The organism is Hymenobacter sp. UYCo722 (assembly GCF_040547115.1).
Taxonomy (GTDB): Bacteria; Bacteroidota; Bacteroidia; order Cytophagales; family Hymenobacteraceae; genus Hymenobacter.
This window is the reverse complement of sequence record NZ_JBEPPC010000001.1, coordinates 915,618-970,676: the sequence shown is the minus strand read 5'-3', so window position 1 is coordinate 970,676 and position 55,059 is coordinate 915,618. Positions and strand designations below refer to the sequence as shown.

The following is a 55,059-nucleotide window of genomic DNA, read 5'->3' as shown; positions in this document are numbered from 1 at the left end:
GCTTCCGCTACCTGCCCGGCCACCCGCGCCAAGTGCGTTTCGATGCCAAGGCCGGCCAGTTCAACATCGGCGGCACCGTGCCCCTTGGCAACTCGCTTTCCTTCATTCCGCTGGCTTGGCGCGTGTTTCAGGACGACATTCTGAACATGGGCCGCAAGCTGTGGGCCGAGCTGTTTTTTGCCGACGAGAAAGGCGCTATCTGCGCCGTGCTCTTCCACGGCTACAGCGTCGAAAACCTTTACCGCCTCATTGAGCCCCTGTTTTACGATGACCTGACCCTTGCCGACGTGGTAGTAAAGGTGACAGCTGAGAAGAAGCAGACCACCAAAGACGGCAAGACGGCCACCTACTACATCGCCCTGTTCAGCTACGAAGCCGCCGACGCGGCCGAGGTAGCCGCCCGCCGCGACTTCGCCCGCGACTTCCCCATCTGGCGGGCCGAAACCTACACCGGCAACGCCGACCTGCGCATCCAGCACGCCTACACGGTGCCCGCCCAGGACGACCCCACCAGCCCCGAGCCGGCCGCCGCCGAACCGCTTGCCTTGCCCCAGGCTGCCTAACGCTCCGGCCCCCACGGTGCCCGCCGTGGGGGCCACTTGGTTACTCACTTCCAAAATACTCCATCATGAATCCCGCCGACCCGCCCCAACTGCTCATCGAGCAGCCGCCCCACGACGAGGCCGAAGCTGCCAGCCTGGCCCAGCTCACCGACTTGGTAGCCACCACCGAGCCGCTGCCTGACCTGCGCGACCTGGCCCCGGCCATTCGCCAGCTCTTTCCCGAGCCCGCCTATCGAGTCGGTTGCGGCGGGGCCCACATCTGGCTGGCCCGCGCCGACGACCCCCAGCGCCTGGCCCTCATCTGTTAATTCCTCATTCTTCATTAAGCGTAGCGTCATGTTTCACGCCCTTACCCATCACCCCGCCCTGACCCAGGCCCAGCACCGCGCCTTGCCCCAGGTTAGCAACACCGACCTGTCCAATCTAAAGGCCGCGCTGCTCGGCAAGCCCAACAACCCCAACCCCGTGGCGCTGGCCTACGGCTCCCACTTCCACACCGCCGTGCTGGAGCCCCCGCACTACGTCCGCACCGAGGAGCGGGGCATCAAGTGGACCGACCTGGAGACGCTGGCCCGCCAGGTGCGCCGCCAACGCTACTGCCGCGACCTGCTGTATCGGGGCCAGGCCGAACAGTCCTACACCGCCACCCACACGGACACGGGGATAGGAGTAAAGCTGCGCCCCGACCTGCTGGTACGTAGCCGCGCCGGCCGCCAGCTCACGCTCATCGACTTCAAAACCACCAGCAGCCCCGACCTGGCCCACTTCCTGACCACCATCGAGAAATACGACTACGACCGCCAAGCCGCTCTTTACCTGGACGTGCTCGGGGCCACGCGCTTCCTCATCATCGGCGTGCAGAAGAAGGCCCCGCACGAAGTGTGGCGCGTCGAGCTGACGTCCATGCTTGGCCTCATCGAGCAGGGCCGTAAGAAGTACAACATCCTGCTACGCCACCACGCCCGGCAAAACATTTTAATCTTTCCGTCAATCACCAGCGTGGCCCCAATTTATCATTGATGTCATCTGCCGCACGTTTCGGATTTTCGCAGGTTGCCATATAGATGCCAATTGGTAAGCCCTCTTCCAGAACAGCGGCTGCTTTTTTAGGTAGTTTATACAGGTATTCATCCCTTGCATACAGCCATGCCTGCGCAAATGCTTGGTTAGTGAACGCACTACAGTATAGCTCCTTTCCGTCCCCCTGCACAACAAGAGCAACACCATTCCTTTCTCTGCCCAATTCACGGTCATAATCCGTGTACCTGACAACAGGCTGGTCATTAGAATAACCATCAACGTGTGTCAATTGAAGCACCCGCTTGAACGTGAAGGGGAATCCCGGGATTTTGTGGGTAAGAGGCATAGGCAAGGGGGGCGTGTGGGCAAGAGGCATAGGCGAGGGGCTTTTATTCTGACGTTTAGCAGTTTGTTTCAGGTTGTCCTTCTTTAACAACAAGTTTATTCCATCTTGGGCGCTTTGCGGCAGCGCAGCAATCAATTGTCCCAAGCTGACTTTGCGGAACTGTACACCTTTCAAAACTTCTATTTTCCCTACTTCTAAAGCAGGGCCCGTATACAATTCTGTGAACTTTTGTTCCGAAGAGTGTACAAGAAGCAAAAGCAGGTCATCAGGCAGATTCGTGAGTTTCAAACGCAATTTAGTGCCGTTGCGGTAGTCTTTAATCCTTTTTTCAGACCATGCTTTAACCTGAACAGTTCGATTGTTCTCCTCGACCAACCAAGAGCCATCAACGTCCTTTTGCCCTCGCTTGGCTTTGGTCATGCCGTACTCTTCCTCTGCAATTACTTCCGCTGCCATTCCAATTACGTTGCTGTCGTAATCGCCCAACTCAGCGGCCAGGCGTACAATCTCAAGCGCTTTTAATGTTCTTTCTGTCATGGAGAGTTGACTAGGTGTTGGGCAAAATTCTCTTTTCAATTTGCTTGAAGTAAGGCATCTGACGCTCCTTTGCAAAGGCGGTAATTTTATTTCGCAGAGTGCTTTGGTCTGAAGAGAGCAATCCATTGACCGCAAACTGCAGGCTAACCAGCCACCAGTACACCTCGTAGTAATCCCAGAGCCAGCGGTTGGCCGGAACGTCTAGCGAAGGAGTAAGGTCAGCAAACGCTGCATGGGCCGCTTTCGGTTGGTCAGTACCCAATAATGCCACGGCCCCAAACACGTCCAGCAGTTCGTAATAAACGTTGTGCGGCGGCTGGTACTGCAATTGTTCCAGTTGCTGCCGGGTGCGGGCCACCCACTCAGCCAATGGCAAGTATTCACCGAGCAGAAACAGGGCCTCGCATACCAGGAAATGAAAACCAGCAGGGAAGTAGTTGTAGCTGGCCGGAAGGTCGCGGCTGGCTGCAACATTCGGCGGTTGTGGATGAATGCGCCCCAACTCTTGAAGCACGATGGGCCGGTGGCTGCCAGGGGTGGCTGTAAGGGCCGCAAAGGCCCAACGCCCGTGAGCAAACGCCGGGGTGCCGGCCCGCGGCCGGTGCTGCTGTAGGGTTTGCCACTGCGCAGCAGCCGCAGCAGAGTCGCCGGCTAGGAACGCGCGTAAGTACAGCAGCCCGGCAGCGAAAATAACATCATCGGTATGGCCGGCCGGCTCGATTCGCACCATGTAGGCAGCCAGCAACTGGCCGTAGTAGCCATTCAGGTAGGCCACATCAACGTAGGCCTTTATGAAGTCTTCGTTGCCGGTGCGGTTGTACACAAGAAGGTTCCGTAGGTCATCGGGTACTTGCCGGGTCTGCCGTAGCTCCTGCAAAATCCGGTAGCTCTGTTGTAGGCGGTCAGCCCATGCCTCACCGGTCAGGTCGCGGGTGGGCGCTTCCTGTAATGAGGCCTGAAATTCAACGAAGCCACCACCATAGCCCGCATAACGGGCCAGCGCATTCAGCAAGGGCTCGCCGGGGTTAGGCGTCGGGTTATGGGTGTGAAACAGACGCAGGACGGTCCCCTTGATGACCGGCGGTTCTCTTTTAGCTGGTGGTTCACCCGCCAAAATAACAGCTAGTGCATTGAGGGTTGGCCACTCGTGCTGGCTGCGCCGAATTTTAGGGTTAGGGTTCTTGGCCCGACAGGCCCGGATGAGGGCTTCTTGAAGCGCCTTGCGCTCAACGGCAGTGATTTTCATAAAGCCGAGCGAGTGCTGCAGATGTAGCAGGGTACAATCACAAGCTCAAAGCTAACCGCGTCAGTAGCACCATTACAAATAGCGATAGATGTGGTGGAAAAATGATGTTTGAAAACGGGTGAAATTGATACCTGAAAATGGATAGAAACGGGGGCTTGATTTTGTCTTGCAAGCATACCGGTAGAGTAACAAACGCCAAGCGCAGCTAGGGCGCTACCAAAGGTGCTTCCTCAATTTCATTTACCTGATTCACAACGAACCAGCAATGCTCTACCTATTCCGCTTTTTAGTCAAAATCGCCTGCATCGCCCTGGTCCTCGCCTTCATATTTTCTATTAGCATTGCCTGGTTATTTGCCCACCCAGAAGTAACCACCAAGAGCACCAAAAGTCATTTTCATTACTCCCAACCCACTGCGAAATGATTAAAAGCCTCACGATTCCCGCCGGTAAGTCATACACTCCACATGCATCCTGAGCCCGCAATGGAAGGAGTAGCGCAATACCTAACTGATGTAACCCACATGTGGCACTTCGTGGGAGACTTTATGGAACGTGCTGCCCATGTATTCAAGGTGAAACGCGTCCAAATAGAGGAAAATACTGAGGTGGGCGGCCCTCTGGTGTGCTTTTTCTTCATGCATTCCTACGAAGAGATGCCGTCGGCCGAGGCCGTTCATGCCCTGGCCACACCAATGCTGGATTTCTCCTTTCCGGTGAGCTGTGGAGCTATGGAAGACCCGGGGACAGAATTTGACGAGTTCCAATGCTACTTCTACCTAACCGTTGATTGGCGCAGCGACATTTATTCAATTCGCAAAAGCGACTCCTTCTAATCTGAAGGAGATAGTTGCGGACAGACCGAGCGAATCTCAGCAAGGCAATTCCTCGCGTGGCAATGGAAAAATCAGCGCATTACTACATCGAGTTCGGACCCCTCCGGCAGTTTGTGAGCGAATTGTCGCGGATGCTTGCCGCGTTGCTGCCCGTAACGCGGGTGGGGGCTTACCGCCTCAAGAAGCGGCTTTATGCTCCCCTCATGGTCACGGTATTTGTTCGGCACCGTTCGGCCTTGCCTACTGAAGAGGCGTTGCATGAACTGGTCGAAGCCTTACGCCCATCGGGGTTCACCGTCCGGTTTCGCATCTCCCGATACTCAGGTAGCCACCCCCTGATTCTAGGCGCGTCTTACTTCGAAATCTACATCTACGACCAACCCATTCCCGCGGGCGTGGACTTGAAACGTCGCTAGCTCCCCAGCCTATTCCTGTTGAAGTTCACCGGTTTACCAACTGCATCCTTAAAACCACTCCAGCCATGTCCCGCATCTTCGGCAGCCTGTTCATGACAGCCATTCTGTTTCGCGACGCCTTCCTCCACCACAAGCCCCTGTCGTACCTGCTGCTGCTCGGGGTGTTCACGTTTCTCTGCTTCATCTACGACATCATCTGGGCCATCATCGCCTGGCTGCGCTAAGCCCGCTCCACCACTATAGCATGGCCACTCCCTACGAATTCGTCGCCCGCGAAGTCCACACCCAGCTTCCGACGGCCCGCCTCGCACCCGACCCCAATATGCCGGCGCGTCTCTACCAAAGCGCCTCCGACGTCGACTACTCGCTCATGCACCAGTCCTACCCCGGCGGCTACCCATTCTACTACCCCGCACAACTGACGCTTCCCGGTCGCTCACCCCTGAACCTCCACATCGCCACCGGTTCCGAATCCATTAACGCCTTCACCCGCCCCGACGGCGAGCTGCGCCAACTCCTTGCCCACTACGGCTACTGGCGCATTGAGTCCCAACCCAACCCAGCAATCACCGACTTCTGGCTGCTACTGCTCCGCCTCCCAGACTCGGCGCCACAATACCTGATACTGCCCACCGCCAAGCTGGCGCGGTTGCTATCCCGCGCCTACGACCCTGAAAAGTTCAGCCTGCTAATGGCAAGGGCTGGTTTTTGCTTCGCCGGCCAGCCCCTCACGACCGCCAACCGCCTGGCCGTGCTTCAGGATGCCGCGTTGCTCGATACGCCGGAGAATGCCGACCTAAAAATGGACGCGCATCTCAATAACTGGAATCAGCTACTCAATCAGTAATGCTGCTTGTTATTAAATTCTAAACCCACATTCAGCTCCTTGCCATTGCCAGTGAAGTAGTTGTGATTTCATTTTTTCAACAGGTAGCCTTTTTCGGCATCACTCTCAGTGCCGGATGTCCCGATTGGGCCGGGCAAATGTCGCCCGGGCACCACCTGTCTTTTTTCAAGATGAACCCGTCCTACTGCTTCTCCTACGAGGATTTCCAGACTGAATTAACCAATGCACAAGAGGCGCACCTACGGGCGCATCGGCAGTTCCGAAAGCTGGTGCGTGCCACCCAGCAGGTATTCCGCACCACGCGGTGCGAGGTGCAAATGCCGCTGGCAGGGCCGCTGGTGCTGCGGGCCTATTTCACGCACCGCCACCACGTGCCGGCGTGGTCACTGGTGCGATGCATGGCGCGCGATTTTCTGTACGACATCCCCGAAGGCTTCCTGGCATCCACCGACCTCGATTACTGGACTCCCGACACCGAGCCGGAATACTTCTTCGAAGTGTGCCTGGAACTGCCCCTTTACTTACCCAACTAACCACTTTGCCTATGCCCGACGAGTCGACGGAGCACGAAAAGAAACTGTTTGACCAGCTGTTTGACCAGACACTGCTGCTTGAGCAGGACATCAGCCAGGCTATCAACGAGCAATTTAGTCTCAACGAGTTTGGTCCAACGGATAGTCGGAAGGCGTGGTTCGTGCACAGTATCGTTCGCAATACGGCGGCGCTATTTCGCCAGGAACTACTCGACCTCACCCGCCGCCGGTTCCCTTGGGCCACCTCAGTGGAGCTTGAGCTGTCTTTCAGCCAGGAGGAGCCATACCAATACGTGTACATGTGCCTGTCGCCCTTGCCGCCCTTGCCCTGATGCGTACGGCTCCCAGTCCCACCCCGGCCCAGCTGCAAGCCGTGCTGGCCCAGCTCAACGGCTGCTTCGGCCACTATGGACCGGTTCAGCAGCTGCCGCTTCCTGCCGCCTGGTCCCACCCCGACCCCGGCCTGCTTCGCCTGCGGCTGCCCGCCGCCCTGCGCCGAGCCTCGCCGTGGATGGACCCGATTTGCCCGGATTATCAATACCAGGAAACCTACTGTCCACCCAACACCCTCGACCTGCGCGTGCGCTGCTCACTGCCCGTTTCCATGCTGCCCGCTGGCTGCGCTCGGGCCGGCCATTGGCCGCTAGGCGAGGAGGTGCTGGCTGCTCCAGCTCACGCCTGGCTGCTTCTGCTGCCCGATGCGCCAATACCCGCCCCACTGGCCGGCGTGGTTGTGCTCACCAGCCAGCTGCTGGCATGGCTGCGCGAGTCTCCTTTCCCCGGCTACCTCAGCTACTTCGGCACCTCCGCCACCGACGGCTACCTGGCACCCACGGAACTGGCGGCCGGCTTGCCACTGGCTTCAGCAACTCACTACTCCGTGAACGACTGGACCCAATTGCGTTACTGCTAATTACATGATGAAGAAATTTCTGCTGCTTGCGCTCGGCTGGCTGACCCTTAGCCCGGCACCGGCCCAAACCCGACCGCGCCCCGTGTGCCGCCCGCATCCGCCCATGCGCCGCAGCCGCTTCGACGCCACGCGTCCCCCTGCAGCGGTTGCCTTGCCGACGAATACCATTGCCTTCTATCCCCTGGTCGAGTTACGGGCCCTCAATCTTGCCTACGTGCGGGAACTGAGCCGTCGCCGCCAGCTTCGACTACCCTTGCCGCCAAGCCTGCAGCCTGTGCAGTACGACTCGCTGCTGTTGCCCGGTACCGTACTCCACAATCAGCGCCTTGTTACCGTCAACGGTGACCTTTTCCACGACCACCAGCAGCCTCACGCCGAACTCTGCGGCTACCGCTCCGACCTGATGCGCTACCGCAACCAGCCCGCGCAGCTCGCCCATGCCATCTGGCAGGCCTTCGACGATTCCAAAAAAGGCCACAAGGAGGTGCAGCAGGACCACCAGTACGCATTCGTCAGCGTAAGCTGCTCCGACACCTATTTTGTCGTGCGCCTGGACCGCAAGCCCACCGCGCCGACCAAAGCAGAGCAGCAAGGCTACGTCCAATGGCAAAAGCAGACCATCCCGATTCCATAAGCCGCACTTGCTTCCTGGTCCTGCGACACGTTTTGGCGTAGCGCCCCGGCAACTTCGTCCACTCATCCAGCCTCTGCTTTTATGCCCACCAGACTATTTCGCGACCAACAGCCAAGTTCTGAAGTACGACTCCAGGCGGCAACCCTTCTTTCAGAATGGGAGCAGGCCCGTCCCGGCGGCCTTCCGCCCATTATGCCCGAATTCCGAGCCGCTTACGACCAATTTGTGGAGGAAGCACTCAGCGGCACTCAGGAAACCAATCTGGAAGTAGCTGATTTGCGCGAGATTTTGCTTGACTCCTGTGGCATAGCCATTGGTCGTGCCGAAGCATCCGGCCCAGGCCGTGCCCTTCGTGCCCTTGCCGAAGCTTACCAGCGCCCGCAAGTGGTAGGAAACCAGACAGCCACCCAAGGCAAGGTATTGCTGGCCATCCAGACCCAGCCCGCGGCCGAGCTGCAGATGGACGAGCTCACCGACATCACCGAAACCCTGCAGAAAAGCTTGGGCTACGATTGGGAAATGATTTTTGGCCACGGCATCGTGCCTGACCTAGCCAATGAGCTTCGCATCATGTTCGTGTTGGCACCTGGTACTCTCCCCTAATTCACATAGAAAGAAGTCCGCGGCGCTGCTGCGCCACCATGCCCGACGAGTCGCCGGCTTATCAGTTCCGCTCACCATGCTCGCGTCGTTTGCGCCGGCTGCTTAACTTAACGCCAGTCATTTTCACTTAATTTCCTCACTCCGCATGGCAACCTTCCAAATCTTCCAGAGCAGCGGCCAGTACTGGTACCACCTGCGCGCCGACAACGGTGAAATCGTCCAATCTGGCGAAGGTTACACTACCAAAGCCAGCTGCGAAAACGGCATCAAGTCAGTTAAAGTCAATTGCCAGCCTCAGCGCTTCGAGTCATTCTTCAACGCCGGCCAGTACGGTTTCAACCACGTGGCCGCAAACGGTGAAATCATCGGCCGCAGCGAAAAATATACCACAGCCCAATCCCGCGACCACGGCATCCAGGTGGTACTGCACGAAGCCCCCGAGGCCCATGTAGAGGACACAAGCAAATGAGATAGTCTCATTATAATAAAAGCCCCATTGCAGGTACTGCGATGGGGCTTTTATTATAATGGCTGTTGGGTGCTACTCAGAAATAAATGGTGACCCAATATGCTAGGTTTGTTTTGCAATACCCCGGCCGTACGGCTATTGAGGGCACCTAAAGGCCTAGCACGAAGTGTAAGAACGGGCCAATGCTGCCAACAATTATGGCAATAGCGAATGAGTGACGCACAAAGAAGCGGGGTTGGGATGTCCTTTTCATTCCGCTAATATAGGTGCGCCAAGCTTTTTTGTAAAGGCAAATTCGCTTCGAAAAGCTAACAGCATCCCGTCAGGATAGAGTATGGTCTATTCTGCTTAAAACTCTTGAAAACATCAGACGGCGGATTGACACTTTATATGATTAGACCAGTCAAGCTGCCCCAACGCTCAAAGCAATAGCCTCCGAAATAGCCACCCCGGTTTTCACCAAATCCCATTCGTCAGGCTGGCTCATGCGCCACTGTGTGGGGGTATCGACTACTTCAACCATCGTGAACTCCTGCCGCAACCGCTCCGGCAACTGTGCCCATACGCCTGTCAGGGGCAGGAGGCTTTCAGGCAGATGCAATTGCCAACCATCTTCATCCAGCCGTAAGCATACGCCCGATTTACCGGCTAGTGGCCCGTATGATAATTTGCCATTATCGTCACCGGTGGCATAACAGGCCTGCTCATCGCACAGCTGAGGTATTTTAAGAGCAGTGGCGCGTATGTAGGGATTGATGTGCCAGCCATTGAGGGTTGTTTTAGATAGCTGCTGACACATATTCTCAGAACCCCAAACGAAATAACTCCGCTGAATTCCCCAGTTTTTCTCAGCACTGGACAGCACCATATTAGCATAGCGGATGAAGTGACGCTGCCAGATAGGTAATTCACAGAGAGAGTCTTCATCAACCTTATCAATCATGGTTTTCAAACGTGCCTCGCGGCTTCCGCTACCAGCAGTTTGTTGGTAGGCCGGCAGGAAACGTGACAGCCAATCTTTCACTCGCTTACTGCTTTCCTGGTCATCAGTAGTAAGCACCGCTATCCATCCATTCGTTTTCTGATAGCCATGCCCGTGCCCGCCAAAAAACCAGCGCCATTTTCTGTCTTTTACCGAATAGTCCGCAACCGTAAGGCCGGCGCGGATAATTAAGGCCTTTGGGTCATTGGCGGCAGTATCAGGCCATATGCTGGCCACGGCCTCCGCTGTTTCCGCAAGTTCCTGAGCATTTCCCGTCAGGTCGATATTATGCAACATGCCGCGCAGGGCGCTATTATCCTCTAGTTGCTGCAAAGCTTTCTTCCAAGTGGAATATTGCAATTCAGGCTGTTTTACCAGCAGCCTGGCCTTTTCACGCTCGTTATCTAAGCGTGGCGTTTCGGCCGGACAATCCGGGGCAGCAAGCAGACAGTAAGGATTTTGTGGGGTTTTGTCATTCGGCAGTAGGAAGCTGATTGTGCGTAGATAGTTAGCCAGATATTCGCTTTTGACATTCCAGCTAACAGTGTACAAGTCAATCGACTGTTCTTGCAGCATGCGGTTGCGTACTACCCGCAACAGGTCGCGCAGGTCGCTTAAGTTAGTTTCGGCGTTAAGTTGGCCACCGTACCGCACGGCATATGTTAGCACTACAAAAAATAATGTCTCAGCCATTGGCCCGGGCTTTTCGAACTGACAGCAAGCACTGAATAAGTTGCAATCAGTTGCTTCAGCATGTGCATTCCAGTCCGCAAAAAAACGCACGCGTCCATCTGCGGTATTATCCGCAGTTAACAGTTTTGCAAAAAAAGCATCCATGCTACCCACAGTGCGACTCACAGTGGCCAGTGCATTAAGCGAAAGAATTAAGAAATCTAAGTTTTCCGGCTTCGAGTATACTGCTTCGTAGCGAGCGAAGGATGGTTCGGTAGTTAGGTCGCTGGATTTAGCTGTACCGGGCAAATCGCGCAGCCATAACATCCTCGTTACGAAATTGAGGTAAGTCCGAAAGGGGCCATCCACCGCCTGGGCAGGGTCAGTAAGCGAGGCGTTACTCAGCCTGTTTTGCCAGAAAAAATCCGTCCAGTCCCCGTCCATTTGCTCGGCAAAACTGGCAGCCTTAGCTGGATGTTGTTCGTGCAGAAACTCATCGAACCGCGCCTTCCAGTTCTCAAAACGAGTTAGGGCTTTACCCCGTGCGTTCATGCGGGTATAGAGGTCGTCGGTCAGGTGCAAAGTGCCCAGATTCAGAAACTGAAACGTGAGTGGGGCAACTGTTCCTTTCAGGTCGGCCCAGGTGGCGGTAGGGTCTGGTAGGTTCTTAAATTGCTTGTCTAACTCGTCTAGCATTGTTAGCATGCCGCTCACGGTCGGGTCGCGGTGCCAGGCCAGTCGAAACCACGCCGCCTCGGCCAGCGTCGCCGAGAGTCGTCCGGTGCCGGTTGGACGGCGCGGACAGTTGGCCAGTTCCGCGCAAAAATCACGGGCGGCGGCCCGCACTTCGTATGAGAATTTCCGCAGCGTGTCCCGCTCTTCCTGTGGCACTTCGTCTAGTCCGGCGGCGCCCGTCGCCAAATACCAGTGTAGTAAAAACAGGGTAGTCAGGCGCTGCTGCCCATCAAGGGGAGTGAGCACACCCCCGGCCTCGGTGCCGTATACGAAATCGAGGCCTAGCGGCAGGCCAACTGCACCATCTACACCGGGAAAAGCCCCGCGTAAAGCCTTTACAAATTCCTCCCGAACCTGCTTTATGGTCGGACTGGACCGCCCCTGAGCGTAGTCGCGCTGCAATAGCGGAATAGCTAATTGTTTAATAGATAATTTATTATCGGTAAGTAGTTGCCAGAAAGAGTATTGCGAAGGCATTAGGATTGGGTAGAAGAATTTATAAAAAGGAGAATGCTTCGCTCAATAGCAGCACGGTAGTGCTGGCGGTCAGCTTTATTCCAGCGGCGCAGGTCGTCAGGGTGCGGGGTATGCGTTTTCAAAAACACTTCAAGCGTAGCGGGTGGCACAAATCCGCTGCTGGCATGGTGCAACTGTAGCAGCTTGGCACGTTTTTCAGGAAAAACGGCATTGCTTAGTGCCGAATTATCCCCGCCACCCAGCAGGGCCAGGTTCTCCAAAGCGTGCAGAGGGTCGATGGTGCCGCCAGATGGTGGGGCGGCAGCCAAATCGGAAAACCGGGCGATGTACGTGGTGCGAAGGGCCAGCATCGTTCCTGCCAGCTCTTCATCAACTATTTCGGCTTTGAGGCTTTGCTGCGCCTCTGCCACTCGAAGTTGCAAGTCGGCCTTTTTTTCCTGTTGAAGGCTGTCTGGCCATTGCTCGAATTCTTTTTGCCAGTCGTCCAGCCATACTTGATAGGTACTGGGCGACTCACTTTCCATCTGCGGGTTTTGCGGGTGGATGTGTTCCAGCGACCATTTTTTCTCTCGCAAATATTTCTCGAAGGGAAAACGCCCGCCCATATTCCGCGCCTGCCACGTCGTTACCACGTTATGCAATAGCAAAATGTTATTCAGCAAGCCGTTGTGAGACTTGTACTGCAATTGGTCCCACTGCTTAGTCGCATTATCAGCGGTAAGGCCCGCGCGGTCAGCTATGCGCCGCGCCAGCTGTACCAGAAAAGCGGATTTTGTTTCGCTTTCTGCCAGTGTTAGCAATTCTTTCAGTTGCGAATCTTTCAATTGCCAACGGTCACCAACAGCTACTAGGTAGCCCACGCGATGATATAGGTCGGGGTCGTCGTACCAGCCGCGCAACCGTTGAAACACTTTTTCCACTGCTTGCCAGTAGTGCCAGTTATCCGCAGGCAATTTACCTTTTAAACGCTTTTCCACTGCCTGGAATAGCGCCAACGGCTGGGCATCATCTATCCTTTCGCGTTGGTCTTCCACTAATCGCAGCAACCATTCCAGGCGCGGCGGACGTTCGGGGTCGTCTCGCTGTCCCAGCCAGCCCCAGAAATTGGGCTGCCCCAGCGCAGCCTCCATACTGTCCCAGGCGGCGGCCAGCTCAAACTGCCATGGTGCATACGCCGTCTCGGCGCCGTTGGTAGTGGGGCGTTTCAGCAATAACGCCTTAATCAGTTCGGCGTTGGTGAGCGGAATCTTGCCAGCGTTGAGGCGCGTAAAAATTGTCTGGGCATTGCCATCAGATGAAGGCGTCTGATACCAGATAACACGGGTATGTCCCAGTAGCTTCGCGCAAAAGTCATCCAAATACTCCGCTGTTTTCCCCTCCCTCCATTTCTTGATAGCGGCAGCAGCTCCGTAGACGTAACTGGCTTCGAGCGGCGCTTTTTGTAAGTCGATGGCCGGTTCCCCGGCATTTTCGACTTGGCTGACGGCATCCTCTAAGGTTTTCCTGCTAATAGTTTGGCGGCTGTCGTTGTCAAAATCCAGCGAATAAGGCACCAAATTATAATTAAGTAGTCGCTGAATCAACCAAATGGTAGTCAGTCGCTGCTGCCCGTCGATGACCTCCCAGCGACCCGCTTTCTTATCGCGTACCACAATGGGTTGCAAGCAGTAGAACGCTTCACCGTTAGGTTGGAATTCAGCAACATCTTCCAGTAATTGCTGCACTTGTACATCCGTCCAGCGGTAACCGCGCTGGTAAGTTGGAATATGAAAGTGCTTACTTTTCAGTTCTTCGATAGAAAGGGTGCCTAGGCTTTGACCTAGCATTCCAATTGCTGACATAGGCATACGGCAGGCGATGATAAGTGAGGCCTGGCCCGCAAAGGTGACCCGCGACAACGACAAATAATGTCGCTCCTGGAAATAAATAGTCCTTTGGTTGCTCCGACACGTTTTGACGCTGGCACTTCTCACCTTTGCGGGCAGATACTGCCCCGCTCCGTGACCTTTTTCATGACACGGCGGCAGCGCCTCCTTGCATGGCCCCGTTTAGTCAGGACCTGCTGCCCTGCAGGCCAGGCTGCCACCCGCGGTTTGACGCAAGTATTCGAGCAGCTCAAATTTCACGGAATAACCGCCTTCGTTGACGAAACCACCGTTGACCGCGTAATTTTCATCGATTGCCTGAGTAAAAAGATGGAGTTTCTTACCCTGGACATTAATTAGCCGCACGGGGCCTCTCCTATATTCACCTCACAATGCGCCAACTACAGTTTACCAAGCAACCCCATGCCCGGACATCCGAGGAAATGCGCGAACAAGCCGGACAAGTTGAATCTCTGCTCTTGCGATGGACAGTCCTCGGTTCCGCCAGTCTGTCCCCTGAAGCCGCTGTACTGCAACCGTTGGTTGAGCAGAACGCCAGGTTTGTCGTTTCCCTGACGCGGCAGTTCCAAAATCAAGGCGTAAGCACGGAGGCGTTGCTTACGGCCGCGCACGGCGCCCTGATAGTACTGCTGAACCAGTACGCGCACCGTCCCGAAGAACTCGACAACGTGTTGGTTCTAGGCCTTCGGAATGCCATGGCCACGACCATTCAAGCCCAGGTCACCACGACGCTGTGACCACCCACGCCCACCTGCAGCGCCAGTTGGCGCTGGCGCTCCGGCTGCAGCAGGCCAAACGCGCCCTTTCTTTTTCCGAACTGCAATCCTACCTATTGGAACAAACCGCGCTGCGCGACGTGGCCAGCAGCTATTCACGGCGCACGTTCGAGCGCGACCTGAAAGTGATTGCCGAAGATTTTGGCGTGGCCGTGCGCTTCGATGCCCGCCAGCGCGGCTACGTCGTAGATGAAACGGACCCCTCCGCCTTGCTACCAGGACACCAGCGCCTGCTCGAAGCTATGGAGCTGCAGGCTTTCCTGCGGCTGCCCGCCACCCTCGCGCCTTACGTGCAGCTGGAATCGCGTCAGCCGTTGGGTTTGGAGCATTTGAGGCCACTGCTTTCGGCGGTACAATCGCGCCAGCTCGTTGAGTTCACTTACCGCAAATTTTGGGAAAGCCAGCCCACCCGCCGCCTGGTCGGGCCGTTGTTGTTGAAAGAATTTCGGGGCCGGTGGTACGTACTGGCCCTGATTCCCGAGTCCGGTGAGTTGCGTTGCTTCGGCCTAGACCGCCTCACCGACCTGTCGGTAACCGTCCGTGCCTTTATCCCACCGGCCGGTTTCGACGCCGCGGCGTACTACGCTGCGGCCTTTGGCATCATCCGCCCCGACGACGAGGAAACCCAGGAAGTCGTACTGTCTCTAACCCCGACCCAGGGGCGCTACGTGCAAACATTCCCTTTGCATTCATCTCAACGCCTGCTGAGCCAATCCGAAACGGCCATCCGCCTCAGCCTGACTGTTTACGATACCCACGACCTGCGCATGGAGCTGCTCTCAATGGGCCAAGAAGTAGAAGTGCTGGCCCCCGCCAGCTTGCGGGAGTGGATGTTGCAGAGTTGCGCCGTCGCGCAGGCCAACTATGCCAACTGACGCAAAAAAGGCCGGCCCCTTATCGATAGGGGCCGGCCTCTGCGGTTATTAACTCTCGTGGTAGTCGTCAGTCTTGCGCCGCATCCCACTGCGCCGGGGGCGCTGTAGCCATCAGCACCGGCGCTTCGACGCGGCGCTCCGCTACCTTGAGCGCCGGCGTTGGTACCAGCACCGGCGTGCCCGCCACCAGTTCCCCAAACAGCGGGTTGGCCGGCAGCGGCTGCCCGCCGTTGGCGTCCGGCACCTGGTTGAAGATGACAGCTTCCTCGCCGGGCGTACTCTGCGCCAGGTGGTCCACCAGCACTTCCTGCCCGCTGTTGGCGTGCAGCGCCTGCGTGAGCAGCGTGTAGGTGCTCACGTCCACATTGTAAAGCTGGTTTAGCGCGTTCATCTGCGTGGCCGCGTCCTCGGCTGCCCCGATGGCATCGGCCAGCAATTGGGTGTAGCGCCGGGCCTTCTGGTCGGCTTTAGCCCGCAGGCTGATGGCGCGCTTCATGCGTCGCTTAAATTGCTGTTGATAAGCCGTAAGTGCCATAATGGAGAAAAGTTGAAAGTGAAAAGAAAGACTTAATCCAGGTTAGAATCGGGCGGCAGCATGACCCCGCCCGCGTTGGCCGGCAGGTTGACGAACACCGCCGCCGGCGCCCCGCCCAGGCTGGCCGCCGCTACCTGGTTGAGGGCCGCCGCCGTGCCGGCTAGCCGGTAGCCGTCGACTAGGTCCGTGCGCAGGCTCATGTTTGTCCCATACAGGGTATTTATCCGCCCAATGTGGTCGGCCGCCGTTTCGCCCAGCGCCAACACCGTAGCCAGCCGGGCCACCAGGAAACGGGCCTGCCGGTCGGCCTTGGCCCGTAGCGCCAGTGCCTTTTTCATGCGCCGCTTGTACTGCAGCTGGTAGCCAGTAAGTGCCATGGGAAAGAGAAGAGTAAGGGAAGAAAAAACGGCCAGCCGGTGTGGCTGGCCGTTTCGTGCCATTTGCTACGCTTAGGCCACGTACTCAATCGCCAGCGGGTTAGTGCTGTTGTTGTTGAGCGGGTAGAACTTGCCGTTCACTTGCTGGTAGAAGTTGATGCCCACCACGCCGACCACCAGGTTCGCATCCGCCGGAGCGGCCGGGAAGCTGGCCACCAGCGTCTGGTTCACCAGGGCCGGGCTATTCACGGGCAGAATGCCCAGCGGCGCGGCCACCACGGCGTTGGTGAAGGTCAGCATCTCCATGTCCAGCGACGAGGCCGCGAACACCAGCTCAAAGTGCGTCGTGCCCTGCGGAGCCGCAATGTCCGAGGCCGGATTCAGCGCCGGAATGGTCATCGTCACGTCCGCGCCGGCCCCCGTCACTTCATACGGGAAGTACATCGTTTGCCCGATGCCCGCGCCGGCGTTGAAGTTGAAGCCGAGCAGCGGAGCCGAGTTCGAAGAGTCGAACACGCGCTGGCCCCGGTCGTTGGTGTCGTCCAGGCCGATGACTTCCCGCATTGCTTTGGTGAGTCGCGAGGCCAGCCGGCTGTCGCTGGCCGAGGCAATGGCTACGCGCAGCGAGTCGCGCAGCAGCTTGCTGTACTTCGCCGAGAGGCCAAATTCAGCCGCGTTTTCGCGGGTCCGCGCCAAGCCCGGTGCCGATTGGAAGGCCGCCCGGTTGCTGGCCGGCTTTTGCGAGATGCTGCCGTCCTTCCGGAAGACCAGCCCGCCCACCGTCCCCCGAATCCCAAGAATTCCAGTTTGTTGTGCCATGGGTAAAAAATAGTTTGATGATGAAAGGGCATCCCAGCGCCCACGACGTTCGTGCTGCTGGATGTTGAACCAAAATTCATCTACTATTTTTGTACAACCAAGTCGGGTGCCCAGCTAAGCCCGGTTTGCTCTCACATACCCCCATGCCGCGCATCTGCCTATATCCCAAAGACGTGGCCCTCCTCACCGGCCGGAGCTACGATTCCGCCAAGCGGCTCGTGCGCCGCGCCCGCCAGGCCGCCGGCAAGCCCGCCGGCGCCCTCGTCTCTGTGCAGGATTTCTGCCGCCTCACCGGCCTCGATGAAGCCGAGGTATCCGCGGCCCTCAACCACTAGGCCCCGCCCCACCTGCTCCCCACCTCCGCCCGTACTCGGAGCCTATTCCGCTCCTATACTCCGTAATCAGGTGGGGAAGTAAAAAGCCCGGCGCGGAATCCTTTCCGACCGGGCTTTTTTGCAGTAGCGAATCAAGTTAGGCCGCCGTCATCACCGAGCAGACCGCCCCATCTGGCAGCGCATCAATCGTTGTAGTAGTTGGCTCGTCCCAAGCTGCCCGCATGGCTTGGTGCTGCAGCTCTTCCACTACCTGCGCATACCGCATGGTGTTTTGAATCTTGGTGTGACCCATCACGCGCTGTAGCACGGCCACCGGCATCCCGCGCAGCAGGCTCTGCACGGCAAACGTGTGGCGAGCGGTGTGCATCGTCACCATTTCGTGCAGCGGCACCGCTTCTTTCACAACCCGGCCGCCGGCCGTGCCCACCACTTCCACCAGGCGCGTCAGCCCCGCCAACTGCGTGATTTTCTTTAGGTACCGGTTCATCGGCTGGTTGGCTAGCACGGGCAACAGCTTGGCTCCGTCGCCCGAACGCTCCGGCGCGGCGTACCGGTCCAGGATTTCCGCCGCCAGCCGGCTCAGGTAAATGCTCACCGTGGCCCGGGTTTTGGTTTGCACCAGCCGAAGCACCCGGTCACCGGTCCCATTCGCCCCCAAGCCGTGTAGGTTGCCGCCGTGCAGCGCCGCCACGTCGGAATACCGCAGCCCCGTGTAGCAGCAAAACAAAAACACGTCCCGCGCCGGCGCGAGGGTAGCGGGCAGCTTCACCGCCACCAGCGCCGCAATGTCGGCCCCCGTGAGGTAGGTTTTGGCCTGGTCGGTGTAGCGCACCTCGACGCGCTTTAATTCCACCCCCAGCGCCTGCTGCCGCTCATCTTGCGAGTGGCGCAGAAACGTTTTCAGGTCTTTTACGATGGAATAAATGCCGTTGGCCCCCAGGCCGCAGGTGGTGCGCAGGTACTTGACAAAATCGTCGTGCATGGCCCCGTCGTACTCGGCCAGGCTTATTTTCTTGCGCCGCTTCGCGGTCAGGAAGGTGGCCAAGTGGTTGCGGGCCGTGTTGTAGTGCCGCACCGTGTGGAAGGCATAGCCCCGCCCGCGCAGCACCTCAATAAATTCCGTCATGGCCTCGACCATGCCCAACTCGGGCCTGGCCGCGGCCGGATTAACCACGTCGCGTATCAGGGCCAGGGTGGGAGGGATGCCGGCCGTGCGCAAGTCCCGGTAGCGCTTTTGCACCCGCTCGGCAATAGCTTCCAGCACATTATTGGCTTCATCAGCGCCGACTTTCGCTTTCCGGAACCGCTGTTTGTCGGGGTTCCATTCCTTGGGCAGGCACTTTTCCCGCGTGAAGCACTGCAGCCGCAGCCCTTCAAAATTGGCGTTGAGGAACACCGGCACCAGCCCGTTCTTGTCGGTTTTGTCTTCTCGGAGGACGAATTTTACAGTCATTTTTTGGTAGCAGATTTGGTAGCACAAATGCGGCCGTAAATGAGTGTAAATGCCAAAAGCTCCGGACGCAAAAAGGCCCTAAAAACCGCTTTAGCGTACGCTAGAGCAGTATTTAGGGCCTTCCGTTGGTAATTCCTAGTACCCGGAGCCGGAGTCGAACCGGCACATCTTGCGATATTGGTGTTTGAGACCAACGCGTCTACCGGTTCCGCCATCCGGGCAGGATGAACTTCATTGAGAACAATTCCGCTCTGCCGGTATCAGGAGCGGGCTGCAAAGGTAGCTAGCTGCTGCTGGATGCGCAACAGATACCGCTTTTTTAGGTAGTAGGTGAGGATTTGCTGGAGCGCGGCGGGGCGGTGGTCGGCCGGGAGCTGCTCATAGCCAGCGAGAACGGGCTCGATGCCAGCGTCGAGCGTATCGGCCAGGTCGGTGACTTCGGCGGCTACCTGAGCGGTTCCGGCGGAGTCAGCGTCCAGCTCCAGCTCCATCAACTGCTCGTTCAGGTCCATCACGTCCATCAGGAAATCGGGCGGAAGCTGCTCCTGCTTGCCTTCTGCGAGCAGGCCGTGCTGGCGCAGCAGGTAGGCCATGCGCTGGTCGGGGTGGGCGAGGGTGCGGTAGGCGTCGGTGTTGAGGGTGGCCTGGCGCAGCATCTCGGCCTGGTTCTCGGGCGAAGTGGTGGCGTGGAAATCGGGGTGGGTTTCGCGGCTTTTGGCGTAGTAGTGGCGCTTGAGGGCGGCCTCGTCGGGCCGAAAGGATTCGGGTAGGCCGTAGAAAGCAAAATAGTCGGCTGACATAAAAAAAGCAGGTTTAATCAGGAAGGGGATACGGCTACAACACCGGATTCACCGAAAAGGCCACGGGCGGCGCGGCAAAAAGCCGCTTGGTGGCCGGCCACACCTCCCCGAAAAGCGCCGATTTGCGGTAGGCGTTGAGCGCGGCCGTGTCGTCCCAGTGGCTGTGGGTGCAGTAGGTGGCGGGGTGGTCGGCATCCTGCCACAGCTCCAGAAAGCGGCAGCCGGGCTGCTGCCGGATGCGCTGCTCGGTGGCGCGGAAAAGCGCGAGAAACGCCGGCACCTGCGCCGGCTCAAAATGCATGCGGACAATACGAATCAGCATTTAATCAACGCAGGGGATTAAAGAAATTATTGGATATCACGTAGGAAAAATAATAATCAGGCTAACTAATGAGGCTGCTAAGCCGTAAATATCCGCCAAATACTCCTATTTTCATCCCAAACACCCTCCGAATGAAGCTTTCCCTATCACGCCCGGCCGCATTTGCGTGGCTGGCCGCCCCGGCCCTGGCTGGTGGCCTACTCCTGAGCAGCTGTAACAGCCAGCCCACCGCCACCGAAACCGATAAAACCGCCACCGTGGTTTCGGAAGATACCAACAAGGCTTCCGATAGCACCGCCGTAACGGCTGCCGCCGATGGCATGGCTACCGTGAAGCCTACTGGCCCAATGCCCGCCTGGGGCCCCAACCTCAAGCCGGAGATGGCCGCCGTGATTGAGCAGTTGATGAGCCTCAATCCCAAGCCGTTGCCTACGCTCACAGCCGTGCAGGCCCGCAAGGGACCCAACTTCGCCGATGCCCTCAAAAAGCAGATGCAGGTGAGCAATATTCCCATGTCGCCCATGAACTGCGACACGATGACCGCAACGGTGGCCCCCGGCGTGCGGGCCCGCGTGTACACGCCCAAGAGCGGTACGGCCCCGTTCCCCGTTATCGTATATTACCACGGCGGCGGTTGGGTTATCGCCAACAACGATACCTACGCCGCTTCGGCCCAGGCCATGTGCGAGCAGGTGGGAGCCGTGCTGGTGTCGGTGGAATACCGTAAGGGCCCGGAGCATAAGTTCCCCACCGCCCACGACGATGCCTTCGCGGCCTACCAATACGTGCTCAAGAATGCTGCTTCGATGAAGGGTGACCCCAAACGGGTAGCCGTGATGGGCGAAAGCGCCGGCGGTGGCCTAGCCTGTGCCGTGAGCATGATGGCCCGCGATAAAAAAGTGGCCCTGCCCAAGTATCAGGTGCTGGTATACCCCATTGCCGGTTACGACATGACCACCCCTTCTTACAAGAAATACACCGAAACCGCGCCCCTGAACTCCTCGGCCATGGCTTGGTTTTTCAAAAACTACCTGCGCAGCCCCGCCGACGGCAAGGACCCCCGCGTAAACCTGGTGGCCGCCAATCTCAAAGGCCTGGAACCAACTACCATCATTGGGGCCGAGTATGACCCATTGATGAGCGAAGGCAAAACCCTCGCCGATAAACTCACCGCCGCTGGTGTGAAAACCAACTACAAGCTCTATAACGGCACTACCCACGAATTCTTCGGCATGGGTGCGGTAGTACCCGAAGCTAAAGAAGCCGAAGCCATGGCTGCTAGCGACCTGAAAGGTGCGTTGAAGTAGGGAAGGCAGGCTTAGAAGTTTAAAAACGTCATGCTGAGCGTAGCTGAAGCATTTCCATCGCGACTGTATCATCGATACTTGCGCGATAGGAGTGTTTCAAACACGCTCAGCATGACGGTTTTTTATGGAGGCTGTTTAACATCAAACGGTCATGCTGAGCGTAGTCGAAGCATCTCTACCGCTTTGTTGGAGGGCTCCTGCGAAGCGGTAGAGATGCTTCGACCACGCTCAGCATGACCGCCTTTTTACTACGGTTGCTTTTGCGCGACTACTTAAACACTACGTACCTCTGCCGGGCAACTGGCTCCTATTCCGCCTTAAACCGCACGTCCACCTGCGAATCAAAATTCAGCCCCAGCAGCTCCGACGCATTGCCCTGGCAGATGCCTAAACACAGGAAATGCTGGCTGTTGAACACCACCACGGCCTCGCCGGGCGGCACGGCCGAGAAGTGGGGGTGCAGGTCGCGCACTACGTCGCGCCCGAAATGAATAGCCAGCGGCCGGCCGTGGCCCACGGCTTCCACCGCCGTGCGGGAGATGTTGGTGACGAGGTTGCCGTAGTGGTCGACGTGCGCCACGTGGCCCGTAATGCGGTGGTCCTGGAGGCGCAGCTGGCGGTTATTGAGCTGATGCAGCGCGGTAACGGCCGGCCCAAGGTCGCTCAGCGGCACGCCTTGGGCCAGGGCCACGGCGGCGGGCAGCAGCACGTCGCGGGTGGGCGAGGCGGTAATGGCGGCCGGCAGGGCCACCAGGTTTGCGGGGGTGCCGTTGGCCAACAGGGCCAGAATGCCGTTGTCGCCGGTTACGAAATAGTGGCCTTCGAGCTCGGCGGCCAGCCAGCCGGGCTCGGGGCCCGCGCCGTGGTCGGCCACCCCGATGACGTGCACCGTGCCCACGGGAAAATCCCGAAACACACTTTGGAGAACGTGCACGGCGTGCGCGATGTTAAAGGGTTCGACCCCGTGGCTGATGTCGACGACCGGAACCGCCGGAGCTAGGTGCAGCAGCCGCGCCCTCAGGGCCGCCACGTAATGGTCGCGGTAGCCAAAATCGGTGAGCAGCGTAATCAACCCCATGCCTTCGTTCCGTAGTTTTTCGTAGTATTGTTTTGCCGCCCGAACCGGGGCAAAAGTAGCCGGTTTTAGCGTTGGGAAGAAGGAGAGAGGCAGCAGGAAATCGGGAATCAGAAAAAGCTACCGGCTGTTTCCGGTTCTTCATTCTCCCGACGACCACCGCACCTCCCTTATTTCCTGTTCCTTATTCCTTATCCCATTTCCCCCTCTTCCAACTTGGTCGAAAAAATCATCACCCTCGAAAACATGTCTTTGGTCGATTTCCTCGGCCCCGACAACCAGAATATCCGCCAGCTGGCCGCCGCGTTCCCCGGCTCCAAAATCATCAGCCGCGGCAACGAAATCAAAATCCAGGGCCAGACGGAAGTCATTGCCCGCATCAACGACATCTTTTCCTCCCTCATCGAGCATTACCACCAGTACGGTCAGATTACCGACAAAACCGTGAACCAGTACCTCTCCGCTACCTCCGAGGAGGCTGAAGGCCGGGTGCTGGCCGCCTCGCCCGATGTCATTCTGTTCGGGGCAAAAGGCGGCGTTATCAAAGCCAAAACCCCCAACCAGCAGAAGCTCGTGGACACCGTGATGGCCCACGACCTCACCTTCACGCTCGGGCCCGCCGGCACCGGCAAAACCTACATTTCGGTGGCCCTAGCCGTGCGCGCGCTCAAGAACAAGGAGGTGAAGAAAATCATCATCTCGCGGCCCGTGGTGGAGGCCGGCGAAAGCCTGGGCTTCCTGCCCGGCGACATGAAGGAGAAGGTTGACCCCTACCTGCGCCCGATTTATGATGCCCTGGAAGACATGATTCCGCCCGAAAAGCTGAAGTTTTACCAGGAAAACAAAATCATCGAAATCGCCCCGCTGGCCTACATGCGCGGTCGCACGCTCAACAATGCCTTTGTGCTGCTCGACGAAGCCCAGAACACCACCCCGAGCCAGATTAAGATGTTTCTGACCCGCATGGGCCCCACCGCCAAGGTGATGGTGAACGGCGACCGCAGCCAGATTGACCTGCCCACCCGTCAGAAATCGGGCCTGATGCAGGCCCTCGATATTCTGAAAAACGTGCAGGGCATTGGCTACGTCGAGATGACCTCTGAAGACGTGGTGCGCCACCGTCTGGTGAAGGAAATCGTGGAAGCCTACGACAAGTTCGACAACGAGGAAATAACCCGTCAGGCCCAGGCCAACGATATTCCGCGCCGCGACGAGCGCCACGAGCGCCGCCTGCGCGAGCAGGCCCTGACCGAAGGCGACCAGCCGGCGGCTGAAGAAACGGCCCTGCCCGTGAACCACGAGCAGGCGCTGTAGATTTTGCTATTTGCTGTTCCTAACATTTGTCATCCTGAGCGCAGCGAAGGACCTTATCACCGCTGAATTCGTCGTTCTGAGGTAATAAGGTCCTTCGTTCCACTCAGGATGACAGCTTTTTGCCTCAACCAAAATCTATGTCCGCCACCGCCTACCGCATCACCGACCTGCGCGACCTCGACGCCGCCTTCACCATCCGCGAGAAAGTATTCGTGGAGGGCCAGGGGGTGCCGGCCACCCTCGAAAACGACATCCACGACCGCACCGATGCCCGCCACTACCTGGCCCACGCCAAAGACGGCACGCCTGCCGGGGCTGCCCGCTGGCGCGAAACGGAGAACGGGGTGAAGCTGGAGCGCTTTGCCGTGCTCGAAGATTTCCGCAACCAGCAGATTGGCGCCGCCCTGCTCCACGCCGTACTAGCCGACGTGCAAGCCGAGCTTCCCGATGCGGAGGTGTACCTGAACGCGCAGTTGCGGGCCGTGCCGTTTTATGAGCGGCACGGGTTCCGAAAAGAAGGGGAGGTTTTCGAGGAGGCGAACATTCAGCACTATCGGATGATGCTGGGGTAGTGTGCTTGGTAGCCGAGGAGGCCTGCCTTCGAGCACTAAAAAACCCGCTCAAGCCGAGCGGGTTTTTTAGTGCTAATTGTTTCAGCACAACAGGATGGGGTGAGCGCGCGACAAGAACAAAGTATTAGCCTGATGACAGGAAGCTGCACGCAGGTGCTGGGCTAGCGCCGCAGCTGGATGACTCTCCAGATTGCCCAAACCGGAAAGAAAAGCAGTTTGAGGGGCCACCAACCCGAAAAAAAACCGTGTTCGTCGCTCGGCCGGGGAGCAAAGTTGTATTGCAGGGTGTAGCGACTCACTTTGGGGATGAACCTGCCCCAAAATTTGGTTCGTACCCCCGTGCTTGGTCGGCAGGAGGTGCGGCAGTCGGAGCAGTAGCCGAAGAATTCGGTGGTGGGCCGGGCGCAATCGGGGCAAACCATGCGGTAGAGTAGCGCGTGTTAATAAGTAAGGGGCGGGGCGTTGCCGGACGAAAGAAAGCGGGGATATTTGGGGCCCTGCGTCCCGGGCGCAAAGGTGAGCCGGGCGGCCCTGCTCGTGCCAAGGCCAAAAAGTTCTTTTTCTTTGATGCGTATTTCCTTTGCCATCTACCCCGTGCCCACGCTCACTTCCATCCTCCACACGGCCTTGCGCGAGGCCGTTGCGACCCGCTTCGGCCAGCCGCTGCGCTACCCCAGCCACTGCGATGCCCTCGAAACCGAATTGGCTAAAAAGGCCGGCACCGGCGGCCGTCGCCTGAGCCCCAGCACCCTGCGTCGGTTTTTTGGGCTGGTTGAGAAAGAAGGCGGCTACCACCTGCACACCCTCGACACGCTGGCCCGCTACGCCGGCCACGCTAATTTTGCGACCTTCGGACAGGCCGTGGCGGGCCTCGCGCAAGCCGATGCCGCTGCCCCCGACTTTCCCACCGACATTCCCGAACTGCTGGCCATGGCGCACCTGGCCCCGCCCGAGCGCCTGCTGCTGGGCTATTTTTTAGGGCGCGTGACGCGGCCTGCCCAGCCCGGCGGCGCGGCGGCCCCACTGGCTCTGCGCCTGGCGGCCCACCCGGCCGGGCAGGAGTTTTTCGTGGAGTCGTTTGTCGACCTGGCCCACCTCAACGGCGCCTACGGTCAGGTACTGCGCGAATACCTCTGCCACAAGCTCACGCCCGAAGCCCAGCTGTTCGGGCACGGCACCTTATTCCTGGGCGAGTTTCTGGCCGAAGATGCAGCCGCCTGGCGTATGCGCCTGCCGCAGCTGCTGGCGCTGCCCGTGCCGCCGGCCGCCCACGCTTTCCCGCGCGGCCGGCGCGCGTTTGCCGAAATCGTGGCCGCCTGGCACGATGCGCCCGAGGCCGCCTTGCCCCCCGGGCTGATGCCGCGCCTGCGGCGGGAAGCCGGTACCGTGCCCCGCGCTACGGCCGCGCCCAGCCCGCCGCTGCCAGCATTCTACAACCTGTTTCCGGCCGGCTACCACTTTTTTGTGGCCGAGGCGCTGTTTCTCACCGGGCAGTTCGAGGAGCTGGCGGGCTGGATAGATGATACCAATGCCGCCTTCCCCGAGCTAGCCGCGCTGGAATTGAACGTATACAACGAGCTGCTGCGGGCGTTTCTGGCCGTGGCCCGGCTGCGCACCGGCCGGCCGGCTCCCCCCGCTGTCGTGCCTCCCCCAACGTACCATTTGGCGCAGCTGGAAACCCACCACTGGCTGCTCGACTACTACCAGGTGCACATCGACTTGGTTGACCTGCACCTAGCCGTGCTGGCCGCCGACGTGCCCGCCACCGCGCGGCTGCACCAACGAGTGGCGCAGTATGCGACCACCCATCAGACGCCGTTTTTTCGGCGCGTGGCCGAGCGCATAATCGGGCCCGCGGCCGGTTCTACAGCAGCGCCGGCCGTTGCGTGATTTCGTGGTAGCAGACGTGGGCCCGGCTGAAGTAGTGAAACACCATGCTTTTGCGCGTCTGGGCCGGGTTGTGGTGGGGCTCGCCGCCGTGCATCAGGTTGGCGTGCCAGATGAAAACATCGCCCTTGCGGGCCAGGAAAACCTGCTTGGTTAACCCCAATTCAGCCACCCGGCCTGCAATAAACCGCTCATAGGCCGCATAATCCTTGTCGCCAATAAGCCATTCGGTGCCTTCGTTTTGGTAGTCGGCATTGAGGTAATAAGGGAGCTTGTGGCTGCCGGGGTAGTAGTGCAGCGGACCGTTGTCGGGCGTGATATCCTCCAGCGCCACCCAGGCCGCTGCCATGCCGCCCAGCGGGAAGGTGCTCATGTGAATACTGTCGGAGTGCGTGCGCTGCTGGCTGCCGGTGAGGAAGTTGATGCTTTGGAATAGCGTGGCCTCGTGGCCCAGCAAGGCACCTATCAGCTCGCGCAGCGCATCCTCGCCCGCCGCTCGGATGCGGGCCGACTTTCGAAACGCAAACATGAACTTATTCACGTAGCGCACGCTGATTTGCCGATGGGCAATCAACTGGTGCAGCTCCTGATTGATGCCTTCAACGACTTCACCGCTGAGAAAGCCCGGCAGAATAGCAAAGCCGTTATCCTCAAATGCCCGCAGGCTGGCTTGGCTGGCGGCTGGTAGCGCCCGAAAGGCCGGGCGGGCGGCCAGTCGCTCGGCCAGTACGGGCACGGCGGGCAAGCCGGCCGTGGCAGGCAGGCCAGCAAAGTCGCGGCTGCTGATGGGGGAGAAGTAGCGCTTGTTCAGCCCCAGTTTTTGGTAAATGGGCAGGTTATGAGCCAGCCGGCGGCGTTGGAAAACGTTGTAGGCAGCGTAGCTGAGCTTGAGGCGGCGCAGAAAAGAGAGCATAAAGCGGGCAAGAGTTCGAGCCTCCAAGTTACGAAGGCGAAGAAGGGCCAAGCGCCGAAATTGGCCAATTCGCTCCAAACCGGTACATTGCCAATCAAATACCTTTCTGCCTTCTACCGTTTGATGATTGCCTGGGCCACCTTTCCCTTCGTGCGCTACACGCCGGCGCTGATTCTCGGTATCGTCGGCTACCTCTATCTCGGCGCGAACTGGCCCGAGCTGTGGCCGGCCACCGTGGCGCTGGCCCTGGGTAGCGCCGGGCTCACATTCTGGGCCGTGCGCCGGCCGCGCCCCGCCGCGACCGATGCGGCCGGGCTGCTCTCGCTGCTCACCATCGTGGCCCTTGGTGCCACGCTCACCCAGCGCGCCACCGAAAGCCGCCGCGCCGACCACCTTTCCCGCTTCGGCGATAAAATAGAAGCCTACCAGGCGGTGGTAGACGAAGCGCCCGTGGTGCGGGCCGCCACGTACGCCACCACGCTGCGGGTGCGCGCCGTGCGGATAGCCGGCCGCTGGCGACGGGCCACCGGCGGCGTGCGCGTGTCGCTGCCGCGCGTGGCCGGCATTGCCCAGCCGCAATACGGACAGGTGTGGCTCATTGCCGGGCATCCCGACCTTAGCAAGCCGCCGCTCAACCCCGGCGAGTTCGACTACGCCCGCTACCTGGAGTACCGGCAAGTCTATCACCAGCAGTACGTTCACCCCGACCAATACCGCGTGCTGCGGCTCGCCCCACCCAATATCTTGGTGGCCCTCAGCCTGCGGGCGGCCACGCAGCTCGACGGGGTTTTCCGGCACTACATCCACGCCCGGCGCGAGTATGCCATTGCGTCGGCGTTGGTGCTGGGTATCAAGGATGACGTGGATTTGGCCACCAAGCAGGCCTACACCGCCACCGGCACCACGCACATCATGGCCGTGAGCGGCTTGCAGGTGGGGTTGTTGTTCGCGGCCATGTCGTGGGTGCTGCGCAAGCTGATTGGCCGGCTGAAGGGCTTTCTGCTGTGGTCGGCGCTGGTGGGACTGGGCGTTATCTGGACCTATGCTTTCGTCACGGGGCTGTCGGCGTCGGTGCTGCGGGCCACGGTCATGTTCACGGTCATCATCATCGGCCGGGCCCTGGGGCGGCAGGATTCCATCTTTAATACGCTGGGCGTGGCCGCGTTTGGCTTGCTGATTTGGAACCCGTTTCTGGTGGCCGACGTGGGGTTTCAGCTCTCGTTTCTGGCGGTGCTCAGCATCGTGTACGTGCAGCCGCGCATCGCCCGGGCGTTCGATATCGAAGCCTATTTCTACGCCCGCCGCCGGCCCTGGCAGCCCAAAGCCGTGCAGTGGGCCTGGCACGGCAGCGGCTGGTTTATCGATAAAGTGTGGCAGGCCGTGGCACTGTCGCTGGCGGCGCAGGTAGCCACCTTTGGGCTGGGCCTCTACTATTTTCACCAGTTCCCATTCAGCTTTCTGATTTCCAACCTCGTGGCGGTGCCCATTTCGAGCGGAGCCGTGTATGTGGGCCTGGCTTTGCTGGCGCTGAAAGGAATTGCCGCCGCCATTGGCCTGCTGCTGCCCGCTGGTGCCGCGTGGTGGCTGGACCTGCTACCGCGCGCCGTGGCGCAGCTATTCGAATGGATGGTGTGGGCCTTCAACGAGTTCATCTTTTTAGTAAGCCGCTGGTGTGCCGGCTGGGTTGTGCGCGATATTCACGTTTCGGCCCTGCAAACGGTCCTGCTCTTCGGCATGATTGGGGCCGGCCTGGCCTGGCTGAATACCCGCCGCCTGGGTTGGTTGCGCGGGCTGGCCCTGCTGCTGCTGGGCTACGCTGGCAGCCGCATGGCCGAAGCCCGCGCCGTAGCCCCCACCGAGGAGTTCATCGTGTACAGTATTCCGCGCCGCTCGGCGGTAGGATTTTGGCAGGGCGCGGCGGCCGAGTTCGTCACGCCCGATTCGCTGCCCCTCACCGAAACGGAGCGCACCTACCGTTTGCTGCCGGGCATCATCCGGCGGGCGGCCCGGCGCACGGCCTACCGGGTAGGGTGGCGAGGCAGTACCGTGCCCGTGCAGCGCCTGCCCGACCCCGACAGCGCCAACGAAAGTCGCTACTTTCGGCCCGGCCCCGTGGTGCTAGCCCGGTGGCGGGGCCTGCGCATCGGCTTCGTGTCGAACCGTATTTCCTCCGCCACGCGGCCCACGCCGGTCGATGTGCTGGTGCTGCGCCGCAATGCCCGCGTGAAGCCCGAAACCGTGGCCGCCGTGTTCGGGCCGCAGGCGCGGGTCGTCTTCGACTCGTCCTGCAAAATCTGGTACGTGGCCCGGCAGGACTCCCTTTTGCGCGCCCAAGGCTTTCGTACCTGGGACGTGACGGCGCAAGGCGCTTTCGTGTGTTCGCCGCCGTCACAGGCCGCCCGCTAAACCTGCAGCAGGCAACTGCCGGGAGCGTTGCTCCGAGTTTTAGCAGAAAGCACCAATGGCCCGGCTATCAACTCGTTTCGGCGTTCCGGCCGGGTCTTTGGCCGAATCGGGTAGTCCATCCGGTCATTTTTTGCGTTAATTGCTGCGGAGCATGCCACCATTCCTTCCCCGGGGGCATCCTTGCTTACAACCATCCGTCCGCGCCGTTCCCCGCCCCTCATGGAAAACCTGCTTACGCCCGAACTCGAAGCTCTCCGCTACATTCAATATGATGCCCAGGACCGCATCGGCTACATTACCCTCAACCGTCCCGACAAGCGCAATGCTCTGAACGCCGACGTAGTAACCGAGCTCAAAAAAGCCTTCGAATTCGCTGAAAACGACGAATCAGTGAAGGTCATCGTGCTGCGCGCGGCCGGCGACGTGTTCTGCGCCGGAGCCGACTTGGCTTACATTCAGGATTTGCAGGGCTTCGGCTACACCGATAACCTGGAAGACAGCACCCACCTCATGCAGCTGTTCCACCAGATTTACACCCTCAAAAAAGTCGTTATCGGGCAGGTGCAGGGCCATGCTCTGGCCGGTGGCTGCGGCTTGGCCGCCATCTGCGACCTTACGTTTGCCGTGCCCGAAGCCAAGTTTGGTTACACCGAAGTGAAAATTGGCTTCATTCCGGCCATCGTGAGCGTGTTTTTGGTGCGCAAAATTGGCGAGGCTCGTACCAAGCAGCTGCTGCTCAGTGGCGACGTGGTATCGGCCCAAACGGCCCTCGACATGGGCCTCGTAACTTTTTTGGCCCCGAAGGAGGAGCTGGCCGAAAACGTGCGTACCTACGCCCACCGTTTGTGCCGCGAAAACTCGGGCCAGAGCATGGAAGTAACCAAGGAAATGCTGGCTCGCTTGCCCGAAATGGGCCTCGAAGAGGGCCTGCGCTATGCTGCCCAGCGCAACGCCGAAGCCCGTGGTTCTGAAGACTGCCGCCGCGGCATTGCCGCCTTCCTCAACAAGGAAAAGCTGGTGTGGTAGGCTGCTCGGGGCTGCGCCCTCGCCCATCGCCCATCGGAAAGTAGTATCTTGAATGCCGCTTTGCGCCGGAATGGGTCGAAGCGGCGTTTTTACGTTTTCAGCAAACAACTTTTTCTCCGCGTCGGTTACTCCCGCATGACTGCATTGGCCGCCTTCGGCATCACCTTCGCCACCTTCGGATTCATGGAATTCTGGGCCTGGTTCATGCACAAGTTTGTGCAGCACGGGCCGCTGTGGTTTTTGCACCGCTCGCACCATGTGCGCCACCCGCACCCGGTGGAGCGCAACGACCTGTTTTTCCTGATTTACGGGGCGATTTCGGCCGTTCTGTTCATCACCGGTGCCAATGGCGGGCGCTGGTGGTTCTGGGTGGGCGTGGGCATTGCCTGCTACGGTACGGTGTACTTTTTTGTGCACGACGTGCTCATCCACGGCCGGCTGCGCTTTTGGAAAAAGTCGCAGAATACGTACCTGAGGGCCCTTAACATGGCCCACAAAACCCACCACAAAACAACGGGCCGCGACGGCTCAGCTGAGTTTGGCCTGCTATGGGTGTCGCCGAAATACATACAGTTGGCGCGGAGGAAGCAATTAAAAATTATAAACGATAAAATAAAAATCAACCAGTAAAACATTGGTTGTGCATCTACTGAATCAATATTTTTTTAATGTATCAGCGTGTTTATCAAGAGCTTCTTGATTTATACTTTATAATTTTAGTTACCAATGGGCCACTTCTCCATCAGCGACTTAGAGCAGCTTTCGGGCATTAAGGCGCACACAATCCGGATGTGGGAGCAGCGTTATAGCTTGCTGCGCCCGGTGCGCACCGCAACTAACATCCGGATGTATAGCGACGACGACCTGCGCCGGCTGCTCAACGTGACCACGCTTTGCGGCCGGGGCCAGCGTATTTCGCAGGTGGCTCGCCTCTCGGACACCGAAATAAAGGCGGCCGTACTAGCCTGCTCCGATGATGCCCACGATTACCATCGTCAGGTAAATGCCCTGCTGGCCGCTATGCTGGGCTTTGATGAGCCTCACCTCAACCAATTATTAAACGATGCCACGGTCCGTCTGGGCTTCGAGAACATGATGCTGCGCGTGGCCTATCCATTGTTGCAGCGCATTGGCTTGATGTGGTTGGCTGGTACCGTCGACCTGTCGCAGGAGCACATGCTGGCTCATTTGCTGCGCCAAAAGCTGCTGGCTGCCACCGATGCGCTGCCCAGCGTGCCTACCACAGCCCGCCGCTGGGTGCTGTTTTTGCCCGCCGATGAGCTGCACGAGCTGGCGTTGCTCTTTATGAACTACCTGCTGCGCGCCCGGGGCCAGCACACGCTCTACCTGGGCCAGAACCTGCCCACAGTCGGCTTGCTCAACGTGGATGCCGCGTACCGGCCCGATGCCGTGGCCACAGTGCTCACCACGCAGCCCGAGCGTGGCCGGGTGGCCGAGTACGCCCGCGAATTGCGCGGCTTGTTTCCCGAAGCCCAATTGGTTATGTATGGCCCGCTGGCCCGGCAAGAGGGGCTGGAGTTGCCGCCCAACTGCGTTTCGCCGGCGATGATGACTGATTTTCTGGCTCTGATTGCCACGCAGGTCGCCGAGCCTGTGGCAGCCTAGGCGGTAGTACACCGCCGGGCCAGCCGCGCAAGTAGCCGCAGGGCTTCACGAAATAATAATATTAGCCTGAGCTCAGCATAGAGTCAAAATGCTTGCCCAGTGCACCTTGCCGCGTCTGAGAGTAAGAAGTAGGCGTGCCGAGTAAATTATTTTCGGTCAGAGCCGTCCCAATCTGTCGCTATCTCGTATATTTGTTTAACAATCGGCCACGAAAAGCTAAACAGCATGACTTCGCTAGAATTCACCTCGCAAGTACAGAAAATTTCGCTCACCCTCCGGCCCGCCGCCATGAATTTGACGCGAGACGCTGATGATGCTAAAGATTTAGTGCAGGAAACCTTACTTAAGGCCCTGTTAAACAAAGACAAGTTTAAAGCTGGTACCAACCTGAAGGCGTGGTTGTATACCATTATGCGCAACACCTTCATCAACAACTACAACAAGATTACCAAGCGCAGCTCCAATATTGACAGCACGGAGTATTTCCAGTATTTCAACACCGACCAGAACTACATCACCCACAACGGAGCCACCTCCGATTTCGTGGTGCGCGATATCAACGAAGCTATTTCCAGCCTCGGTACCGACTACCGCACCCCGTTTATGATGTACTACATCGGCTACAAGTACATGGAGATTGCCGAGAAGCTGCAAATCCCCATTGGTACCGTAAAAAACCGTATACACATTGCGCGCAAAGACCTGAAAGCGGCCTTGCAAGTATACGCCCCCGTGGGGGCCTCGGCCGCGACCGACGCGGCCGAAATCTTGGAAGATTAGCATAAGCCGCCCTCGCGCGGCAGCCGCCGGCTCTGCTGCTGCACTCGCGGCGCTGGGCCGGCGGTTTTTTTTGGGGCGTAATTCGCCTACTTTTTCAACCGATATCGTTACTATCTGCACTTGTCATCCAACACTACTGAAACGAAACGGGCCGTTGTAATCGGTGCCGGCTTTGCCGGGCTGGCGGCGGCCACCACGCTGGCTCAGGCCGGCTGGCGCGTTACTATACTCGAAAAAAATGAAGGCCCCGGCGGGCGGGCGCGGGTTTTCCACGCGCAGGGATTCACCTTCGATATGGGCCCGAGCTGGTACTGGATGCCCGACGTGTTTGAAAAGTATTTTGCGCGCTTCGGCAAGCAAGTGGCGGACTACTATGAGCTGCTGCGGCTCGACCCGTCATACCAGGTAATTTTTAAAGGGCCGGAAGCGGTGGATATTCCGGCCAAAATGAGCGAGCTGCGGGCCTTGTTCGAGCGCTATGAGCCCGGCAGTGCCGCTCGCCTCGACGAGTTTCTCAAGCAGGCGGCTTATAAGTATGAGGTCGGCATCAACCGGCTGGTATATGCGCCCAGCCGCTCCATCTTCGAGTTTGCCGACCCGAAACTTTTGGTGGATATGGTGCGCATGGACGTGCTGCAAAGCATGCATAAGCACGTGCGCCGCTTTTTTAAAGACCCGCGCTTGCTGGAACTGGTGGAGTTTCCCATTCTTTTCCTCGGCGCAACCTCTGAGAACACGCCCGCCCTTTATTCGCTGATGAACTACGCCGACCTGGCGCTGGGCACCTGGTACCCCAAGGGCGGCATGCACAAGATTGTGGAGGGCATGGTGCGACTGGCCGAAGAGTTGGGCGTGACTATTCAATACAACCAGGAGGTGACGGAAATTGCGGTGGAAAATGGCCGCAGTACCGGCGTGCGCACCGCCAGCGGCTTCTTTGCCGCCGATGCCGTGGTGGCTGGGGCCGACTACCACCACATCGAGCAGCAGGTGCTGAAAGCGGAGTACCGCCATTACGACGAAAAATACTGGGATTCGCGCACCATGGCCCCGTCGAGCCTGCTGTTCTACCTCGGCGTGAACCGCAAGCTGGAAAAGCTGCGCCACCACAACCTGTTCTTTGATGAGGACCTGAACCAGCACGCCCGCGAAATTTATGAGCAGCCGCAGTGGCCTTCCAAACCACTCTACTACGCCTCGGTACCCAGCATAACCGACCCCACCGTAGCTCCCGAGGGCCAGGAAAACCTGTTCCTGCTTGTTCCGGTAGCCCCTGGCCTTACCGACGACGAAGCTACCCGCGAGCGTTACTACGACCTGCTGATGGACCGCCTCGAAAAGCATTGCGGCCACCCCATCCGCGAGCACGTGGTGTATAAGCGTAGCTATGCCCACCGCGATTTCATCGCCGACTATCACAGTTTTAAGGGCAACGCCTACGGCTTGGCCAACACCCTGAAACAAACGGCTATTCTAAAGCCTACGCTGAAGAGCAAAAAAGTAGCAAATTTGTATTTCACCGGCCAGCTCACCGTGCCCGGCCCGGGCGTGCCGCCCTCGCTCATTTCGGGCCAAGTAGTGGCAGGCGAAGTGCTAAAAGAACAGAAATAAACAGAACGTCATGCTGAGCGCAGCCGAAGCATCTTTACCACGCAAGTAATTAGTTAGCATTGCGGTAGAGATGCTTCGGCTGCGCTCAGCATGACGTTCCTGGAGATTCATTGAATGGACCACGTTAAACTCTTCACCGACACCAGCCTGGCGTGTAGCAAGCTCATCACGGGGCGTTACAGCACCTCGTTCACGCTGGGCATTCGCACACTCGATGAGCAGCTGCACTTGCCGGTGTATGCCGTGTATGGCTTCGTGCGCTGGGCCGATGAAATCGTGGATACGTTCCATGACCACGACAAGGCCGCGTTGCTCGCCGACTTTCGTCGCCAAACATATGAGGCATTGGATACCGGGCTGAGCTTTAACCCCGTCCTGCACGCCTTTCAGCACGTAGTGCGTCGGTACGGGATTGACCGGGAGTTTATTGAGGCCTTTCTGCACAGCATGGCCCTCGATTTGGAGGACCAGAATTACCACCCTGGGCTGTATCAGGAATACATTTACGGCTCGGCCGAAGTGGTAGGGCTAATGTGCCTGCGCATTTTTTGCGATGGCGATGCCGCCATGTTTGAGCGCCTTCGTGAGCCGGCTCGCCGGCTGGGCTCGGCTTTTCAGAAAGTGAATTTCCTGCGCGACATCCGCTCCGACTATGAGGACCGGGGCCGGGTGTATTTTCCGGGCGTGATTTATTCGCGCTTCAACGACACGACCAAGGCGGAGATTGAGAACGACATCAAAGCCGATTTTGAAGCGGCTTACATCGGCATTCAGCAGCTGCCGCCCTGCGCGAAGCTGGGCGTGTACCTGGCTTACGTCTACTATCTGAAGCTGTTCTATAAAATCAGGAAGTTGCCGGCAGCTCGTATTCTGGGCGAGCGGGTACGGGTGCCCGACAATACCAAGCTGCTGTTGCTGCTTGGCTCGTATTTCCGCTATCAGCTGTCGCGCATCTAACACTGGTTTTAGGCCCGGATTTTGCCTTTCAAAAACTACTTTGTGGCCTTTTCCCGTAGTTTTGCTGGTATGCGAGTTTCCCAGATTTTGTTTTTTGCGGTGGTTTTAGGAGTCGGGTCGTTGTCTTCGGCGGCCGGTTTGCATCCGATTGCTGGGCGGGCTGCTGTGGACGCTTGTGCTTTTTCCTCCAACTTTCCCATCTATTCCATGTCGTCTCCTTACCACCCCGCCAACCTGCGTCGGCACTACGAGCTGGCCGCTGCCGACAAAGCCGCCGGCGAAAAATTTTATCAGCTATTGGCCGATTATAAAGACCGCGACGCGTTGGTGCTGGCCTACAAAGGTGCTTCCGAAGCTATTCGGGCCCGCGATGCGTCGATGTTCAACAAGCTCACTTACGTTCAGGACGCGTCCAAGACCTTTGAGCAGGCCGTCAGCATCGACCCGCAGAACCCGGAAATCCGCTTCCTGCGCTTCTCAGTCGAGAGCAACCTGCCGGCCTTCCTGGGCCTGAGCAAGCACATCGATGAAGACAAGGAAATGCTGCTGAGTGCCGCGCTCAGCCACCCCAACTCGGGCCTTGATGCGGAAGCCTTCCGCACGGTGCGCGATTTTCTGGTGGAGCGGGGCCATGTGAGCGAGGGTGATGCCCAGAAGCTGAATAAAGTAAAAGAATAGCCTAAGCAGCAGCGCACGACGAGCATAATGGGCCTGGCATGAGAACGGTAGGTGGCTGAACTCGCTGTGCTCGCCACGAGCTGAGGCTCGGCTACCTTTTAGCTTGGCCCGAATGAAAATAAGCCAGCCTGACGTATTTTCGGCCAACCGGCCCGGTTCACGCAACCTTGCGGCCGGGTTACCGGTTACCGAGGTCCTATGCCGAACCTGTCACTCAGCGTCCGAATCGACCCTAACTCTGGCTTTTGCTTTGGCGTGATATACGCCATTCAAATGGCCGAAGACCTGCTCGACGAGCAAGGCTACCTTTATTGCCTGGGCGATATCGTGCACAACGATGAGGAAGTGCAGCGGCTGGAGGCGCGTGGCCTCCGCATCATCTGCCACGAGGAAATGGCCCAGCTGCGCGATGAAGCAGTGCTTATTCGGGCCCACGGCGAGCCGCCGGCCACCTACCAAATGGCACTGGAAAACAACCTGACCCTGGTTGACGCGAGCTGCCCGGTAGTGCTGAAGCTGCAAAACCGCATCAAAACCAGCTACGACAAAAAGGAGCAGATTTTCATTTATGGCAAGCACGGCCACGCCGAGGTACTGGGCCTGTTGGGCCAGACGAGCGGCAATGCGGTGGTATTCGAAAGCCTCGATGAGCTGTTGAGCCACGAACTGCCCGACAATATTACGCTCTACAGCCAGACCACGAAGAGCACCAACAGCTTCTATAACATTAAGAACCAGCTGGAGACCAGGGGCTATCAGGTGAACGCCAACGACACCATCTGCCGGCAGGTGAGTAACCGCGATAAGGACCTGCGGCGCTTCGCCGCGCAGTACGACCAGATTGTTTTCGTGTCGGGGACCAAGAGCTCCAATGGCAAGGTGCTCTATCAGGTCTGCCTTGAAACCAACCCTCAAACGCACTTCATTTCCAACGTGGCCGAAATCGACGCGGTCTGGTTCCAGCCGGGGCAGACGGTAGGCATCTGTGGGGCCACCAGCACGCCGATGTGGCTGATGGAGCAGGTGCGCGACCGGCTATCGTCACTTTAAATTTCGGCGTGAATTCAACCGTAGCCATCCCCACCAAGCGCGTTGCGCCCGCGCCCGTCGGCATTGCCGGCGCGGCCATCGCCGGGCTGATTGTGATGCTGTGGGCGTTGTTGCTGGGCTTTTTGTTGGCTCGCTACCAGCCCAACTGGTATTCGCCCGCGCCTTATCTGCTGGCGTTGCTCCAGACCCATCTTTATACTGGCCTGTTCATCACCGCGCACGATGCCATGCACGGCATTGTGAGCCCCAATAAGCGCCTGAACAATTCGCTGGGAACACTGGCCGCTGGCCTGTTTGCCTACAACTGGTTTCCCGGGCAGCTGTCCAAGCACCATGCCCACCACCGCCACGTGGGCACCCAGGATGACCCTGACTACCACGATGGTCGCCATCCGGGCTTTCTGCCTTGGTTTTTACACTTCGCCTGGAACTACGTGACCTGGTGGCAGGTGTTGCTGATGGCCGCGACCTACAATGTGCTAAAGCTATTTTTTCCGCAGGCTAACGTGATTGCCTTTTGGATGATTCCGGCCGTGCTGGCCACCTTGCAGCTATTTTTCTTCGGCACCTACCTGCCGCACCGAGGCGAGCATGCCGCTGATAACCAACACAAGTCGCGCAGCCAGTTCCGCCACCACCTGTGGGCGTTTGTGAGCTGCTATTTCTTCGGCTATCACTACGAGCACCACGACCAGCCCTACTTGCCCTGGTGGCGGCTGTGGCGAGCTAAAGACTGACTGCGGATTTCACGGATGTTGTGGACATTCCATTTCTGCCCCGTGCACTGAAAAAGGCTTGTCATGTGGCAAGCCTTTTTGGATTACGTCAAAGCACCGACTAATTGGCGTTCACAAAATCAGCTGAAATAGTTGCTAATCCTTGTTCTGGTTCACTGCATTTGACTTTTCTTAGCAGTCGGGCAGGCGACTGTAGGCGTAGGCTTAGGTAATAAACTCGTCGGCGTTACAGCCTGATTGCAGCCGAAAAAATTGAATCTGCGGTTGCATGGTGCAAGTAGTTGTGAAATAATAAATTAATGACTGTCAAAGAGTGAAATTCTTATGCTGAGCTATAGGTGCAAGTAGCCACGACAGCTTGCTCCAGCATTGAGGCAGTTGGGAAAAGCTTTCGCAAGACCTGGATTTTCGGAGTGCAGGCGAAAGTCTGCAGCAATTAGCCCGCAGGGGTAGGGGCGAGGCACCCGTCACAAACCGGCGCGGGCCAGTATCTGCTAGCCCATCGGTAGCACGTTAACTGACACTGAGGAAACCGCTACTAGTGTTTTGGCGGTCAGCTTGTGTGTCTTGCGACTCAGCTTAAGCTCGTGCTTGCAGAAATCGCAGCAGTCGTTCCTGGCCTTTGCCACAGTGCAAGGTCGGTTCATATGGCGGTGGGATGGGTACTGTTCCGTGGGGTATAGGTACCAGCATGGCCGCACAACGCTGATGAGGCGAGGGACAGAAAGCAACGAGGCGGAAGAACTATGAAGGAGTCCTGCGCAGCTGGTCAGGAGTGCGAAATCCGGCCCCCACAGGAGTAGTGTCCGCGAATGTTATTCACTCGCAAGCCTCACGGGGGCGTTGCTCATATTCGCCCTGACATTCTGGCAAATTCTCCGAATACCTCGCAACTGACAATCAAGCAAAGCCACATGAAACATTCAAAAACTGCATTTAAACGCTCCAACGGGTGTTTTGCATTTGTGGTAGGAAATGGTAAATCGTGGTTGGTTTTCGGTAGGGTTCCCGTACATTTGCCAATGTCGCTGCTTCATCACCCAGCGGTTTATGCCCATGAACCTGCTCTCCGGCGAATACGAATGCAAGCTCGACCCGAAGGGGCGGCTGGTATTGCCGGCTAAAGTGAAGGGAAACCTGCCCGAGCAATCTGGTAATCAGTTGGTGCTGGTGCGCGGCTTCGAGCCCTGCCTGGTGCTGTATCCGCGGGCTGCTTGGGGGGTCATCCACGAGAAAGTGATGGCGCTGGACGAATTCAATGAGGAGTACCGGCAATTTCAGCGCAACTTTTTTCGGGGCATGACGGAGGTTGAGCTTGACAGCATCAGCCGTTTTATGCTGCCGCGCAGCATGTTGCGCTACGCCGGCATTGAGAAAGAAGCCATTATTGTGGGCCTGGGCAACCGCTGCGAAATCTGGGACCCGGCCCGCTACGATGAGTTCCTTATCAAGGACCAGCAAAGCTTCAGTAAGCTGGCCCAGAAGTTTTTATCGTCCGAAACCCCGCCGCTCGCCGGCCTGGCCGCATGAGCATGACCGAATACGATAACGACCAGGCCTACCACCGCCCCGTCATGCTGGCCCAGTGCCTGGCCGCTATGGACCTACAGCCCGATGGGCGCTACGTCGACGTGACCTTTGGGGGGGGCGGCCACTCGGCCCGCATCCTCGAAAGGCTCACCACCGGCCACCTCTTTAGCTTCGACCAGGATGCCGACGCGGAGGCTGAAGCCAACAAGCTGGCCCGCCCGCAGTTCACGTTCGTGAAAGCCAACTTCCGGGATTTGCATGCTGAATTGCAGCAGCTTGGGGCATTGCCCGTAGATAGCCTACTGGCCGACCTGGGGGTGAGCTCGCACCAGTTCGACACGCCCGAGCGTGGCTTCTCGACCCGCTTCGACGGCCCGCTGGATATGCGGATGGACCCGGATGGCCCGCTGACGGCCGCCGATATACTCAATGATTACAAGGAGGCCGACCTGCACCGCATTTTCGGCATGTACGGCGAGGTGACCAATGCCCGCACGCTGGCGGCCACGGTGGGTGCGGCCCGGCGCGGCCGGCGCCTCGAAACCATTGCTGAGCTCAAACAGGCCATTGCGCCCTGCACGCCGCGCGGCAAGGAAAACAAGTACCTGGCCCAGGTTTTCCAGGCCCTGCGCATTGAGGTGAACCAAGAAATGCAGGCTTTGCAGGAAATGCTGCTGCAAACGGCCGACGTGCTGCGCCCTGGCGGCCGGCTGGTGGTGATGAGCTACCATTCGCTGGAAGACCGGCTGGTGAAAAACTTCATCGCGAAGGGTAAATTTTTTGGAACCGTTGAAAAAGACTTCTTCGGTAACGAAAGCAAGCCCTTCGAGGCCGTGAACCGCAAGCCCGAAGAAGCCGACCCGGCCGAAGTCGCGCTGAATAGCCGCGCCCGAAGTGCTAAATTGCGGGTTGCAATTAGAAACTAGACCCTGCCGATGGCCGCTAACACGCTCCGTCCCACCGATGCCCCGCGCCGCGCCAATGTGCCGCGTCCGGTAGCCGCGCCCGAGCCGGAGGAAGCCCCCGCGGCCCCTGTGGCCGAATACGTGGCCCCCAACCCGGAGCCCACCCCAGTGCCCGCTACCCCGAAGCGTGAGAAGCGCCGCCGCGAGCCGGCGGCCGAAACGACCCCGCGCAGCTCGTGGAGCTTGTTTTCGCTGCTCGACCGCGCCACCAGCGTGGATGGCCTGTTCCGCGAGGGCTTGCCGGTGCGCTTCCTGCCGCATCTGCTGTTCGGGATGCTGCTGGTGCTGCTCTACATCGGCAACACGCACTACGGCAACCGCATGAACCGCAATATTCAGCGCCTCAAGCAGGAGACTGAAGACCTGCGGGCCGACTACACCACCCTGAAATCGGACTACATGGAGGCCAGCAAGCAGAGCGAGGTAGCCCGCAAAGTGGCCGCCATCGGATTGGTCGAGAGCTCGTCGCCGCCCTTCCGCATCGCGGTGCCGGCTGGCCACCTCGACGCCGCTGAGCTGGAGCTGATGCCCGTGCTCACGGCCGATACGTTGGCTGCCCGCGCCGACCGCGACTCCACCGCCGCGCTGCGCGCCGACCAGCTGGCCGGCCGCCGCCGTCCGGTCGATGGCAGCGACGAGGACAGTGGCCCTGAAATCATTGCCCCGCCCCAGGCGCTGAACGGGGACTCCGTGCCGCCCCGGGTAGCTGCGCCGCATAGCATAGCCGCCCCGCAGGCTTCGCGCCAAGCTGCTAATCGCAAGCCCGACAGTAAGAATAAGGCACAAAAGGGCACAAGCTCGCACAAGAAACAATCGGCAGATAAACAGGCCGTTAAAGCCCGTAACCGATGAAAGGCAGCGTTAAGAAGTCGATAGTTACGCGGGTGCGGCTGGCCTTTCTGGGGGTGGCGGTGTTTTCGAGCGCCATTTTCTGGAAGGCAACCAAGATTCAATTTCAGGAGGGGGCCAAGTGGCGCGCCCTGGAGCAGGAACGGCGCATTACCTACCAGTCGGTGCCGGCCACGCGGGGTAATATTTACTCGGATAACGAAAGCATTATGGCTACCTCGCTGCCGTTTTACCGGGTGGCCTGGGACCCGGGCGTGGTGGAGGACGGCGTGTTTCGGGCCGGGATTGACTCGCTGGCCTGGCATCTGTCGCATTTCTTCGGTGACCGTAGCGTGCAGGAGTACCGCCGCCGGCTGGTGAACGCACACTCGGCCAAGCAGCGCTATATCCGCCTCAACTCGCGGCAAATTAATTTTCAGGAGAAGAAGCTGATGGCTACCTGGCCGGTATTCCGCGAGCGGCGCAACCGGGGCGGGGCCATTTTTGAGAAGGTGGACAAGCGTTTCCGGCCCTTTGGCGGGCTGGCGCAGCGCACCATCGGCTTCGTGAACGAGGACAAGCACGGCGCGGGCCTGGAATACACCTTTGAGCAGAGCCTGGCCGGAAAATCGGGCGAGGCATTGTTTGAGCGCGTACCGGGCGGCGTGAAGCCGGTGTACGACGGCACCGAAATTAAGCCCTTGCCGGGCTACGACGTGAAAACCACGCTCGACATCAACTTGCAGGACGTGGCCGAAAATGCGCTCTACAAGTCGCTGGTCGATAACAATGCCCAGTACGGCTGCGTGATTCTGATGGAAGTGGCGACCGGCGAAATCAAGGCCGTGGCCAACCTCGGCAAGGCGTCGGACGATACCTATAAGGAAGACTACAACTACGCCTTTGCCGACCAGGGCCGCACGGAGCCGGGTTCCACCTTCAAGCTGGCCTCGATGATGGCGCTGTTTGAGGCGCATCCGGAGCTGACGCTCGATGACATGGTGGACACCGGCAACGGCCGCATGTACGTGGGCGGGGCCGTGAAATCGGACTCGCACGGCTACGGCCGCATCACGGTGCAGCAGGTATTTGAGAAATCAAGCAACATCGGCGTGGCCAAGCTGGTGGACAAATATTTCTCGCACAACCCGACTGAATACACCGATTACCTCAAGAAATTCGGCCTTGATAAGCCGCTGGGCTTCCAAATGACCGGTGAGGCGCTGCCCTATGTGAAGGACCCCCAGGACCGCAGCTGGAGCCGCACCTCGCTTACCACCATGAGTATCGGCTACGAGCTGAAGCTGGCCCCCTTGCAAACGCTGGCGCTCTACAACGCGGTGGCCAACGGCGGCGTGAAGGTGCAGCCCATGATTGTGCGCGAAATCAAGCAGGCCGACCAGGTGCTGATGCACAACGAAACCAAGGTGCTGAACCCCAAAATATGCTCCGACGCTACGCTGATTAAGGTAAAATCGATGATGGAAGGAGTAGTGACCGCCGGCACGGCCCGTAGCATTCGGCCCAAGGACTACAGCATCGCCGGCAAAACCGGCACGGCCTGGAAATTCAAGAATGGGCAGTACACCAAGACGTACTCGACCAGCTTCGTGGGCTACTTCCCGGCCGATAAGCCCAAGTACAGTTGCATCGTGGTGGTGGATTCGCCCCGCAACGGCCGCATCTACGGGGCCGATGTGGCCGCGCCGGTCTTCCGCGAAGTAGCCGACAAGTGCATGGCCCGCGACCTGCTCAGCCAGCGCCCGCTGCTGGCCAAGGCCCGCCTGAACAAGAGCCACGTGCCGCTGGTGCGCGCCGGCATGCAGGACGAGTTGGCCCTCGTGTGCCAGCGGCTGGGCCTGGTGGGCAACACCCAAGCCACCGGCGGCGAGGAGTGGGTGCGCAGCGCTTCCGATACTGCTTTCCACGCCCGCACCGTGACGCTGGTGGTGAACCCCGTGCGCCCCAACTACGTGCCGCAGGCCCGGGGCCTGAGCCTGCGCGATGCGCTGTTCCTGCTCGAAAACCGGGGCCTGCATGTGCGGGCCGTGGGCTCGGGCCGGGTGCGCGAGCAGTCGCTGGCCCCGGGCTCGCCCATCAAGCGCGGCGACCTGATTACGCTGCAATTGGAAGAATCCGGCCCCCGCATCGCGGCCCCCGTGGCCCTGCCCGAGCCCGAGCACACCGACCTGGCCGAAAATAAGCTGCTGGTGCCTGTGGATATGGAGCCCGCCAAAGCCCGCAAATCTTTCTCCGACGGCGAAAAAGCTCACGTGCAGCCTGCCGTGGCCGAGCGCTCGGCTGGTGTGAAGCCCAATGCCAAAGCCAGCAAGCCCACGGCCAGACCCGCCACTGCTTCGCCAGCCACTAAACCAGCGGCAACCCGAGGAGCAAAAGCTGCTGATAAATCCAAAGAAGCTACTCGCCAGCCCGCAACGGGCAAGAACCCCAAGAAGCCCACACCGACCAAGCCCGCCGTGCGCCGCGCCTGAATTAGTTAAAAGTTAGAAGTTAAGAGTTAAAAGCAAAATGCCCTACCTCATAACTCTTAGTTCTTAACTCATAACTCACTCATGATTTCCCTGCCGCTCTTTTCCCTGCTTACCGACGTGAACGTGCTTGCCCAGCACGGCCCCACCGACGTGCCCATCACCGGCCTCACGCTCGATTCGCGCGAAGCCGGGCCGGGCGTGGCGTTCTGCGCCTTGCGCGGCACGGCCACCGACGGCCACAAGTTTATTGAAGGCGCAGTGGCGAAAGGGCTGGCCGCCGTTATCTGCGAAGAGTTGCCAGCCGAGCTGCACTCTGCCACGGCCTACGTGTTGGTAGCCGATTCGGCCGAGGCGCTGGGCCACATGGCGGCTGCTTTTCATGGCCACCCCTCGCGGCAGCTCACGCTGGTGGGCGTGACCGGCACCAACGGCAAAACCACCTGCGCCACGCTGCTGCACAAGCTATTCCGTGAGTTGGGCTACCACGCTGGCCTGCTGAGCACGGTGCAAAACCAGATTGACGAGGAAGTAATCCCGAGCACCCACACCACGCCCGACGCCATCCGGCTGAATGCGCTGCTGGCCCGCATGGTCGGGGCTGGTTGTACCCATGCCTGCATGGAGGTGAGCAGCCACGCCGTGGCCCAGCACCGCGTTACGGGGTTGCGCTTCGCGGGCGGCGTGTTCACCAACCTTACCCACGACCACCTCGACTACCACGGCACGTTTGATAACTACCTGAAAGCCAAAAAGGGCTTTTTCGACGCGCTGCCCAAAACCGCCTTCGCCCTCACCAACGCCGACGACAAGCGCGGCCCGGTGATGCTGCAAAACACCGTGGCCCGCCGCGCTACCTACTCGCTGCGCGGGGCCGCCGACTTCCGCGCCAAATTGGTAGCGAACGAGGTGCACGGCCTGCACCTCGAAATCGACGGCCGCGAAATTCTTTTTCGGCTCATCGGGGTGTTCAACGCCTACAACCTGCTGGCCGTGTACGGCGCGGCCGTGCTGCTGGGGGAGGACCCCACCGAAGTGCTCACCATCCTCTCGGGCCTGACCACCGCGCCCGGCCGCTTCGAGCCGGTGCTGTCGGGGCCGCAAAGCATCACGGGCATTATCGACTATGCCCACACGCCCGACGCGCTGGAAAACGTGCTGCAAACCCTGCACGAAATCCGCCAGCCCAGCCAGCACATCATCACGGTAGTGGGCTGCGGCGGCAACCGCGACGCGGCCAAGCGCCCCATCATGGCCAACCTGGCGGCGCGGCTTTCCAACCAGGTCATCCTCACCTCCGACAATCCCCGTTTTGAGGACCCCGCCGAGATTCTGGCCCAGATGGAAGCCGGCGTAACGGCCCCCGATTCGGCCAAAGTCCAGACCGTGCCCGACCGCCGCGCCGCCATCGAAGCCGCCGTGCGCCTGGCCGGCCCGCACGACATTGTGCTGGTCGCTGGCAAGGGCCACGAAAATTATCAGGAGATTCGCGGGGTGAAAATGCCTTTTGATGACAAGCTGATTCTCACTGAAATTTTTGCTGAACTGAACAAGTAGATTCGTCATGCCATCTATAATCCATCTGTCATCCTGAGCATTCTGCGACTTAAGCAGAGACGAAGGACCTTATCACGCTTAAGTAAATCGTTCAGCGGTGATAAGGTCCTTCGCTGCGCTCAGGATGACAGCCGAGAATAGGCCTGCCGAACCATAACGACCCGCTTCCCGAATGCTTTATTACCTCTTCCGTTACCTGCACGAACATTTCCATCTGGCGGGCACCGGCGTGTTCCAGTACACCACGTTTCGCGCCGGGCTGGCAATAGTTATTTCCCTGCTCATCGCCCAAATTTTCGGGCATCGTCTCATCAAAGTATTACAACGTAAGCAGATTGGGGAGAGCGTGCGCGACCTGGGCTTGCAGGGCCAGAACGAGAAGAAAGGCACCCCGACCATGGGCGGCCTCATCATCATCCTGGCCATTCTGGTACCGGTAATTCTGCTGTGCCGGCTCCGCAATATTTACATCATCCTCATGATTATGAGTACGGTGTGGCTGGGTCTGATTGGCTTTCTGGACGATTACATCAAGGTGTTTCGCAAGAACAAGGAGGGGCTGAGTGGCCGCTTCAAAGTGCTGGGCCAAGTAGGCCTGGGGATTACGGTAGGCTGGGTGCTGTTCTACAGCAACGAAATTACGGTGCGCGAATACCTGTTGCCGAACGGCACTTATTCGGCCGTCGATGCCAGTAAGATATTCAAAGACGTGCATTTGATGATTACTACGGTGCCGTTTATGAAGAACAATGAGCTAAACTACGGCGACCTGTTTGCCACGGCTGGTACGTTTTTCAATGGCCTCTATGGCTTCCTCTACATTCCCATCGTCATCTTCCTGATTACGGCCATCAGCAACGGGGCCAATCTCACCGACGGACTCGACGGGCTGGCGGCTGGTACTTCAGCCATTATTGGTATTACACTGGCCATTTTTGCCTTTGTGAGCGGCAACGCGCTACTGGCTGACTACCTGGACGTAATGTTTATTCCCGACTCGGGTGAGCTGGTTATTTTCTGCACGGCCTTCGTGGGGGCCTGCATCGGATTTCTGTGGTACAACTCCTATCCGGCGCAGGTTTTTATGGGCGACACGGGTTCGCTCACGCTGGGCGGCATCATTACGGTGCTGGCCCTGGTGGTGCGCAAGGAGCTGCTGATTCCAATTCTGTGCGGCGTGTTTATCATTGAAAACCTGTCGGTTGTGGTGCAGGTGAGCTGGTTCAAGTACACTAAGCGCAAGTATGGCGAGGGCCGCCGGCTGCTGCGCATGTCTCCGCTGCACCATCACTACCAGAAGCTGGGCTACCACGAGTCTAAAATCGTGTCGCGCTTTTGGATTGTCGGGATTATGCTGGCTGTTATTACCTTGGTTACGCTGAAGCTGCGCTAATCAACTCCTATCATCCTGCGCATTCCGCGCATCAAGCGGCGACGAATGACCTTATCACGGTCGCGCTGCTTGGTCTAAAATTCAGCGTGATAAGATGCTTCGCAGCGCGGACGCAACATGAGCATGACAAACAAGAAAAACATTGTAATTCTAGGAGCGGCCGAAAGCGGCGTGGGCGCGGCCCTGTTGGCCCAGGCCAAAGGCTACACCGTCTTCGTGTCGGACCGTGGCCCCATCCAGCCCGAGTACAAGCAGCAGCTCACCGAGGCCGGTATCGAATTCGAAGAAAGCCAGCACTCGCTGGATAGAATTCTGACTGCCGATGAAGTCGTAAAAAGCCCCGGCATCCCGGAGAAAGCGCCGGTAATTCAGGCGCTGCGCGATAAGAAAATTCCAATTATCTCCGAGATTGAGCTGGCCGGCCGCCACACCCGGGCCCGGTGCATCTGCATCACCGGCACCAACGGCAAAACCACCACCACGCTGCTCATTTACCATTTGCTGAAGTCGGCGGGCCTGAATGTGGGCCTGGCCGGCAACGTGGGCTACTCGCTGGCCGAGCAGGTGATTGAGGACAAGTACGACTACTATGTGGTGGAGCTCAGTAGCTTCCAGCTCGACGACACCCATGACTTTCAGCCCTGGATTGCCATTCTGCTCAACATCACGCCCGACCACCTCGACCGCTACGACTACTCGTTGGAGCACTACGCCATGGCCAAGCTGCGCATCGTGCGCAATCAGGACAGCGAAGGCACATTTATCTACAACGCGGATGATGAGAATATCCAGCGCTATTTCAAATCGGCGCTTCGGCCGGTGCACCAGATGCCCTTCAGCCTGCACCATCGCCCCGATATTCACCTGGCGGCCTACTACGAAACTACCGACCTGCTGTGCGTGGACATGCTGCCCGGCTACTACAGCAAAACCGAGGAAATAAGCACCGCCAACTCACCCCTCATCGGCCAGCATAACCGCCAAAATACGCTGGCCGCCGTCCTCGCCGCCCGCGTGGCCGGACTCGAACCCGCGCAGATTGAAGCCGCTCTGGGCACCTTCCACAACGCCGACCACCGCCTGCAGCCAGTGGGCGAAATCAACGGCGTAAGCTACATCAACGACAGCAAAGCCACCAACGTGGAAGCCGCCTGGTACGCCCTCGACGGCATTCAGCAGCCCATCGTCTGGATTGCCGGTGGCACCGACAAGGGCAACGACTACAGCAGCTTGCTCAACCTCGCTGGCCACCGCGTGAAGGCCCTTATTTGCCTCGGCGTCGATAACGCCAAGCTTCGCGCCACCTTCGACCCCATCATCCCGCAGGTGGAAGAAACGCAAAGCATGGCCGACGCCGTGGCCCGCGCCGCCGCCCTCGCTGCCCCCGGCGACGTGGTGCTGCTCTCACCCTGCTGCGCCAGCTTCGACCTGTTCAAAAACTACGAAGACCGCGGCCAGCAGTTCGCGGCGGCGGTGAGCACCCTGCTGGGGGGCGGCTTGTCAGCATCATTGTAATCCGAGAAAGTAGTTTTAAAATCAGCGATTATGAAAGACTGGCTGCAACGCAACCTCAAGGGCGACCCCATTCTGTGGGCCATCGTACTGCTGTTTTCCTTCATCAGCATTGCCGTGGTGTATTCGGCCACCGGCACGTTGGCCTACAAGAAGATGAACGGTAACACCGAAGCCTTTCTCTTCAAACACACCGGCCTGATACTGATAGGCTTGGTTTGCATGTGGCTGGCTCACCGCGTCGACTACCGGCACTACTCGCGGCTGTCGCTCTACGCGCTGCTGCTGAGTGTGCCGCTGCTGCTGTTCACGTTCTTTATGGGCGGCGAAACCAACGGAGCCTCGCGCTGGATGACTATTCCGGTGATTAACCAGACCTTTCAGCCTTCCGACCTGGCCAAGCTGGCCCTGATTTCGCACCTGGCCAGCATGCTCAGCCGTCGCCAGCAACACCTCGACGACTTCAAAACCACCATGCTGCCGGTGATGCTGTGGGTGGGCACCATTTGCAGCCTCATCATTCTGAGTAACGCCTCCACGGCGCTGCTGCTGTTCGCTACCTGCATGTTGCTGATGTTTATTGGCCGGGTGCCGCTCAAGCACATGGCCGTGATGGTGGGGATTTTTGTGGTGCTGGGCGGGGCCGGCTTGGCGGCGGGCCAGCGCCTGGGCACGGTGATGTCGCGCGTCACCAACTTCACCGACAAAACCAAGAAAACGCCTTTCCAGCTCGAACACAGCTACATCGCCATTGCCACCGGCGGCATTGCCGGCAAGGGCCCCGGCAAAAGCACCGAGCGCAACATTCTGCCGCACCCGTATTCCGACTTCATTTACGCCGTCATTATCGAAGAATACGGCCTGCTGGGCGGTTTCGTCATTCTGTTCCTCTATCTGGCCTTTCTCTATCGAGGGCTGAAAACGGTGATGAACAGCTACGGCGCATTCGGCGGCCTGCTTTCGGCGGGCCTCAGCTTCAGCCTCGTGCTGCAAGCGCTGGTGAACATGGGCGTGGCCGTGGGCCTGGGGCCCATTACCGGCCTGCCGCTGCCACTGTTAAGCATGGGCGGTACGTCGTTGATTTTTACCGGCATCAGCATCGGCATCATCTTAGCCGTAAGCCGGGGTGAGCGCGAAATCCGCCCCATGACCGGCGAGCCGGAGGACACGGCCCGCATTCCCAAAGTATCGGTCAGCTACTAGTAAAGCGTTGGCAGTGAGTAAAAGGAACGTCATGTTTTGCTTCGTGCTGCATAACCGTTCTAACGGCTCGCTATCAAAAACTCACTGGCCGTCCGCCTTCCTGACGTTCTGTTATCCATGACCCCAACCCCACTTCGTTTTATCATTTCCGGCGGCGGCACGGGCGGGCATATTTTCCCGGCTGTGGCCATTGCCAACGAGCTGCGCCGCCGCCTGCCCAATGCCGAAATTCTCTTTGTTGGGGCCAACGGCCGCATGGAAATGACCCGCGTGCCCGAGGCCGGCTACAATATCGTAGGCCTCGACATCACCGGTCTGCAACGCCGCCTCACACCCGACAACCTCTTGTTTCCATTGCGCGTGTTTCGCTCGGTGCGCAAGGCTGGGAAGCTGATTGAAGAATTCCGGCCCGATGCCGTGGTTGGGGTAGGGGGGTACGCCTCGGCCCCGGTGCTGTTGGCGGCCACTTCGCGGGCTATTCCCTCGCTCATTCAGGAGCAAAACTCCTACGCTGGCCTTGTAAACAAGCTGTTGGCTAAGCGCGTGAACCGTATCTGCGTGGCTTACGATGGCATGGAAAAGTTCTTTCCCGCCGATAAGCTCGTATTTACCGGCAACCCCGTCCGCACCGAAATTTCCCGCGCCGACCGCGCCAAATCCCTGCACTTTTTCGGCCTCGACCCCAACCGCAAAACCATTTTGGTCGTCGGCGGCAGCCTTGGCGCGCGCACCCTCAACCAGGCCACGGCTGCCGCACTACCGCGCCTGCTCGAAGCTGGCGTGCAGCTGCTCTGGCAAACCGGTAAGCTCTATTTCCCCGAAGCCCGGCAACTGGCCGACCAGGCCGCCGGCCTTCACGCCCTCGAATTCATTCAGCGCATGGACTTGGCCTACGCCGCCGCCGATATCGTCATCAGCCGCGCCGGGGCTTTGTCGGTTTCCGAGCTTTGCCTCACCGGCAAGCCCAGCATTTTGGTTCCCTCGCCCAACGTAGCCGAAGACCACCAGACGAAAAACGCGCTGGCCCTGGTCAGCAAAGGAGCCGCCGTGCTCATCACCGACGAGCACGCCCCTGTCCGCCTCTACGACGAAGCGCTGCGCCTGCTCGCCGACCCCGGCCGTCAGCAGCAGCTCAGCACCCGCGTCCGCGAGCTGGCCCGCCCCGACGCCACCGTAACGATTGTGGATGAGCTGCTTCGATTAGTTAAAAATTAAAAGTTTTATGAATTAAAAATGGTGCTCCCAAAGACGTCCAGACGCCATTTTAACTACTCATTATTTTTAATTCAAAGCATTGAAGCAGTTTCCTTACGTTTTCTTTCTCGGCATTGGTGGCATTGGCATGTCGGCCCTGGCCCGCTGGTTCCGTGCCAACGGCCACCAAGTGAGCGGCTACGACAAAACCGAAACGCCTCTCACCCGCGCCCTCGCCGCCGAAGGCATCGCCATTCATTACGCCGATGCCGTGGAAAACATTCCGGCCGAAATCCGCGAAAACCGCGTCCAGACGCTGGTCGTCCTCACGCCCGCCATCCCGGCCGACAGCGTGGAATGGGCTTGGCTGCGGGCTGAGGGCTACGATATCCGTAAGCGCAGCCAGGTGCTGGGCGTGCTCACCCAAGGGCAATACACCATCGCAGTGGCCGGTACGCACGGCAAAACCACCACCAGCAGCATGGTGGCGCACCTGCTGCACCACGCGGGGATTGATTGCGGGGCATTTCTGGGCGGTATCTCGGTGAATCTGGGCAGCAACCTGCTGCTGCCGGGTAATCAGAAGGAAAATGCAGCAAACGAAGCGTCTGCGGATAACGGCAAGCCAAAGCTTACCGCACAAGTCCCCATTGTGGTCGAAGCCGATGAGTACGACCGCAGCTTCCTGACCCTGTTTCCAGACATGGCCATCGTGACCAGCACCGATGCCGACCACCTCGACATCTACGGCAACCAGTCGGCACTGATAGACTCGTTTCGGCAGTTTGTCGCCCAGATTAAGCCCGGCGGTACGCTCCTCCTCAACCACACCGCCGATGCCAGCGTGGCCGCCGCCGTGCCACCCGGCACCCGTATCATCCGCTACGGCCTCTCGCCCGAGCAGGGACCCGAGCTGTACGCCGCTAATATCACCGCCGAAGGCCACCGCTTTCATTTCGACCTGCACCGCCCCGAAAGCACCGTTCCGCGCCTGGAACTTGCCGTGCCCGGCTTCCACAACGTTGAAAATATGCTGGCCGCCGCTGCCGTAGCCCAGTTACAGGGGGTAGGAGAGGAGCCGCTCCGCGCCGCCGTGGCCGCCTACCGAGGTGTAAAGCGCCGGTTCGAGTTCGTGGTAACTGCGCCCGAAAACGTTTATTTAGACGATTACGCCCACCATCCACGCGAAATTGAAGCATTCCTGCGTTCCGTGCGGGCACTCTATCCAACCAAGCGGCTGCGCGTCATTTTTCAGCCCCACCTCTTCACCCGCACCCGCGACTTTGCCGCCGGCTTTTCCAAGAGCTTAAGTATTGCAGATGAGGTGTTTTTGTTGGATATTTACCCCGCCCGGGAGAAGCCGCTACCCGGCATAAATTCCGAAATGCTCCTGGCCGAAATTACCGCCCCCACCAAAGCCCTCGTGACCAAAGAACAAGCCCTGGCCGCCGCCCAAACCGACACGTCTTTCGACGTGCTGGCCACGGTCGGCGCGGGGGATATTGATACGCTGGTGCCACAACTCAAATTGATACTAACAGAACGGTGGAAGTAGAACCATAAATCGCCCGTCATCCTGAGTGAAGCGAAGGACCTTATCACGCATTGATATTTTAAGTAACCCTTTCGATGCGAACGTGATAAGGTCCTTCGCTCCGCTCAGGATGACAGATTTGAACAGTAGTTCGCCTACCCCTATACCCTCACCCCCTACTTTGGAACGTACCGTTAGAAACTTACTCGTGGCCGCCGCCTGCCTGCTGGTACTGGGTGCCCTGGGCGCTTTCGCCGCCGTGCGCCAGGCCAACCGCTCAGTCGATGCCGTGAAGGTGAACATTGCCAACGAGTTCGATAACTATTTTATTTCCGAGCGCGGCGTCACGGCTCTGCTCACCAAGGGTAACAAGGAGCCCGTGCTGGGCACCCAGCCCGAAGGCCCGCGCCTGCGCGAACTGGAAGCCCGCCTGAAGGCGCATCCATTTGTTCGCGATGCGCAAGTGTACCGGGACCTGGCCGGGAACCTGCACGCCGATGTGCGCCAGAACCGGCCCATTGCCCGCCTCACGCACCCCGATACCCGCCTCGATACCTACGTCGACGCCGAAGGGCACGCCCTGCCGCTCTCGCCGCTATTTACCGCCCGCGTGGCCACCGTGGCGCGGCCCGGCGGGGGCAACCTCCCAACTGGATTTTTCCAGGACAGCACCGGGCGGCGCTACCTGGCCTTTTTGCGCTACGTAGATGAGCACGAATTCTGGAAAGCGCAGGTATCGCAGGTGTTTATTGAGCCCGGCGGCAAGCTGTCGTTCACGCAGCAAGTGGGCGACCAACGTATCGAATTTGGGCTCCCCGAAAATATTTCTGAAAAATTCGCAAAGCTTATGGTATTTTACCGTCAAATTCCGTCAGTTTTGGGGTGGGACACCTACCACCGCGTAAACGTCGAATACCAAAATCAGATTATTTGCGAATAGCAATTTGCTGAAAAATAGACCGTTAGGTCTTAGATTTTCATTCCCAACCCACTGCTTCTTCACTGCTCGCCAGCACCGCTCCATATGCAACAAGACAAAATCGTCGTCGGGCTCGACATTGGTACCACAAAAATCTGCGCCCTGGTGGGCCGCAAAAACGAGTTCGGTAAACTCGAAATCCTGGGCATGGGCAAAGCCGTGTCGGAAGGCGTTTCGCGGGGCATCGTGCTCAACATCGACAAGACCGTTGATGCCATTAAACGGGCCATTCGGCAGGCTGAAGAACAGTCCGGAATTAGCATTGGAGTGGTAAACGTCGGCATTGCCGGCCAGCACATCAAGAGCCTCCAGCACAACGGCAGCATCACGCGCAACTCGCACGACACCATCGGGCCGGACGACGTGGCGCGCCTCACGCAGGACATGTACCGGCTGGTAACCCAGCCCGGCTCGCAAATCATTCATGTGATGCCGCAGGACTACAAAGTGGACTACGAGGAAGGCATCTCCGACCCCGTGGGCTACGAAGGCGTGCGCCTGGAAGGCAACTTCCACATCATCACGGCCCAGAGCACGGCCATCAACAACATCAACAAGTGCGTGACCAAGGCCGGCCTCGAAATCGCCGACCTGATTCTCGAACCCCTCGCCAGCTCCATGTCCATCCTCTCGGAGGAGGAGAAGGAAGCCGGCGTAGCCCTGATTGATATTGGCGGCGGCACCACCGATTTGGCGGTGTTCAAGGACGGCATCATCCGGCACGCGGCCGTGCTGCCGTTTGGTGGTAATATCATCACGCAGGACATCAAAACCGGCTGCAACGTGGCTCCCGGCCAGGCCGAGCAGCTGAAAGTAAAGTTCGGCAAAGCCATTGCCCAGGAAGCCAGCGACTACGAAATCGTGAGCATCCCCGGCTTGCCCAACCGCCCACCGAAGGAAGTTTCGCTGAAAAACCTCGCCTACATCATTGAGGCCCGCATGTCGGAAATCATGGAGCTGGTGTACGCCGAAATCTACCGCATGGGCCTGCACGACAAGCTGTCGGCCGGCATCGTGCTCACCGGTGGCGGCTCGCAGCTCCAGAATCTGGAGCAGCTCACCGAGTATATCACGGGGCTGGATACCCGCATTGGCTACCCCAACCAGCACCTCGGTAAGAGCCGCATTGAAGCCGTGAAATCGCCGATGTACGCTACCACTGTCGGCCTGGTGCTGTCGGGCTACCACTCGCTCGATGAGCGCCAGGTGACGCGCCCCAGCTATGAGGAGGAGCAGGTGGCCGCGCCATCCTATTACGCTGCACCGGCTGCCGCGGCACCCGTAGCTCAGGCCGCAACCGCGCCCGTGGAAAGCCGTGCTGCGACTGCTTCGGCGGCTCCGGTCCCCGCGCCGCAGCCCGCCAAGCCAAAGGAGCCCGGTGCTGCCAGCCGCTTCTTCAAGGACATCATCACCCGTACTAAAGGGTTGCTGATTGACGATTACGACGATAAATCCTACTAAATATATCTGTCATGCTGAGGACCGAAGCATCTTATCACGGCTGCGTTAATCAGGGTTACTAAACAATGCGATGCGGACGCGATAAGTTGTTTCGCTTCGCTCAACATGACATACTCCTTATGAACTATAAATTCGACATTCCCGCCCAGAGCAAATCCATCATCAAGGTGATTGGGGTTGGTGGCGGTGGCTCCAATGCCGTGAAGCACATGCACAAGCAGGGCATCAAGGACGTGGAGTTTATCATCTGCAACACCGACCACCAAGCGCTGCAAAGCTCCACGGTGCCCAACAAGCTGCAAATTGGCGTGGACCTGACCGAGGGCCTCGGCGCGGGGGCCAAGCCCGAGCGCGGCCGCCAGGCTGCTATTGAGAGCAAGGAGCAAATCCGCGATTTGCTGAACCAGGGCACCAAAATGCTCTTCATCACGGCCGGTATGGGCGGCGGCACCGGTACCGGGGCCGCGCC

At 58.9% G+C, this 55,059-nt stretch carries 55 protein-coding genes and 1 tRNA gene (2 of these 56 running past the window's edge); 43 read left to right on the top strand and 13 right to left on the bottom strand.

Going from position 1 to position 55,059, the window contains the following annotated elements:
• The 3 genes from ABIB44_RS04290 to ABIB44_RS04280 all read left to right on the top strand — a co-directional run.
• Positions 1 to 563: the 3' portion of a hypothetical protein gene (locus ABIB44_RS04290; protein WP_354583384.1), read on the top strand. It extends 169 nt beyond the left edge of the window; 563 of the gene's 732 nt are visible here — the last part of the coding sequence; its start codon lies beyond the left edge, outside the window; it ends in the stop codon at positions 561 to 563.
• A gap of 65 nt (positions 564 to 628) precedes the next feature.
• On the top strand, positions 629 to 871 hold the full coding sequence (locus tag ABIB44_RS04285; protein WP_354583382.1) for a hypothetical protein: 243 nt from the start codon (positions 629 to 631) through the stop codon (positions 869 to 871).
• A gap of 28 nt (positions 872 to 899) precedes the next feature.
• The gene (locus tag ABIB44_RS04280) at positions 900 to 1,583 is read left to right on the top strand and encodes a PD-(D/E)XK nuclease-like domain-containing protein (protein WP_354583381.1); all 684 of its coding nucleotides are present in this window, start codon (positions 900 to 902) and stop codon (positions 1,581 to 1,583) included.
• On the opposite strand, the gene ABIB44_RS04275 is transcribed toward ABIB44_RS04280, so the two are convergent.
• On the bottom strand, positions 1,555 to 2,466 hold the full coding sequence (locus ABIB44_RS04275) for a DUF6998 domain-containing protein (RefSeq protein ID WP_354583380.1): 912 nt from the start codon (positions 2,464 to 2,466) through the stop codon (positions 1,555 to 1,557). The genes ABIB44_RS04280 and ABIB44_RS04275 overlap by 29 nt on opposite strands.
• A gap of 10 nt (positions 2,467 to 2,476) precedes the next feature.
• Positions 2,477 to 3,712, bottom strand: coding sequence for a hypothetical protein (locus ABIB44_RS04270; RefSeq protein WP_354583379.1), 1,236 nt, complete (start codon positions 3,710 to 3,712; stop codon positions 2,477 to 2,479).
• A gap of 523 nt (positions 3,713 to 4,235) precedes the next feature.
• Between ABIB44_RS04270 and ABIB44_RS04265 the strand changes: the two genes are divergently transcribed.
• From ABIB44_RS04265 to ABIB44_RS04220, 10 genes are all read left to right on the top strand, one after another.
• Positions 4,236 to 4,547 carry a hypothetical protein gene (locus tag ABIB44_RS04265; protein ID WP_354583378.1) on the top strand — a complete coding sequence of 104 codons (312 nt, stop codon included), beginning with the start codon at positions 4,236 to 4,238 and terminating at the stop codon, positions 4,545 to 4,547.
• 62 nt (positions 4,548 to 4,609) lie between these two features.
• Positions 4,610 to 4,963, top strand: a complete 354-nt coding sequence (locus ABIB44_RS04260; protein ID WP_354583377.1) for a hypothetical protein — start codon at positions 4,610 to 4,612, stop codon at positions 4,961 to 4,963.
• Positions 4,964 to 5,028: 65 nt separating this feature from the next.
• Positions 5,029 to 5,187 carry a hypothetical protein gene (locus ABIB44_RS04255; protein WP_354583376.1) on the top strand — a complete coding sequence of 53 codons (159 nt, stop codon included), beginning with the start codon at positions 5,029 to 5,031 and terminating at the stop codon, positions 5,185 to 5,187.
• A 20-nt stretch (positions 5,188 to 5,207) separates the two neighbouring features.
• A complete protein-coding gene (locus ABIB44_RS04250; RefSeq protein ID WP_354583375.1) occupies positions 5,208 to 5,810 on the top strand; it encodes a hypothetical protein in 603 nt (200 codons plus the stop codon).
• 170 nt (positions 5,811 to 5,980) lie between these two features.
• Positions 5,981 to 6,343: a hypothetical protein gene (locus ABIB44_RS04245; protein WP_354583374.1), complete on the top strand. Its 363-nt coding sequence runs from the start codon at positions 5,981 to 5,983 to the stop codon at positions 6,341 to 6,343.
• An 11-nt stretch (positions 6,344 to 6,354) separates the two neighbouring features.
• A complete protein-coding gene (locus tag ABIB44_RS04240) occupies positions 6,355 to 6,675 on the top strand; it encodes a hypothetical protein (protein ID WP_354583373.1) in 321 nt (106 codons plus the stop codon).
• Positions 6,645 to 7,256, top strand: a complete 612-nt coding sequence (locus tag ABIB44_RS04235; RefSeq protein WP_354583372.1) for a hypothetical protein — start codon at positions 6,645 to 6,647, stop codon at positions 7,254 to 7,256. The genes ABIB44_RS04240 and ABIB44_RS04235 overlap by 31 nt, the downstream gene beginning before the upstream one ends.
• A gap of 4 nt (positions 7,257 to 7,260) precedes the next feature.
• Positions 7,261 to 7,890: a hypothetical protein gene (locus ABIB44_RS04230; RefSeq protein WP_354583371.1), complete on the top strand. Its 630-nt coding sequence runs from the start codon at positions 7,261 to 7,263 to the stop codon at positions 7,888 to 7,890.
• 192 nt (positions 7,891 to 8,082) lie between these two features.
• Positions 8,083 to 8,493 carry an FtsZ/tubulin family protein gene (locus ABIB44_RS04225; RefSeq protein ID WP_354583370.1) on the top strand — a complete coding sequence of 137 codons (411 nt, stop codon included), beginning with the start codon at positions 8,083 to 8,085 and terminating at the stop codon, positions 8,491 to 8,493.
• 145 nt (positions 8,494 to 8,638) lie between these two features.
• Positions 8,639 to 8,962: a YegP family protein gene (locus tag ABIB44_RS04220; protein ID WP_354583369.1), complete on the top strand. Its 324-nt coding sequence runs from the start codon at positions 8,639 to 8,641 to the stop codon at positions 8,960 to 8,962.
• Positions 8,963 to 9,365: 403 nt separating this feature from the next.
• On the opposite strand, the gene ABIB44_RS04215 is transcribed toward ABIB44_RS04220, so the two are convergent.
• Both ABIB44_RS04215 and ABIB44_RS04210 read right to left on the bottom strand, forming a co-directional pair.
• Positions 9,366 to 11,828, bottom strand: coding sequence for a GmrSD restriction endonuclease domain-containing protein (locus tag ABIB44_RS04215; RefSeq protein WP_354583368.1), 2,463 nt, complete (start codon positions 11,826 to 11,828; stop codon positions 9,366 to 9,368).
• Positions 11,828 to 13,669 carry a GmrSD restriction endonuclease domain-containing protein gene (locus tag ABIB44_RS04210; protein WP_354583367.1) on the bottom strand — a complete coding sequence of 614 codons (1,842 nt, stop codon included), beginning with the start codon at positions 13,667 to 13,669 and terminating at the stop codon, positions 11,828 to 11,830. Before ABIB44_RS04210 ends, ABIB44_RS04215 begins: the two co-directional genes overlap by 1 nt.
• A gap of 416 nt (positions 13,670 to 14,085) precedes the next feature.
• Between ABIB44_RS04210 and ABIB44_RS04205 the strand changes: the two genes are divergently transcribed.
• A complete protein-coding gene (locus ABIB44_RS04205; RefSeq protein ID WP_354583366.1) occupies positions 14,086 to 14,451 on the top strand; it encodes a hypothetical protein in 366 nt (121 codons plus the stop codon).
• Positions 14,448 to 15,365: a helix-turn-helix transcriptional regulator gene (locus ABIB44_RS04200; protein WP_354583365.1), complete on the top strand. Its 918-nt coding sequence runs from the start codon at positions 14,448 to 14,450 to the stop codon at positions 15,363 to 15,365. Before ABIB44_RS04205 ends, ABIB44_RS04200 begins: the two co-directional genes overlap by 4 nt.
• 67 nt (positions 15,366 to 15,432) lie before the next feature.
• On the opposite strand, the gene ABIB44_RS04195 is transcribed toward ABIB44_RS04200, so the two are convergent.
• The 3 genes from ABIB44_RS04195 to ABIB44_RS04185 all read right to left on the bottom strand — a co-directional run bounded on the left by ABIB44_RS04195 (position 15,433) and on the right by ABIB44_RS04185 (position 17,096).
• On the bottom strand, positions 15,433 to 15,861 hold the full coding sequence (locus ABIB44_RS04195) for a hypothetical protein (protein WP_354583364.1): 429 nt from the start codon (positions 15,859 to 15,861) through the stop codon (positions 15,433 to 15,435).
• Between the two features lie 71 nt (positions 15,862 to 15,932).
• Positions 15,933 to 16,277: a hypothetical protein gene (locus ABIB44_RS04190; protein WP_354583363.1), complete on the bottom strand. Its 345-nt coding sequence runs from the start codon at positions 16,275 to 16,277 to the stop codon at positions 15,933 to 15,935.
• A 72-nt stretch (positions 16,278 to 16,349) separates the two neighbouring features.
• Entirely contained in the window at positions 16,350 to 17,096 is a 747-nt protein-coding gene (locus ABIB44_RS04185; RefSeq protein ID WP_035563969.1) for a hypothetical protein, read from the bottom strand.
• Positions 17,097 to 17,239: 143 nt separating this feature from the next.
• Between ABIB44_RS04185 and ABIB44_RS04180 the strand changes: the two genes are divergently transcribed.
• Positions 17,240 to 17,431 (top strand): hypothetical protein, encoded by a 192-nt coding sequence (locus ABIB44_RS04180; RefSeq protein WP_354583362.1) that lies wholly within the window; start codon positions 17,240 to 17,242, stop codon positions 17,429 to 17,431.
• Between the two features lie 136 nt (positions 17,432 to 17,567).
• Here the strand turns inward: ABIB44_RS04180 and ABIB44_RS04175 are convergent, their stop codons facing one another.
• The 4 genes from ABIB44_RS04175 to ABIB44_RS04160 all read right to left on the bottom strand — a co-directional run bounded on the left by ABIB44_RS04175 (position 17,568) and on the right by ABIB44_RS04160 (position 20,006).
• Complete coding sequence (locus tag ABIB44_RS04175) at positions 17,568 to 18,884, bottom strand: tyrosine-type recombinase/integrase (protein ID WP_354583361.1); 1,317 nt, start codon at positions 18,882 to 18,884, stop codon at positions 17,568 to 17,570.
• Between the two features lie 139 nt (positions 18,885 to 19,023).
• Positions 19,024 to 19,105: transfer RNA gene (locus ABIB44_RS04170), tRNA-Leu, on the bottom strand.
• A 39-nt stretch (positions 19,106 to 19,144) separates the two neighbouring features.
• Positions 19,145 to 19,684, bottom strand: coding sequence for an iron-sulfur cluster co-chaperone HscB C-terminal domain-containing protein (locus tag ABIB44_RS04165; RefSeq protein WP_354583360.1), 540 nt, complete (start codon positions 19,682 to 19,684; stop codon positions 19,145 to 19,147).
• Positions 19,685 to 19,718: 34 nt separating this feature from the next.
• Positions 19,719 to 20,006, bottom strand: coding sequence for a putative quinol monooxygenase (locus ABIB44_RS04160; protein ID WP_354583359.1), 288 nt, complete (start codon positions 20,004 to 20,006; stop codon positions 19,719 to 19,721).
• Between the two features lie 131 nt (positions 20,007 to 20,137).
• Between ABIB44_RS04160 and ABIB44_RS04155 the strand changes: the two genes are divergently transcribed.
• Positions 20,138 to 21,313: an alpha/beta hydrolase gene (locus tag ABIB44_RS04155; protein ID WP_354583358.1), complete on the top strand. Its 1,176-nt coding sequence runs from the start codon at positions 20,138 to 20,140 to the stop codon at positions 21,311 to 21,313.
• A gap of 307 nt (positions 21,314 to 21,620) precedes the next feature.
• Here the strand turns inward: ABIB44_RS04155 and ABIB44_RS04150 are convergent, their stop codons facing one another.
• A complete protein-coding gene (locus tag ABIB44_RS04150; RefSeq protein ID WP_354583357.1) occupies positions 21,621 to 22,391 on the bottom strand; it encodes an SAM hydrolase/SAM-dependent halogenase family protein in 771 nt (256 codons plus the stop codon).
• 213 nt (positions 22,392 to 22,604) lie between these two features.
• Here ABIB44_RS04150 and ABIB44_RS04145 point away from each other — a divergent pair, with 213 nt between their 5' ends.
• From ABIB44_RS04145 to ABIB44_RS04135, 3 genes are all read left to right on the top strand, one after another.
• Entirely contained in the window at positions 22,605 to 23,702 is a 1,098-nt protein-coding gene (locus ABIB44_RS04145) for a PhoH family protein (RefSeq protein ID WP_354583356.1), read from the top strand.
• 137 nt (positions 23,703 to 23,839) lie between these two features.
• Positions 23,840 to 24,274 carry a GNAT family N-acetyltransferase gene (locus ABIB44_RS04140; RefSeq protein ID WP_354583355.1) on the top strand — a complete coding sequence of 145 codons (435 nt, stop codon included), beginning with the start codon at positions 23,840 to 23,842 and terminating at the stop codon, positions 24,272 to 24,274.
• A gap of 567 nt (positions 24,275 to 24,841) precedes the next feature.
• On the top strand, positions 24,842 to 26,164 hold the full coding sequence (locus ABIB44_RS04135) for a hypothetical protein (RefSeq protein ID WP_354583354.1): 1,323 nt from the start codon (positions 24,842 to 24,844) through the stop codon (positions 26,162 to 26,164).
• Here ABIB44_RS04135 and ABIB44_RS04130 read toward each other — a convergent pair.
• Positions 26,139 to 27,074 (bottom strand): phytanoyl-CoA dioxygenase family protein, encoded by a 936-nt coding sequence (locus ABIB44_RS04130; RefSeq protein WP_354583353.1) that lies wholly within the window; start codon positions 27,072 to 27,074, stop codon positions 26,139 to 26,141. The genes ABIB44_RS04135 and ABIB44_RS04130 overlap by 26 nt on opposite strands.
• A 123-nt stretch (positions 27,075 to 27,197) precedes the next feature.
• Here ABIB44_RS04130 and ABIB44_RS04125 point away from each other — a divergent pair, with 123 nt between their 5' ends.
• The 23 genes from ABIB44_RS04125 to ftsZ form a co-directional block, all read left to right on the top strand.
• A complete protein-coding gene (locus tag ABIB44_RS04125) occupies positions 27,198 to 29,480 on the top strand; it encodes a ComEC/Rec2 family competence protein (protein WP_354583352.1) in 2,283 nt (760 codons plus the stop codon).
• 219 nt (positions 29,481 to 29,699) lie between these two features.
• The gene (locus tag ABIB44_RS04120; protein WP_354583351.1) at positions 29,700 to 30,506 is read left to right on the top strand and encodes an enoyl-CoA hydratase/isomerase family protein; all 807 of its coding nucleotides are present in this window, start codon (positions 29,700 to 29,702) and stop codon (positions 30,504 to 30,506) included.
• Between the two features lie 135 nt (positions 30,507 to 30,641).
• On the top strand, positions 30,642 to 31,136 hold the full coding sequence (locus ABIB44_RS04115) for a sterol desaturase family protein (protein WP_354583350.1): 495 nt from the start codon (positions 30,642 to 30,644) through the stop codon (positions 31,134 to 31,136).
• Positions 31,137 to 31,232: 96 nt separating this feature from the next.
• Positions 31,233 to 32,132: a MerR family transcriptional regulator gene (locus ABIB44_RS04110; protein WP_354583349.1), complete on the top strand. Its 900-nt coding sequence runs from the start codon at positions 31,233 to 31,235 to the stop codon at positions 32,130 to 32,132.
• Positions 32,133 to 32,357: 225 nt separating this feature from the next.
• Positions 32,358 to 32,912, top strand: coding sequence for a sigma-70 family RNA polymerase sigma factor (locus ABIB44_RS04105; protein WP_354583348.1), 555 nt, complete (start codon positions 32,358 to 32,360; stop codon positions 32,910 to 32,912).
• Positions 32,913 to 33,032: 120 nt separating this feature from the next.
• Positions 33,033 to 34,523, top strand: a complete 1,491-nt coding sequence (gene crtID / locus ABIB44_RS04100; RefSeq protein ID WP_354583347.1) for a bifunctional phytoene desaturase/3,4-desaturase — start codon at positions 33,033 to 33,035, stop codon at positions 34,521 to 34,523.
• 114 nt (positions 34,524 to 34,637) lie between these two features.
• Positions 34,638 to 35,480, top strand: a complete 843-nt coding sequence (locus ABIB44_RS04095; RefSeq protein WP_354583346.1) for a phytoene/squalene synthase family protein — start codon at positions 34,638 to 34,640, stop codon at positions 35,478 to 35,480.
• 207 nt (positions 35,481 to 35,687) lie between these two features.
• The gene (locus ABIB44_RS04090; RefSeq protein WP_354583345.1) at positions 35,688 to 36,158 is read left to right on the top strand and encodes a hypothetical protein; all 471 of its coding nucleotides are present in this window, start codon (positions 35,688 to 35,690) and stop codon (positions 36,156 to 36,158) included.
• Positions 36,159 to 36,356: 198 nt separating this feature from the next.
• A complete protein-coding gene (locus ABIB44_RS04085) occupies positions 36,357 to 37,208 on the top strand; it encodes a 4-hydroxy-3-methylbut-2-enyl diphosphate reductase (RefSeq protein ID WP_354583344.1) in 852 nt (283 codons plus the stop codon).
• A gap of 95 nt (positions 37,209 to 37,303) precedes the next feature.
• Positions 37,304 to 37,945 carry a fatty acid desaturase gene (locus ABIB44_RS04080; protein ID WP_354583689.1) on the top strand — a complete coding sequence of 214 codons (642 nt, stop codon included), beginning with the start codon at positions 37,304 to 37,306 and terminating at the stop codon, positions 37,943 to 37,945.
• A gap of 1,056 nt (positions 37,946 to 39,001) precedes the next feature.
• The gene (gene mraZ, locus ABIB44_RS04075; protein ID WP_354583343.1) at positions 39,002 to 39,475 is read left to right on the top strand and encodes a division/cell wall cluster transcriptional repressor MraZ; all 474 of its coding nucleotides are present in this window, start codon (positions 39,002 to 39,004) and stop codon (positions 39,473 to 39,475) included.
• 2 nt (positions 39,476 to 39,477) lie between these two features.
• Positions 39,478 to 40,401, top strand: coding sequence for a 16S rRNA (cytosine(1402)-N(4))-methyltransferase RsmH (gene rsmH / locus ABIB44_RS04070; RefSeq protein ID WP_354583688.1), 924 nt, complete (start codon positions 39,478 to 39,480; stop codon positions 40,399 to 40,401).
• 9 nt (positions 40,402 to 40,410) lie between these two features.
• Positions 40,411 to 41,292: an FtsL-like putative cell division protein gene (locus ABIB44_RS04065; protein ID WP_354583342.1), complete on the top strand. Its 882-nt coding sequence runs from the start codon at positions 40,411 to 40,413 to the stop codon at positions 41,290 to 41,292.
• Positions 41,289 to 43,760, top strand: a complete 2,472-nt coding sequence (locus tag ABIB44_RS04060) for a PASTA domain-containing penicillin-binding protein (RefSeq protein WP_354583341.1) — start codon at positions 41,289 to 41,291, stop codon at positions 43,758 to 43,760. Before ABIB44_RS04065 ends, ABIB44_RS04060 begins: the two co-directional genes overlap by 4 nt.
• Positions 43,761 to 43,841: 81 nt before the next feature.
• Positions 43,842 to 45,314 carry a UDP-N-acetylmuramoyl-L-alanyl-D-glutamate--2,6-diaminopimelate ligase gene (locus tag ABIB44_RS04055; protein WP_354583340.1) on the top strand — a complete coding sequence of 491 codons (1,473 nt, stop codon included), beginning with the start codon at positions 43,842 to 43,844 and terminating at the stop codon, positions 45,312 to 45,314.
• A gap of 172 nt (positions 45,315 to 45,486) precedes the next feature.
• On the top strand, positions 45,487 to 46,707 hold the full coding sequence (gene mraY, locus ABIB44_RS04050) for a phospho-N-acetylmuramoyl-pentapeptide-transferase (protein ID WP_354583339.1): 1,221 nt from the start codon (positions 45,487 to 45,489) through the stop codon (positions 46,705 to 46,707).
• 123 nt (positions 46,708 to 46,830) lie between these two features.
• Positions 46,831 to 48,222: a UDP-N-acetylmuramoyl-L-alanine--D-glutamate ligase gene (gene murD, locus ABIB44_RS04045; protein ID WP_354583338.1), complete on the top strand. Its 1,392-nt coding sequence runs from the start codon at positions 46,831 to 46,833 to the stop codon at positions 48,220 to 48,222.
• A 30-nt stretch (positions 48,223 to 48,252) separates the two neighbouring features.
• Positions 48,253 to 49,422 (top strand): FtsW/RodA/SpoVE family cell cycle protein, encoded by a 1,170-nt coding sequence (locus ABIB44_RS04040; RefSeq protein ID WP_354583337.1) that lies wholly within the window; start codon positions 48,253 to 48,255, stop codon positions 49,420 to 49,422.
• A 117-nt stretch (positions 49,423 to 49,539) separates the two neighbouring features.
• The gene (gene murG / locus ABIB44_RS04035) at positions 49,540 to 50,637 is read left to right on the top strand and encodes an undecaprenyldiphospho-muramoylpentapeptide beta-N-acetylglucosaminyltransferase (RefSeq protein ID WP_354583336.1); all 1,098 of its coding nucleotides are present in this window, start codon (positions 49,540 to 49,542) and stop codon (positions 50,635 to 50,637) included.
• A 79-nt stretch (positions 50,638 to 50,716) separates the two neighbouring features.
• Positions 50,717 to 52,171 (top strand): UDP-N-acetylmuramate--L-alanine ligase, encoded by a 1,455-nt coding sequence (locus ABIB44_RS04030; RefSeq protein ID WP_354583335.1) that lies wholly within the window; start codon positions 50,717 to 50,719, stop codon positions 52,169 to 52,171.
• Positions 52,172 to 52,331: 160 nt separating this feature from the next.
• On the top strand, positions 52,332 to 53,090 hold the full coding sequence (locus ABIB44_RS04025) for a cell division protein FtsQ/DivIB (protein WP_354583334.1): 759 nt from the start codon (positions 52,332 to 52,334) through the stop codon (positions 53,088 to 53,090).
• An 84-nt stretch (positions 53,091 to 53,174) separates the two neighbouring features.
• Complete coding sequence (ftsA, locus tag ABIB44_RS04020; RefSeq protein WP_354583333.1) at positions 53,175 to 54,590, top strand: cell division protein FtsA; 1,416 nt, start codon at positions 53,175 to 53,177, stop codon at positions 54,588 to 54,590.
• A gap of 119 nt (positions 54,591 to 54,709) precedes the next feature.
• Positions 54,710 to 55,059: the beginning of a cell division protein FtsZ gene (ftsZ, locus tag ABIB44_RS04015; protein ID WP_354583332.1), read on the top strand. 1,135 nt of this gene lie beyond the right edge of the window; 350 of the gene's 1,485 nt are visible here — the first part of the coding sequence; the start codon lies at positions 54,710 to 54,712; its stop codon lies beyond the right edge, outside the window.

What these genes read in the sequence shown, in the direction of transcription:
- ABIB44_RS04245 (WP_354583374.1), top strand. Translation starts at nt 5,981, where the DNA reads ATGAACCCGTCCTACTGCTTCTCCTACGAGGATTTCCAGACTGAATTA.
- ABIB44_RS04040 (WP_354583337.1), top strand. Translation starts at nt 48,253, where the DNA reads ATGAAAGACTGGCTGCAACGCAACCTCAAGGGCGACCCCATTCTGTGG.
- ABIB44_RS04160 (WP_354583359.1), bottom strand. Translation starts at nt 20,006, where the DNA reads ATGCTGATTCGTATTGTCCGCATGCATTTTGAGCCGGCGCAGGTGCCG.
- ABIB44_RS04285 (WP_354583382.1), top strand. Translation starts at nt 629, where the DNA reads ATGAATCCCGCCGACCCGCCCCAACTGCTCATCGAGCAGCCGCCCCAC.
- ABIB44_RS04065 (WP_354583342.1), top strand. Translation starts at nt 40,411, where the DNA reads ATGGCCGCTAACACGCTCCGTCCCACCGATGCCCCGCGCCGCGCCAAT.
- ABIB44_RS04260 (WP_354583377.1), top strand. Translation starts at nt 4,610, where the DNA reads ATGGAAAAATCAGCGCATTACTACATCGAGTTCGGACCCCTCCGGCAG.
- ABIB44_RS04175 (WP_354583361.1), bottom strand. Translation starts at nt 18,884, where the DNA reads ATGACTGTAAAATTCGTCCTCCGAGAAGACAAAACCGACAAGAACGGG.
- rsmH (WP_354583688.1), top strand. Translation starts at nt 39,478, where the DNA reads ATGACCGAATACGATAACGACCAGGCCTACCACCGCCCCGTCATGCTG.
- ABIB44_RS04155 (WP_354583358.1), top strand. Translation starts at nt 20,138, where the DNA reads ATGAAGCTTTCCCTATCACGCCCGGCCGCATTTGCGTGGCTGGCCGCC.
- ABIB44_RS04220 (WP_354583369.1), top strand. Translation starts at nt 8,639, where the DNA reads ATGGCAACCTTCCAAATCTTCCAGAGCAGCGGCCAGTACTGGTACCAC.
- ABIB44_RS04240 (WP_354583373.1), top strand. Translation starts at nt 6,355, where the DNA reads ATGCCCGACGAGTCGACGGAGCACGAAAAGAAACTGTTTGACCAGCTG.
- ABIB44_RS04105 (WP_354583348.1), top strand. Translation starts at nt 32,358, where the DNA reads ATGACTTCGCTAGAATTCACCTCGCAAGTACAGAAAATTTCGCTCACC.
- ABIB44_RS04165 (WP_354583360.1), bottom strand. Translation starts at nt 19,684, where the DNA reads ATGTCAGCCGACTATTTTGCTTTCTACGGCCTACCCGAATCCTTTCGG.
- ABIB44_RS04085 (WP_354583344.1), top strand. Translation starts at nt 36,357, where the DNA reads ATGCCGAACCTGTCACTCAGCGTCCGAATCGACCCTAACTCTGGCTTT.
- ABIB44_RS04055 (WP_354583340.1), top strand. Translation starts at nt 43,842, where the DNA reads ATGATTTCCCTGCCGCTCTTTTCCCTGCTTACCGACGTGAACGTGCTT.
- ABIB44_RS04130 (WP_354583353.1), bottom strand. Translation starts at nt 27,074, where the DNA reads ATGCTCTCTTTTCTGCGCCGCCTCAAGCTCAGCTACGCTGCCTACAAC.
- ABIB44_RS04275 (WP_354583380.1), bottom strand. Translation starts at nt 2,466, where the DNA reads ATGACAGAAAGAACATTAAAAGCGCTTGAGATTGTACGCCTGGCCGCT.
- murG (WP_354583336.1), top strand. Translation starts at nt 49,540, where the DNA reads ATGACCCCAACCCCACTTCGTTTTATCATTTCCGGCGGCGGCACGGGC.
- ABIB44_RS04190 (WP_354583363.1), bottom strand. Translation starts at nt 16,277, where the DNA reads ATGGCACTTACTGGCTACCAGCTGCAGTACAAGCGGCGCATGAAAAAG.
- ABIB44_RS04270 (WP_354583379.1), bottom strand. Translation starts at nt 3,712, where the DNA reads ATGAAAATCACTGCCGTTGAGCGCAAGGCGCTTCAAGAAGCCCTCATC.
- ABIB44_RS04280 (WP_354583381.1), top strand. Translation starts at nt 900, where the DNA reads ATGTTTCACGCCCTTACCCATCACCCCGCCCTGACCCAGGCCCAGCAC.
- ABIB44_RS04180 (WP_354583362.1), top strand. Translation starts at nt 17,240, where the DNA reads ATGCCGCGCATCTGCCTATATCCCAAAGACGTGGCCCTCCTCACCGGC.
- ABIB44_RS04215 (WP_354583368.1), bottom strand. Translation starts at nt 11,828, where the DNA reads ATGCCTTCGCAATACTCTTTCTGGCAACTACTTACCGATAATAAATTA.
- mraY (WP_354583339.1), top strand. Translation starts at nt 45,487, where the DNA reads ATGCTTTATTACCTCTTCCGTTACCTGCACGAACATTTCCATCTGGCG.
- ABIB44_RS04225 (WP_354583370.1), top strand. Translation starts at nt 8,083, where the DNA reads ATGCCCGAATTCCGAGCCGCTTACGACCAATTTGTGGAGGAAGCACTC.
- ABIB44_RS04110 (WP_354583349.1), top strand. Translation starts at nt 31,233, where the DNA reads ATGGGCCACTTCTCCATCAGCGACTTAGAGCAGCTTTCGGGCATTAAG.
- ftsA (WP_354583333.1), top strand. Translation starts at nt 53,175, where the DNA reads ATGCAACAAGACAAAATCGTCGTCGGGCTCGACATTGGTACCACAAAA.
- ABIB44_RS04205 (WP_354583366.1), top strand. Translation starts at nt 14,086, where the DNA reads ATGCGCCAACTACAGTTTACCAAGCAACCCCATGCCCGGACATCCGAG.
- ABIB44_RS04125 (WP_354583352.1), top strand. Translation starts at nt 27,198, where the DNA reads ATGATTGCCTGGGCCACCTTTCCCTTCGTGCGCTACACGCCGGCGCTG.
- ABIB44_RS04255 (WP_354583376.1), top strand. Translation starts at nt 5,029, where the DNA reads ATGTCCCGCATCTTCGGCAGCCTGTTCATGACAGCCATTCTGTTTCGC.
- ABIB44_RS04185 (WP_035563969.1), bottom strand. Translation starts at nt 17,096, where the DNA reads ATGGCACAACAAACTGGAATTCTTGGGATTCGGGGGACGGTGGGCGGG.
- ABIB44_RS04060 (WP_354583341.1), top strand. Translation starts at nt 41,289, where the DNA reads ATGAAAGGCAGCGTTAAGAAGTCGATAGTTACGCGGGTGCGGCTGGCC.
- ABIB44_RS04210 (WP_354583367.1), bottom strand. Translation starts at nt 13,669, where the DNA reads ATGTCAGCAATTGGAATGCTAGGTCAAAGCCTAGGCACCCTTTCTATC.
- ABIB44_RS04135 (WP_354583354.1), top strand. Translation starts at nt 24,842, where the DNA reads ATGCGTATTTCCTTTGCCATCTACCCCGTGCCCACGCTCACTTCCATC.
- ABIB44_RS04120 (WP_354583351.1), top strand. Translation starts at nt 29,700, where the DNA reads ATGGAAAACCTGCTTACGCCCGAACTCGAAGCTCTCCGCTACATTCAA.
- ABIB44_RS04140 (WP_354583355.1), top strand. Translation starts at nt 23,840, where the DNA reads ATGTCCGCCACCGCCTACCGCATCACCGACCTGCGCGACCTCGACGCC.
- ABIB44_RS04265 (WP_354583378.1), top strand. Translation starts at nt 4,236, where the DNA reads ATGTGGCACTTCGTGGGAGACTTTATGGAACGTGCTGCCCATGTATTC.
- murD (WP_354583338.1), top strand. Translation starts at nt 46,831, where the DNA reads ATGACAAACAAGAAAAACATTGTAATTCTAGGAGCGGCCGAAAGCGGC.
- ABIB44_RS04080 (WP_354583689.1), top strand. Translation starts at nt 37,304, where the DNA reads ATGCTGTGGGCGTTGTTGCTGGGCTTTTTGTTGGCTCGCTACCAGCCC.
- ABIB44_RS04150 (WP_354583357.1), bottom strand. Translation starts at nt 22,391, where the DNA reads ATGGGGTTGATTACGCTGCTCACCGATTTTGGCTACCGCGACCATTAC.
- ABIB44_RS04250 (WP_354583375.1), top strand. Translation starts at nt 5,208, where the DNA reads ATGGCCACTCCCTACGAATTCGTCGCCCGCGAAGTCCACACCCAGCTT.
- ABIB44_RS04195 (WP_354583364.1), bottom strand. Translation starts at nt 15,861, where the DNA reads ATGAAGCGCGCCATCAGCCTGCGGGCTAAAGCCGACCAGAAGGCCCGG.
- ABIB44_RS04230 (WP_354583371.1), top strand. Translation starts at nt 7,261, where the DNA reads ATGATGAAGAAATTTCTGCTGCTTGCGCTCGGCTGGCTGACCCTTAGC.
- ABIB44_RS04115 (WP_354583350.1), top strand. Translation starts at nt 30,642, where the DNA reads ATGACTGCATTGGCCGCCTTCGGCATCACCTTCGCCACCTTCGGATTC.
- ABIB44_RS04095 (WP_354583346.1), top strand. Translation starts at nt 34,638, where the DNA reads ATGGACCACGTTAAACTCTTCACCGACACCAGCCTGGCGTGTAGCAAG.
- mraZ (WP_354583343.1), top strand. Translation starts at nt 39,002, where the DNA reads ATGAACCTGCTCTCCGGCGAATACGAATGCAAGCTCGACCCGAAGGGG.
- ABIB44_RS04090 (WP_354583345.1), top strand. Translation starts at nt 35,688, where the DNA reads ATGTCGTCTCCTTACCACCCCGCCAACCTGCGTCGGCACTACGAGCTG.